General features: G+C 43.8%; 62 protein-coding genes (1 of these 62 running past the window's edge). 48 read left to right on the top strand and 14 right to left on the bottom strand.

The genetic code is table 11. The annotated features are described in order from the left end of the window. The 13 genes from L3J70_09760 to L3J70_09700 all read left to right on the top strand — a co-directional run. Nucleotides 1–1007 carry the 3' portion of a tetratricopeptide repeat protein gene (locus L3J70_09760; protein MCF6236638.1) on the top strand. Its footprint begins 2278 nt before the window's first position, so the window shows 1007 of its 3285 coding nt (coding positions 2279–3285); its start codon lies off the left edge, out of view; its stop codon occupies nucleotides 1005–1007. A gap of 49 nt (nucleotides 1008–1056) precedes the next feature. Next, nucleotides 1057–2046, top strand: a complete 990-nt coding sequence (locus L3J70_09755) for a DUF4434 domain-containing protein (GenBank protein ID MCF6236637.1) — start codon at nucleotides 1057–1059, stop codon at nucleotides 2044–2046. Between the two features lie 134 nt (nucleotides 2047–2180). Further along, nucleotides 2181–2735 carry a DUF1415 domain-containing protein gene (locus L3J70_09750; protein MCF6236636.1) on the top strand — a complete coding sequence of 185 codons (555 nt, stop codon included), beginning with the start codon at nucleotides 2181–2183 and terminating at the stop codon, nucleotides 2733–2735. Continuing rightward, complete coding sequence (locus L3J70_09745; GenBank protein MCF6236635.1) at nucleotides 2735–3724, top strand: ParB N-terminal domain-containing protein; 990 nt, start codon at nucleotides 2735–2737, stop codon at nucleotides 3722–3724. Before L3J70_09750 ends, L3J70_09745 begins: the two co-directional genes overlap by 1 nt. Nucleotides 3725–3736: 12 nt before the next feature. Continuing rightward, on the top strand, nucleotides 3737–4858 hold the full coding sequence (locus tag L3J70_09740) for a DNA photolyase (GenBank protein MCF6236634.1): 1122 nt from the start codon (nucleotides 3737–3739) through the stop codon (nucleotides 4856–4858). Between the two features lie 5 nt (nucleotides 4859–4863). Beyond that, nucleotides 4864–5853, top strand: coding sequence for an aldo/keto reductase (locus L3J70_09735; protein MCF6236633.1), 990 nt, complete (start codon nucleotides 4864–4866; stop codon nucleotides 5851–5853). Between the two features lie 180 nt (nucleotides 5854–6033). Next, on the top strand, nucleotides 6034–6711 hold the full coding sequence (locus L3J70_09730; protein ID MCF6236632.1) for a cytochrome b/b6 domain-containing protein: 678 nt from the start codon (nucleotides 6034–6036) through the stop codon (nucleotides 6709–6711). A gap of 29 nt (nucleotides 6712–6740) precedes the next feature. Further along, nucleotides 6741–7319, top strand: coding sequence for a diheme cytochrome c (locus L3J70_09725; protein ID MCF6236631.1), 579 nt, complete (start codon nucleotides 6741–6743; stop codon nucleotides 7317–7319). After that, on the top strand, nucleotides 7307–7612 hold the full coding sequence (locus L3J70_09720) for a PepSY domain-containing protein (protein ID MCF6236630.1): 306 nt from the start codon (nucleotides 7307–7309) through the stop codon (nucleotides 7610–7612). Before L3J70_09725 ends, L3J70_09720 begins: the two co-directional genes overlap by 13 nt. Before the next feature lie 3 nt (nucleotides 7613–7615). Next, the gene (locus L3J70_09715) at nucleotides 7616–8284 is read left to right on the top strand and encodes a response regulator transcription factor (GenBank protein ID MCF6236629.1); all 669 of its coding nucleotides are present in this window, start codon (nucleotides 7616–7618) and stop codon (nucleotides 8282–8284) included. Further along, complete coding sequence (locus L3J70_09710) at nucleotides 8281–9609, top strand: sensor histidine kinase (protein ID MCF6236628.1); 1329 nt, start codon at nucleotides 8281–8283, stop codon at nucleotides 9607–9609. Before L3J70_09715 ends, L3J70_09710 begins: the two co-directional genes overlap by 4 nt. 299 nt (nucleotides 9610–9908) lie before the next feature. Then, a complete protein-coding gene (gene ppc / locus L3J70_09705) occupies nucleotides 9909–12704 on the top strand; it encodes a phosphoenolpyruvate carboxylase (GenBank protein MCF6236627.1) in 2796 nt (931 codons plus the stop codon). Between the two features lie 84 nt (nucleotides 12705–12788). Further along, nucleotides 12789–12995, top strand: a complete 207-nt coding sequence (locus L3J70_09700) for an SAP domain-containing protein (GenBank protein MCF6236626.1) — start codon at nucleotides 12789–12791, stop codon at nucleotides 12993–12995. 69 nt (nucleotides 12996–13064) lie between these two features. Here the strand turns inward: L3J70_09700 and L3J70_09695 are convergent, their stop codons facing one another. From L3J70_09695 to pcnB, 6 genes are all read right to left on the bottom strand, one after another. After that, the gene (locus L3J70_09695; protein ID MCF6236625.1) at nucleotides 13065–13445 is read right to left on the bottom strand and encodes an aspartate 1-decarboxylase; all 381 of its coding nucleotides are present in this window, start codon (nucleotides 13443–13445) and stop codon (nucleotides 13065–13067) included. Between the two features lie 140 nt (nucleotides 13446–13585). Continuing rightward, nucleotides 13586–14266 (bottom strand): hypothetical protein, encoded by a 681-nt coding sequence (locus tag L3J70_09690; GenBank protein ID MCF6236624.1) that lies wholly within the window; start codon nucleotides 14264–14266, stop codon nucleotides 13586–13588. Between the two features lie 175 nt (nucleotides 14267–14441). Continuing rightward, nucleotides 14442–15299 carry a pantoate--beta-alanine ligase gene (panC, locus tag L3J70_09685; GenBank protein MCF6236623.1) on the bottom strand — a complete coding sequence of 286 codons (858 nt, stop codon included), beginning with the start codon at nucleotides 15297–15299 and terminating at the stop codon, nucleotides 14442–14444. A 3-nt stretch (nucleotides 15300–15302) separates the two neighbouring features. Further along, on the bottom strand, nucleotides 15303–16115 hold the full coding sequence (gene panB, locus L3J70_09680) for a 3-methyl-2-oxobutanoate hydroxymethyltransferase (protein MCF6236622.1): 813 nt from the start codon (nucleotides 16113–16115) through the stop codon (nucleotides 15303–15305). Beyond that, the gene (folK, locus tag L3J70_09675) at nucleotides 16112–16609 is read right to left on the bottom strand and encodes a 2-amino-4-hydroxy-6-hydroxymethyldihydropteridine diphosphokinase (GenBank protein ID MCF6236621.1); all 498 of its coding nucleotides are present in this window, start codon (nucleotides 16607–16609) and stop codon (nucleotides 16112–16114) included. Before folK ends, panB begins: the two co-directional genes overlap by 4 nt. Beyond that, complete coding sequence (gene pcnB / locus L3J70_09670) at nucleotides 16609–17922, bottom strand: polynucleotide adenylyltransferase PcnB (protein ID MCF6236620.1); 1314 nt, start codon at nucleotides 17920–17922, stop codon at nucleotides 16609–16611. Before pcnB ends, folK begins: the two co-directional genes overlap by 1 nt. A gap of 223 nt (nucleotides 17923–18145) precedes the next feature. On the opposite strand from pcnB, the gene rpsP reads away from it, so the two are divergent. The 4 genes from rpsP to rplS are packed head-to-tail and all read left to right on the top strand — an operon-like array spanning nucleotide 18146 to nucleotide 20062. Next, nucleotides 18146–18403, top strand: a complete 258-nt coding sequence (gene rpsP, locus L3J70_09665; protein MCF6236619.1) for a 30S ribosomal protein S16 — start codon at nucleotides 18146–18148, stop codon at nucleotides 18401–18403. A 14-nt stretch (nucleotides 18404–18417) separates the two neighbouring features. Next, nucleotides 18418–18915, top strand: a complete 498-nt coding sequence (gene rimM, locus L3J70_09660; protein ID MCF6236618.1) for a ribosome maturation factor RimM — start codon at nucleotides 18418–18420, stop codon at nucleotides 18913–18915. Between the two features lie 24 nt (nucleotides 18916–18939). Continuing rightward, on the top strand, nucleotides 18940–19680 hold the full coding sequence (gene trmD, locus L3J70_09655; protein ID MCF6236617.1) for a tRNA (guanosine(37)-N1)-methyltransferase TrmD: 741 nt from the start codon (nucleotides 18940–18942) through the stop codon (nucleotides 19678–19680). A 31-nt stretch (nucleotides 19681–19711) separates the two neighbouring features. Then, complete coding sequence (gene rplS / locus L3J70_09650) at nucleotides 19712–20062, top strand: 50S ribosomal protein L19 (protein ID MCF6236616.1); 351 nt, start codon at nucleotides 19712–19714, stop codon at nucleotides 20060–20062. Between the two features lie 73 nt (nucleotides 20063–20135). On the opposite strand, the gene L3J70_09645 is transcribed toward rplS, so the two are convergent. After that, the gene (locus L3J70_09645; protein ID MCF6236615.1) at nucleotides 20136–20792 is read right to left on the bottom strand and encodes an HAD-IB family hydrolase; all 657 of its coding nucleotides are present in this window, start codon (nucleotides 20790–20792) and stop codon (nucleotides 20136–20138) included. A 122-nt stretch (nucleotides 20793–20914) separates the two neighbouring features. On the opposite strand from L3J70_09645, the gene L3J70_09640 reads away from it, so the two are divergent. Together L3J70_09640 and ptsP are read left to right on the top strand one after the other, a co-directional pair. After that, nucleotides 20915–21421, top strand: coding sequence for an RNA pyrophosphohydrolase (locus L3J70_09640; GenBank protein ID MCF6236614.1), 507 nt, complete (start codon nucleotides 20915–20917; stop codon nucleotides 21419–21421). A gap of 20 nt (nucleotides 21422–21441) precedes the next feature. Further along, nucleotides 21442–23703 (top strand): phosphoenolpyruvate--protein phosphotransferase, encoded by a 2262-nt coding sequence (gene ptsP, locus L3J70_09635; GenBank protein ID MCF6236613.1) that lies wholly within the window; start codon nucleotides 21442–21444, stop codon nucleotides 23701–23703. 75 nt (nucleotides 23704–23778) lie between these two features. Here the strand turns inward: ptsP and L3J70_09630 are convergent, their stop codons facing one another. Beyond that, entirely contained in the window at nucleotides 23779–24393 is a 615-nt protein-coding gene (locus L3J70_09630) for a thiol:disulfide interchange protein DsbA/DsbL (protein ID MCF6236612.1), read from the bottom strand. Between the two features lie 55 nt (nucleotides 24394–24448). On the opposite strand from L3J70_09630, the gene L3J70_09625 reads away from it, so the two are divergent. From L3J70_09625 to lysS, 25 genes are all read left to right on the top strand, one after another. Further along, nucleotides 24449–25036: a methyltransferase domain-containing protein gene (locus tag L3J70_09625; protein ID MCF6236611.1), complete on the top strand. Its 588-nt coding sequence runs from the start codon at nucleotides 24449–24451 to the stop codon at nucleotides 25034–25036. Between the two features lie 4 nt (nucleotides 25037–25040). Next, nucleotides 25041–25820: a tRNA pseudouridine(38-40) synthase TruA gene (truA, locus tag L3J70_09620; GenBank protein MCF6236610.1), complete on the top strand. Its 780-nt coding sequence runs from the start codon at nucleotides 25041–25043 to the stop codon at nucleotides 25818–25820. 52 nt (nucleotides 25821–25872) lie between these two features. Further along, the gene (locus L3J70_09615) at nucleotides 25873–26499 is read left to right on the top strand and encodes a phosphoribosylanthranilate isomerase (protein ID MCF6236609.1); all 627 of its coding nucleotides are present in this window, start codon (nucleotides 25873–25875) and stop codon (nucleotides 26497–26499) included. Between the two features lie 28 nt (nucleotides 26500–26527). Further along, on the top strand, nucleotides 26528–27718 hold the full coding sequence (trpB, locus tag L3J70_09610; GenBank protein MCF6236608.1) for a tryptophan synthase subunit beta: 1191 nt from the start codon (nucleotides 26528–26530) through the stop codon (nucleotides 27716–27718). Beyond that, entirely contained in the window at nucleotides 27715–28521 is an 807-nt protein-coding gene (gene trpA, locus L3J70_09605; GenBank protein MCF6236607.1) for a tryptophan synthase subunit alpha, read from the top strand. Before trpB ends, trpA begins: the two co-directional genes overlap by 4 nt. A gap of 27 nt (nucleotides 28522–28548) precedes the next feature. Next, a complete protein-coding gene (gene accD, locus L3J70_09600) occupies nucleotides 28549–29448 on the top strand; it encodes an acetyl-CoA carboxylase, carboxyltransferase subunit beta (protein MCF6236606.1) in 900 nt (299 codons plus the stop codon). A gap of 11 nt (nucleotides 29449–29459) precedes the next feature. Continuing rightward, the gene (gene folC / locus L3J70_09595; protein MCF6236605.1) at nucleotides 29460–30722 is read left to right on the top strand and encodes a bifunctional tetrahydrofolate synthase/dihydrofolate synthase; all 1263 of its coding nucleotides are present in this window, start codon (nucleotides 29460–29462) and stop codon (nucleotides 30720–30722) included. A gap of 33 nt (nucleotides 30723–30755) precedes the next feature. Further along, complete coding sequence (pssA, locus tag L3J70_09590) at nucleotides 30756–31499, top strand: CDP-diacylglycerol--serine O-phosphatidyltransferase (protein MCF6236604.1); 744 nt, start codon at nucleotides 30756–30758, stop codon at nucleotides 31497–31499. Nucleotides 31500–31627: 128 nt separating this feature from the next. Further along, the gene (locus L3J70_09585) at nucleotides 31628–32797 is read left to right on the top strand and encodes a peptidoglycan-binding protein (protein MCF6236603.1); all 1170 of its coding nucleotides are present in this window, start codon (nucleotides 31628–31630) and stop codon (nucleotides 32795–32797) included. Between the two features lie 151 nt (nucleotides 32798–32948). Continuing rightward, entirely contained in the window at nucleotides 32949–33455 is a 507-nt protein-coding gene (locus L3J70_09580; protein MCF6236602.1) for an SPOR domain-containing protein, read from the top strand. 296 nt (nucleotides 33456–33751) lie between these two features. After that, entirely contained in the window at nucleotides 33752–35287 is a 1536-nt protein-coding gene (locus tag L3J70_09575) for a 2-isopropylmalate synthase (protein MCF6236601.1), read from the top strand. Nucleotides 35288–35343: 56 nt separating this feature from the next. Further along, nucleotides 35344–35991 carry a uracil-DNA glycosylase gene (locus L3J70_09570; GenBank protein MCF6236600.1) on the top strand — a complete coding sequence of 216 codons (648 nt, stop codon included), beginning with the start codon at nucleotides 35344–35346 and terminating at the stop codon, nucleotides 35989–35991. Nucleotides 35992–36011: 20 nt separating this feature from the next. Continuing rightward, nucleotides 36012–36470 (top strand): ribosomal protein S18-alanine N-acetyltransferase, encoded by a 459-nt coding sequence (gene rimI, locus L3J70_09565; protein MCF6236599.1) that lies wholly within the window; start codon nucleotides 36012–36014, stop codon nucleotides 36468–36470. 13 nt (nucleotides 36471–36483) lie between these two features. Further along, nucleotides 36484–37764, top strand: coding sequence for a hypothetical protein (locus tag L3J70_09560; GenBank protein ID MCF6236598.1), 1281 nt, complete (start codon nucleotides 36484–36486; stop codon nucleotides 37762–37764). Between the two features lie 76 nt (nucleotides 37765–37840). Further along, nucleotides 37841–38344 (top strand): YceD family protein, encoded by a 504-nt coding sequence (locus L3J70_09555; GenBank protein ID MCF6236597.1) that lies wholly within the window; start codon nucleotides 37841–37843, stop codon nucleotides 38342–38344. 80 nt (nucleotides 38345–38424) lie between these two features. Further along, complete coding sequence (gene rpmF / locus L3J70_09550; GenBank protein MCF6236596.1) at nucleotides 38425–38622, top strand: 50S ribosomal protein L32; 198 nt, start codon at nucleotides 38425–38427, stop codon at nucleotides 38620–38622. Between the two features lie 6 nt (nucleotides 38623–38628). Beyond that, the gene (gene plsX / locus L3J70_09545) at nucleotides 38629–39654 is read left to right on the top strand and encodes a phosphate acyltransferase PlsX (protein MCF6236595.1); all 1026 of its coding nucleotides are present in this window, start codon (nucleotides 38629–38631) and stop codon (nucleotides 39652–39654) included. Further along, the gene (locus L3J70_09540; GenBank protein MCF6236594.1) at nucleotides 39651–40619 is read left to right on the top strand and encodes a ketoacyl-ACP synthase III; all 969 of its coding nucleotides are present in this window, start codon (nucleotides 39651–39653) and stop codon (nucleotides 40617–40619) included. Before plsX ends, L3J70_09540 begins: the two co-directional genes overlap by 4 nt. Before the next feature lie 15 nt (nucleotides 40620–40634). After that, nucleotides 40635–41576, top strand: coding sequence for an ACP S-malonyltransferase (gene fabD, locus L3J70_09535; protein MCF6236593.1), 942 nt, complete (start codon nucleotides 40635–40637; stop codon nucleotides 41574–41576). A 3-nt stretch (nucleotides 41577–41579) separates the two neighbouring features. After that, on the top strand, nucleotides 41580–42323 hold the full coding sequence (fabG, locus tag L3J70_09530; GenBank protein MCF6236592.1) for a 3-oxoacyl-ACP reductase FabG: 744 nt from the start codon (nucleotides 41580–41582) through the stop codon (nucleotides 42321–42323). A gap of 114 nt (nucleotides 42324–42437) precedes the next feature. Beyond that, nucleotides 42438–42674, top strand: coding sequence for an acyl carrier protein (acpP, locus tag L3J70_09525; GenBank protein ID MCF6236591.1), 237 nt, complete (start codon nucleotides 42438–42440; stop codon nucleotides 42672–42674). Nucleotides 42675–42921: 247 nt separating this feature from the next. Then, on the top strand, nucleotides 42922–44124 hold the full coding sequence (fabF, locus tag L3J70_09520) for a beta-ketoacyl-ACP synthase II (GenBank protein ID MCF6236590.1): 1203 nt from the start codon (nucleotides 42922–42924) through the stop codon (nucleotides 44122–44124). Nucleotides 44125–44141: 17 nt separating this feature from the next. Beyond that, nucleotides 44142–45491, top strand: a complete 1350-nt coding sequence (locus tag L3J70_09515; GenBank protein ID MCF6236589.1) for an aminodeoxychorismate synthase component I — start codon at nucleotides 44142–44144, stop codon at nucleotides 45489–45491. Between the two features lie 37 nt (nucleotides 45492–45528). After that, a protein-coding gene (gene prfB / locus L3J70_09510; GenBank protein ID MCF6236588.1) for a peptide chain release factor 2 occupies nucleotides 45529–46627 on the top strand; the annotation gives its coding sequence in 2 pieces (ribosomal slippage) (nucleotides 45529–45603 and nucleotides 45605–46627; 1098 coding nt in all). Nucleotides 46628–46629: 2 nt separating this feature from the next. Next, on the top strand, nucleotides 46630–48132 hold the full coding sequence (lysS, locus tag L3J70_09505; GenBank protein ID MCF6236587.1) for a lysine--tRNA ligase: 1503 nt from the start codon (nucleotides 46630–46632) through the stop codon (nucleotides 48130–48132). Here the strand turns inward: lysS and L3J70_09500 are convergent. After that, nucleotides 48129–48674 (bottom strand): OmpA family protein, encoded by a 546-nt coding sequence (locus L3J70_09500; GenBank protein ID MCF6236586.1) that lies wholly within the window; start codon nucleotides 48672–48674, stop codon nucleotides 48129–48131. The genes lysS and L3J70_09500 overlap by 4 nt on opposite strands. A gap of 68 nt (nucleotides 48675–48742) precedes the next feature. Between L3J70_09500 and L3J70_09495 the strand changes: the two genes are divergently transcribed. Further along, nucleotides 48743–49570 carry a symmetrical bis(5'-nucleosyl)-tetraphosphatase gene (locus tag L3J70_09495; GenBank protein ID MCF6236585.1) on the top strand — a complete coding sequence of 276 codons (828 nt, stop codon included), beginning with the start codon at nucleotides 48743–48745 and terminating at the stop codon, nucleotides 49568–49570. Nucleotides 49571–49774: 204 nt separating this feature from the next. On the opposite strand, the gene L3J70_09490 is transcribed toward L3J70_09495, so the two are convergent. From L3J70_09490 to znuC, 3 genes are read right to left on the bottom strand one after another with little or no spacing between them, the layout of a single operon-like run. Next, nucleotides 49775–50527, bottom strand: coding sequence for a DUF1461 domain-containing protein (locus L3J70_09490; protein MCF6236584.1), 753 nt, complete (start codon nucleotides 50525–50527; stop codon nucleotides 49775–49777). A gap of 4 nt (nucleotides 50528–50531) precedes the next feature. Then, nucleotides 50532–51332 (bottom strand): zinc ABC transporter permease subunit ZnuB, encoded by an 801-nt coding sequence (znuB, locus tag L3J70_09485; GenBank protein ID MCF6236583.1) that lies wholly within the window; start codon nucleotides 51330–51332, stop codon nucleotides 50532–50534. After that, complete coding sequence (gene znuC, locus L3J70_09480) at nucleotides 51325–52068, bottom strand: zinc ABC transporter ATP-binding protein ZnuC (protein ID MCF6236582.1); 744 nt, start codon at nucleotides 52066–52068, stop codon at nucleotides 51325–51327. The genes znuB and znuC overlap by 8 nt, the downstream gene beginning before the upstream one ends. A 58-nt stretch (nucleotides 52069–52126) precedes the next feature. Between znuC and L3J70_09475 the strand changes: the two genes are divergently transcribed. Further along, complete coding sequence (locus tag L3J70_09475) at nucleotides 52127–53032, top strand: zinc ABC transporter substrate-binding protein (protein ID MCF6236581.1); 906 nt, start codon at nucleotides 52127–52129, stop codon at nucleotides 53030–53032. A gap of 1 nt (nucleotide 53033) precedes the next feature. On the opposite strand, the gene L3J70_09470 is transcribed toward L3J70_09475, so the two are convergent. Then, nucleotides 53034–54419, bottom strand: coding sequence for an integron integrase (locus tag L3J70_09470; GenBank protein MCF6236580.1), 1386 nt, complete (start codon nucleotides 54417–54419; stop codon nucleotides 53034–53036). Nucleotides 54420–54759: 340 nt separating this feature from the next. Here L3J70_09470 and L3J70_09465 point away from each other — a divergent pair, with 340 nt between their 5' ends. Then, complete coding sequence (locus L3J70_09465; GenBank protein MCF6236579.1) at nucleotides 54760–55947, top strand: AIPR family protein; 1188 nt, start codon at nucleotides 54760–54762, stop codon at nucleotides 55945–55947. A 1280-nt stretch (nucleotides 55948–57227) separates the two neighbouring features. After that, nucleotides 57228–57482: a hypothetical protein gene (locus tag L3J70_09460; protein ID MCF6236578.1), complete on the top strand. Its 255-nt coding sequence runs from the start codon at nucleotides 57228–57230 to the stop codon at nucleotides 57480–57482. A 3-nt stretch (nucleotides 57483–57485) separates the two neighbouring features. On the opposite strand, the gene L3J70_09455 is transcribed toward L3J70_09460, so the two are convergent. Next, on the bottom strand, nucleotides 57486–57671 hold a 186-nt coding region (locus L3J70_09455), incomplete at its 5' end, for a hypothetical protein (protein ID MCF6236577.1).

Genomic DNA, 57671 nt, shown 5'->3' with positions numbered 1-57671 from the left:
AAGCAGCATCTGGAAAACCAGATAACAGCCAGTATGCCGCATCTTTAGGGTATCTCCTCATGAACGAGGAGCGCTATGATGAAGCGGGAAGGTTATTTGAAGGTATCGTTAAGCGTGAACCTAGCTTTCCTCAAATTTATCAGAATCTGGGCTATGCACAAGCTCGAAATATGAATAATGATGGAGCAGTACGCTGGTTCAAACAGGGAGTTGATAGTCAGGCGAGTGATGAGCAGAAAAATTTAGAAAGTGATGTCATGCGAAGGGAGATCAGCAAGATCACGAATCGTTATGACTTTTCTTTTTACCAAGTGTATCGCTCAAATATAAGCGAGCAGGGGGCTGTATCTCCTTCTCTTGGCGGAGGTGCGATACCTTCGCAAGGTGGAGTTAACTTTACTTACCAACCTCCTGTTATTGGTTTTCGTGATGACCGTGTTTTTCAACTATTTGCTCGTGTTTTGTGGAATACAGCACCGAAAACACTTAGGTTAAATAATGACTCTTTACAGGGCGGTATCGGCTTGCGTTATAAGCCGTTGAGAAAGCATGGTCTATTTTTTGGCATTGAAAAGCTTTTTGAAATTGGTGACAATTCTATAGATGACTGGCTTGCTCGTGCCCAATACTCCTGGAATAAAAAGTTTATCGGTGATATAAAGAGTGATGATGATTATTACTATTTATCCCTTTATGGTGATTTTGGGATTTTCAGACGCAGCTCTACAGAACAAATATTTTCTTGGGAAGCTGGGTTCGGAAAAGAAATTCAACTGGGTTCAGGTCTCTCTGTGTCACCACACCTCGTAGCAAATGGACAATATCAAAATCCTGATATTAATAATGGTTCATATGCAGAGGCTGGGCTGGGTATATCTATGAAATATCTGTTTGGTGGAAGCCAGTATCAAGCAGATACGTCATCTGCTGAATTACGGATTCAGTATAAAGGTGAAATTGAAAACTACGCTTCTGGCTGGATGATAACTGGTGTCTTACAATACTGATAATCGAAGGTTATTCACTAAGTTGAACAATAGACGGGGTCTATTGTTTGTGAGCGTCATTGTAGGCATGCTTTTTTTAGCCGCTCCTATTATTGCTAAAAGTGATGAAGTGCCTGCTCCACGTCTACAAGGAACATTCGTCCAGTTGCTTTCGCATCATGGTGACTGGACAAAGAGTGATTGGCATGAATTATTTGATGACTTTAGTGCACTCCAACTGTCTCAGATTATTATTCAATGGTCTGTGATTGATGATATTGCATTTTACCCATCACCACACTATTCACATTTACCGAAACACCCCTTGGAAATAGTTCTCAAGCTAGCCGATGAACATAATATAGATGTACTTGTTGGCTTGGCCTATGACACCCAATATTGGGCGAAAGTGGGTAGTGAACCACAAGATCTTGAAGTGTATTTCAATAATTTTTATGAGCGCTCGTCTTTGGCTGCAAGTGAAATGCGCCCATTGGCAACGAAATACTCTTCATTCAAGGGGTGGTATATTTCAGAAGAAATTGATGATATAAATTGGCGTAGTTTTGAATCGCAACAAGTGTTGTTTCATTATCTGGAAAAATTGACTAAACACTTACGGGTTTTAACCCCTGACAAGCAAGTTGCTTTATCCGGTTTTTCAAATGGTGCTTTGAGTCCTGACAGTTTTCAAACATTTTGGAGTGAGTTACTTGTTCGCGCCAATGTTGATACGGTGCTGTTTCAAGATGGAATTGGTGTAAACAAACTGCAGTTAGACAACTTGCACCACTATCTTAAGGCGATGCGCAATGCCGCTTTAGCAACAGGAACTGAGTTACAAGCTATTATCGAAACTTTCACACAAATTGCAGGTATTCCAATCGACAATCAGCCATTTCAGGCAGTCCCTGCACCGCTGGAAAGAATTATTCAGCAACTTTCGATTGCGGCACAATACTCTGAAAAGAATATTGCCTTTAGTATTCCTGAGTATATGACCCCAAAAGGGGGGCACAAGGCAGAACAATTGTATAAACGTTACACTGAGTATTTTTGAAAGTACTTAGGGCTCGTAAATTTTATATCTATGCAGAGTTGACTTGTTTTATTTCCATCTTCCACTTCAGGTGAGTCGCAAGAGTTATCCTTGGGTACTATTGAGGGGGCGGGAGGACAATATGGAGTTTAGTCATGTTAACTGAAAATCAGGTGGTCACTCAAACACGTCAATGGGTGCAAGATATTGTAATACGTCATAACTTGTGTCCTTTTGCTTATAAACCTTTTCGTAACGATGTGATTCGTTATCATGTTTGTATGGCGGCTCAAGAGGATGCAATCGTAGAGGCTTTGATTGATGAGCTGAAACAGCTTCGCGGTGCTGATCGTGAAAAATTGGAGACGACTCTTCTTGTGACTCCCAACTATTTTCATCGTTTTGACGATTACAATCAGTTCCTTAATATCGCTGATGCTTTGATAAAGCAGTTTAATCTTGAGGGTACGATACAAATCGCCAGCTTCCATCCTGACTATCAATTTTCCGATTTGGAGGCGGATGATGTGCGTAATTATACTAACCGTTCACTTTATCCCATGTTTCACTTGATCCTGGAAAAAAGCATCGAAGAGGCGCGTGAAAGTTATCCCGATGTGGATGTCATTCCTGAAAACAATATGAAACTGCTGGCGGAGATGGGTCTGGAAGAGGTGCAGCGGCAGTGGGCTGCATGCAAGTCATCATAATGAATGTTTTCGAGATTCCTGTTTTAAAAATTGCTCTTGAAGACTCTTTGTATCGCTTCAATCGTCTGTTTCAATGGAGTGAAATCAAGCTTCATCATGCACCGCTTGAAAGTACTTTTCAGAGGCTGGGGGTATTGCAGCCGCTCTTGGTTAAAAAAGTTTCAGGCCAATATCATTTGGTGGATGGTTTTAAGCGACTGGCCTATTTAATTGAAAACAAAATCAGTTTGGTATCATGCACTGTTTTATTGGAAAGTGAGCTGGATGATGACTGTTGTGATGCGAGTGTTTTTAATATTGCTTTGCATGAGTCTGGGCTAAATAGAGAAAGCCGGTTTGTTGATAAGTTGCGCTGTGTTGTCTCAGCGATACAGTCGGGTGTTTCTCGCGAGCAGATATTAGAACTTTTTTTGCCCGCACTGGGTCTGGATGCGCATGATCGAGTTTTAAGGCGTTTGGAAAGTATTGCAAAACTTCCTGAGGTCGTACTGGGATTTTGCGGTGAAAAAAGCTTTTCTATGAAACAGTGTTACCACTTAACTCGCCATCCATCGGGCGTTGTTGATCTGGTTTTTTCATGGCGGCCACAGCTTTTTCTAACAGCGGCCGTTGTCAACGAATTGTGTGAATCGTTGAAAGATCACTTGCGAGCTCATGAGTTGACGATTGATGAATTCCGTCAGGATCATGAAGTTTTTTCACTATTGAGTTCAAACTTGAGTCCACAAGAAAAAACAAAACAACTGCGCCAATTGATTCGTTTGCGTCGTTATCCACTGTTGACTAAAATCAATCAGGAAATGGTGGAGTCAAAAGCTGCAATGAAGTTACCGCCTTCCGCAAATTTAGTCTGGGATTCGACGCTGGAAAATCGTGAACTCAAAATGATGTTTGCCGTGAAAGAGCCTGAAGAGTGGCAAGAAGTGGTTGAACGCTTGCAGTCTGGTGAGGTAAATCAAGGTGTTCAAGAGCTGTTTAGGCACTTATAAATTGTTGAATATATGAAATACAAAGGTTATATCGAAAAAGGTCAGCAGGACAGTGCGATTGCCAAGCATTTTTTACAAGTCAGCGATAATGTGGCTGAGGTCGATGCTGCTCCAAATTTATCGGATTATCGTGATGGTAAAAAAATTATTGCCATTACAGAAAAAAAAGGCAATGCATTCAGTCGGTGTGCTTCACATAGCGACCAATATATTTGCTGCAATGTTTATGTGCTGCCTTCTGTTAGCAACTGTCCTTATGATTGTTCTTACTGTTTTTTACAGAACTATTTAACGGATACCACGACTTCTGTTGTTGCAGATACTGCTGCTTTATTAGCGGATGTTAAAAAACGAGCTGCCGAAGAGCCATGGCGATTTTTTCGTTTTGGAACCTGGGAGCTTGGCGACAGCCTCGCGATTGAGCCTCAAACACATGCGTCTGCCGATTTAGTGCGAGCTGTTCAGCCGATGAAAAACTGCTTGTTGGAGCTGAAAACAAAATCAGCACATGTAGATAGTTTGTTGGGGCTGGATCACGGCCAGCGTGTTGTGATTGCATGGAGCTTAAATCCGCAAGCGGTGATTACAGCGGAAGAGCTCAAAACGGCATCATTGCAAGCACGTCTGGAAGCGATTAAAAAAGTTACAGATGATGGTTATCTTGTCGCGATTCATTTTGACCCGATGATTTTGCATGAAGGTTGGCAAGCCGGTTATGAATCGTTGATTGAGCAACTATTTCAAATGGTTTCGCCAAAACAGGTGGCATGGATTTCGATTGGCAGTTTGCGTTTTAATCCTGAAATGAAAAAATCAATGGAACATAACTTCCCCAAAAGCCGTATGACATCGGCTGAAATGGTGTTGGGTGATGATGGTAAAATGCGTTATATCAAACCACTGCGCAGTGCGATGTATCAACATGTGTATCAGCTGATTCGTCGTTATGGCGGTGATGAACCTTATGTATACCTCTGTATGGAGCGGTGGGATATGTGGAAAAAAGTGTTTGGAACCAGCCCTGACTCTGCAGAACATCTTGATTTTTTGATGACAGAGTCGCTCTACCGCCGTTTTCCAGATTTGGTGCATCAGGCGCCTGAGCGAGAATTGTACGAAAGCTCGAAAGTATAATAGCTGTGGCATCATTGCCTTTCATGCCATTGCAGAGCCAAGGTGCTGTATTGCCACGGTTGTGGCTGGGTACATGGAGCATGGGGGGCGAAGGCTTTGGTTTTTGTGATGCGCGAGATGCACAGGCACTGCTTGACTCAGCGTTTGAAGCTGGTATTCGACATTTTGATACGGCGGGATTTTATGCGCATGGAAAATCGGAAAAACTGCTTGTAAATTTAGCCAGGCATCATCGCGAATCAATATTTATTTCCAGTAAAGGTGGCTTGGAATGGCAGGGGCGCAATGTTTTTCATCGAGCCAGCCCCGAGTCTTTACGTCAAAGTTTGCAGCAAAGCCTAAAGCGATTACGTACTGACTATCTGGACTTATACCAGCTACACTGGCCCGACCCAAAGGTGCCGATAAGTGATAGTTTGGACGCATTGCGCGAATTTCAGCAAGAAGGCCTGATTCGTCATTGGGGTGCGTGTAATTTAACAGCACAGCAGGTTGAATCGCATATTCTTGAATTTGCCCGAATAGCACATCAGGTGCACCATAATCCCATTCATCGTAGCGATGATATTTTGCGTATCGGTGAACAACAGCAGCGCTGTCATCACTTGGCTTATTCGCCATTAGAGCAAGGGTTGCTCGGTGATGGGAAAAGTTCAGCGGGGTTGGATTTTCTGGGTAAAAAAGATTTTCGTCGCAGCAATGCTTATTATCACTCTTCAGAAATTCGATGTTGGCTGGATAATCTTCAGCAATTGACAGATCAAAAAAATATTCCCGTCTCTGTGTTGACTCTTGCATGGATTTTTAGTTTTAGAGGTGTTTCAGGCGTTATTGTAGGGCCTAAAACGCTTTCTCAGCTTCAAATATTATTAAAGTATCAGGACTATTTTCAGATGGATCAGGCTGTGTTGATGGAGCTCTGTGGCGAAACTCTTTGGCAACATTTGTGGCGTTACCGAATATATTCAGAAAGCAGTGAAATATTCATCCCCTGAAAGACTATTTTCTACATAGACAGCCCAGCGTGGTAACCCAATATAACTTCAAATAAAAATAATTACGAACGCTTGATTTTGTGTTTCGAAATTAATATCACAAGCCGTCATACTTTTCAGCTTCATTTCAGGTAACTGTTTTATCTTAGTCCTCAATATGACAGTAAGAGGAGAATAGATATGGCACAACAATGGGTTAAAGTCTGGGATCCATTAGTACGGTTTTTCCATTGGAGTCTGGTTCTCAGCTTCATGATTGCGTACCTCACCGACGATGATTTTTTAACGCTGCACGTTTATGCAGGTTATTACATATTTGGGCTGATCGCTGTTCGAGTGATCTGGGGATTCATTGGCACAAAGCACGCGCGCTTCACCAATTTTGTAAAAAGCCCTGCTGAGGTTAAACAATATATTAAAAGCATCTTCACTTTTCACCCACGCCGTTACTTGGGGCATAACCCCGCGGGTGGCCTGATGGTAATTGCGCTGATGGTCAGCATTACTCTGACTGGCGTATTGGGATTGGCTCTCTATGGAGTTGAAGAAGCCGCCGGCCCTTTCGCTAATATCGGGTTCTACTTAGGCGGTGCATCTGAAGATCTCTTTGAAGAGCTTCATGAGTTTTTTGCAAACTTCACGGTTCTGCTTATCGTGCTTCATGTCGCTGGTGTTTTACTCGCCAGTTTTCAACATCAAGAAAGTCTTATTCGGAGCATGATTTCAGGAAAAAAACGTTTAGAAGAGACTTCAATAGGAACTCAGTCAGGAGGTGTCCGCAACAAATGGCAAACCAACATGATGGAACTTTTGATACAAGTGGTTCATCGAGTGAAATCTCAGTTTCAACAAAAGTAAATACTTTTCATTAAATAAGGTGCTCAATCATGAAAAAATTAAGTTTATTTGTAACACTGGCGGCCACACTGGCTATCGGAACTGGATTAGTCTATGCAAGTAACTATGAAGGTAATAAAGAAAGTGAACGAGATCATCGCTATGATCGTAACTATGGTGGAAAGTTAGATGTGGCTCCGGTAAACAATGCGCAATACAAAGAAGAGTGTGGCAGTTGCCATATGGCCTTTCAGCCAGGTTTTTTGCCTGCTCGCTCATGGGAAAAATTAATGAATGGTCTAGAAGATCACTTTGGAGAGAGTGCAGAGATGGAACTGGCAGATCAAAAGGTGTTAACAGACTATCTAAAAGAAAATGCTGCGGATCAGTCTGATTATAAACGCTCCCGTTCATTCAGCCGCTCCATAGCACCCAATGCTGCGCCTTTGCGTATTACTGAGGTACGTTATTTTATTAAAGAACATGATGAGTTATCACGCCGCATGGTTCAAGATAATCCCGAGGTAAAGTCGTTCAGCAAGTGTGAAGCGTGCCATCAAAGTGCTGAGCAAGGCTCTTATGATGAATATCAAATTCGTATTCCAGGGTATGGCCGATGGGACGACTAATCATCATGATCACACTGACCCTGCTGACGATGGGTTGGCAGGGGTTAACCTGGGCGGATGATGACCATGAAAAAGCGCTGCAATTACGTGAACTGGGTGAAATCATGGCGTTGGAAGAGATTCTGAAACATGCAAAAAAAGAGATCAATGGGCGCATATTGGAACTGGAGCTTGAGCGCGAAGATGGCATTTATCTTTATGAAATATTGATCCTGGATTCAGAAGGTCAGCTATGGGAAATTGAAATTGATGCGAGCAGTGGAAAAATACTTAAAAGGGAGCTGGAGGATTAAGCCATGCGTTTACTATTAGTCGAGGATGATGAAAAACTGGCGGGACATATCAAGTCAGATCTTAAGCGCCATGGCTATGTGGTGGATGTGGCAAATAATGGTATTGATGGCGAATTTCTCGGTGATGAAACGCCCTATGATCTGGTGGTGCTGGATCTCGGATTGCCCGACCGGCCTGGAATGGAAGTATTGCGAAACTGGCGAAGCCGGGAAAATCGAGTGCCCGTCCTCATTCTCACCGCACGAGATGCATGGCATGAGCGAGTCGATGGCCTTAAAGCAGGAGCCGATGACTATCTTGGCAAACCCTTTCACCCCGAAGAGCTGTTGGCGCGCATTGATGCATTAGTGCGACGCAGCCACGGCAAGGCTGCCTCCGGGCTGAGTTTGGCTGGAATTACTCTGGATGAAGAGCGCCAGGTGGCGATGACACCAGAGGGTAAACAACACGAATTAACAGGCACCGAATTCAGGCTGCTGCGTTACTTCATGCTTCATCCGGGCGTGATTCTTTCTAAAAGTCGCCTCACTGAACATGTTTACGAAGGTGATACAGACCGTGACAGCAATGTCATTGAAGTCTATGTCACACGTTTACGCCATAAAATCGACAAAAAACTGATCGAAACTCGACGGGGTCAAGGTTATATTTTTGCTGGAACTCAACCGTGAAATCATTGCAACAACGGTTACACCTTGGGCTGACATCCAGTTTGGTGATTTTGATGGGAGCAATGTGGTGGCTTACCAGCGCGAGTATTGCGCACATCTCACAAGAGGTGATGCTTTCACGTTTAGAGCATGATGGTGAGGCGTTGCTAACCGCGTTGATGGTAAATAAAGAGCAACTACAGCTGAAACCTGAAAGCACAGGAGGCATTTATAGCCAGGTTTTTTCGGGACACTATTACCTTGTGCTCAGCGGCTCGCAAACATTACGTTCACGTTCACTCTGGGATGAACAGCTGGTGAGCCGCTTGATGGCTCCAGGGAAAAGTGATTATTGGCAGGCGATCGGCCCGAACCATCAGCCGTTACTCTTTCATGCCACGGGTTACCGGCGTTATCAGCAAGATATCACCATCATTGTTGCCGAAGACCTTTCACCACTGCATGAATCCTTGGCTCAATTTAATCGCTATTTTGCGCTTGGCGTGCTTCTTATTTTATTGACTCTTCTTGCTGTTCAGCACCAAGTGATTGTTCGTTCTTTTCGTTCTTTGAATCGAGTGCGTGATGAGTTGAAGCAGCTCTCTTCCGGTAACCTGACAAGCCTTTCTGAAGAAGTGCCCACGGAAGTTCAGCCCTTGGTGAGTGAGGTGAACCATCTATTGCAACTGCTGAGTCAGCGTTTACAACGCTCACGCAATGCGATGGGTAATTTATCTCATGCACTGAAGCACCCTCTGAACCTTATCATGCAACTCACACGAGATGACGCATTAAAACCGCACCCAGAGCTAACTTCAGAGCTGAATAAAAATACCCAGCAGATCCACCAACTTATGGAGCGTGAACTCAAAAGAGCACGACTCTCTGGAACCGCAATACCTGGGCAGCGCTTCGTACCCAGTGAAGAGTTGCCGACACTTATTGATGTGTTGCAGCGTGTCTATCGTGATAAAGCTCTGAACATAGAGAGCCACATTGATGAACCGATGGAGTGCCAGGCTGATCGTAATGATATGCTGGAATTGCTGGGTAATTTGCTAGATAACGCATGCAAATGGGCCAACGGCCAAGTGATCTGCACATTACAAAAAAAACAGGGTCTGCATATCACCATTGAAGATGATGGCCCCGGCTGTGATAACGAACAGTTGCAACGACTCACCCAGCGTGGCGTGCGTATTGATGAATCTGTCAGTGGGCACGGGCTAGGGCTGGCTATAGTAAAAGAGATTGTTGAACTTTATGGGGGAAAGATTACTTTTGGACACTCTGCAACATTGGGTGGTTTGGAAGTTCGGGTGGTTTTTCCTGAAAATCGAGTCTAAATATATTGGCTTGATCTTATTATTTATGGGGGAGAGTTCATTGCAAACTGTTGGAGTTGGCGGTTGCGCAGGACAGCCTCCTAGAAGCCACTGGCTACGGCTTTGGTAATATGCGCTTGTTCGTGTCATTATTCATGGAGGCCTCCAGTTGGGCGAAAATTAGCTCCGAAACTTGAAGTATAAATTATTCAGTATACGTCCCTTATCCCGAAGTTAGTAAACAGATCGCCTCTGAAAGGGTATAATGCGCGAAAATATTTTCATCCCACTTTCAATAAAGTTAAAAGGAATGATGTTTCATGAGTGATGAGCAGTTACACGCACGTGTGAGATTATTTGGGAATTTGCTGGGCAATATTTTGCATGCCCAGGCGGGTGATAAAGTATTCGAGGCTGTTGAGACTCTGCGAAAAGGGTACATTGATCTTCGAGATCACGTCGATGCTGAAAAAAGTAAAATGCTGCGCAGGTTGATTGCCGACCTTGATTCTGAAAGCGTTACTCACGTAGTTCGTGCATTCAGTACTTATTTCAGTCTGGTTAACATTGCTGAAGAGTCTTATCAGCATCGAGAGCGTCGCCAACAGGTACACAAGGGTGGTGTACTTTGGCACGGCTCGTTCGATAGAACACTTCGAGAGTTTCGTGATCAAGAAATTAGTGAGCAGCAACTGCAAATTTTGCTGAATCGTCTTGCTTATATTCCAGTCATGACTGCGCACCCGACGGAGTCAAAACGCCGTATTATCATGGAAGCACTGCGCCGAGTATTTGTGACCAGTGAGCGTGTTGATAATCCTAACCTGAGTGAGTATGAGCGTCAGGAGATTATTCGTAACTTGGAAACTCAGATTCAGATTTTATGGAAAACTGATGAAGTTCGAGTGAAAAAGCCAACGGTTGCAGATGAACTTAAAAATGGTATTTACTATTTTGAAGACAGTCTGTTTGATGCTGTATGCACGACTTACCGTTATCTAGAAAGAGCGATTGATCGTGTTTACGGCGAAGATGGCTCTCTGCAACACAATATTCGTGTGCCTAATTTTATTCATTTCGGTTCATGGATTGGCGGCGATCGTGATGGAAATCCTAATGTTAAACCTGAGACAACGGTTTATGCGATGCGTACGCAGTCTCGATCTATCTTGGGTGAGTATATTGACCGTGTGACAGGGCTCAGCCGTATTTTATCGCATTCAAGCTTGCTATGTCAGCCCAGTGAAAAACTCTTGAAAAGTCTGGAAAATGATGAGCGTTATGCTGAAGTTGCACTGGGGCATGTTGATCGCTTTCGTGATGAGTGTTATCGGCGTAAGTTGTATGTCATGCGCTATCGCTTGCAGTGTAATTTAAAAGCAGTGAAGCAGCGCTTAGCTGGTGAATCGCCAACGGCTTTTGAGGATGCCTATCCATCAGAGAATGAATTTCTTGAAGATTTGTGTGTGATTCATCGTTCCTTGGTCAGTCATGGTGATGGCAGTGCTGCGAATGGTGAGCTGAAAGACTTGATTCGTCTGGTAGAAACTTTTGGCTTTTTTCTGGCTCAGCTGGATATTCGTCAAGAATCAACACGCCATACAGAGGCGGTTGCTGAAATTATCGCTCAGTATGACAGTGAGCTGGATTATCTATCACTGAATGAATCTGAAAGATTGCAGGCATTGGCTCGTTTTATCGAGCAGGACAAAAAATCATCTTCGATTGATCGAGATGTTTTGAGTGAGCCAACGCTTGAAACGCTAGATGTGTTTGGTGTGATGGTTCAAATGCGTAAAGAGATCAGTCCTCGTGCGTTTGGTAGTTATGTGGTTTCTATGACGCACACAGCCAGTCATGTCATGGAGGTGATGTGGTTGGCCTATATGAATGGTTTGGTAGGGCTGCGGGGTTCTGAGTGGTTTTGTCATGTCAATGTGTCACCGCTGTTCGAAACGATTGAAGATTTGTCACATATTGAACCGGTAATGAATACGCTGTTCGATGATCCGACTTATACCACTCTGTTGAAATCATCGGGCAATTTGCAGGAAGTCATGCTGGGTTATTCTGACTCATGTAAAGATGGCGGTATTCTGAGCTCTGTCTGGAGTCTTTATGAGGCTCAAAAGCGAGTGATTGCACTGGCACAGTCACGCAGTATTGATTGTCGCTTGTTTCATGGTCGTGGTGGGACGATTGGTCGGGGTGGCGGTCCAACACATGATGCCATTTTATCCCAACCTTCAGGAACGGTGCTGGGACAAATCAAAATTACTGAACAGGGCGAAATGCTCTCTTCTAAATACAGTAATGTTGAAACAGCGGTTTACGAACTCTCTCTCGGTGTGACTGGTTTGATGAAATCCAGTACAAGTCTGATTGTAGGGGCTAAGAAAGATAATGATGAATATCTGGAGATTATGAGCCAAATTGCTCGTAGTGGTGAGGACTCTTATCGTAATCTAACAGATCATCAGGCTGGGTTTTTTAACTTTTTTTATGAAACTTCCCCTGTGACGGAGCTGGGGTATATGAATTTGGGCTCACGCCCAAGTCATCGTAAAAAAGGGGATCCTTCCAAATCATCAATCCGTGCAATTCCCTGGGTATTTGGCTGGGCTCAGTCACGCTATACCATGCCCGCATGGTATGGAATAGGGAGTGCTTTTGAGGCGTTAAAAGAGAAACAACCTGATGTGTTGGAAAAACTCAAAGAGATGAATCAGCAGTGGCCATTTTTTAGTGCTTTGATTGGCAATACGCAGATGGCTTTGTTTAAGGCTAATATGGAAACTGCAAAAGAGTATGCGGGTTTGTGTGAAGATAAAGCGTTGGCCGATCAATTTTTTCAACAGATTAATGATGAGTTTAATAAAACGGTGAAGGCTATTCTGAGTATTGCCGGGATAAGTCGTCTGCTTGAGGATAGCTCATCTTTGGAGTTTACGCTTCATCGACGTGATCCATATCTTGATCCGCTCAACCATATTCAGATTGTACTGCTTGAGCGTTGTCGTGATGAATCGTTAAGTGACGAAGAGCGGCAGCAGTGGATTGATCCATTGCTCAGGAGTATTAATGCCATTGCGTCAGGAATGCGAAATACGGGCTAAAATTTGTTCTATATGTGCCGATAGAGCAACTGTTTTCTTGTTTTAAGAACGTATTTAATTTTTGGTGAAAGGAATAGCCCATATATGAATATGCAAGAAGTTCGCACAATCGCTCGTGAGAATGGTATTAAGTCTGGGAAACTGAATAAAACAGTTTTGATTAGAACAATTCAGGAATGTGAAGGTAATTACAGTTGTTTTGCGACTGAGAAATCCAATGGTTGTGATCAGGTGGGCTGTTTGTGGCGTGATGACTGTTTTTCTTCGGCAAGGCGTGCGTTGAAAATGTAATTTGTTTGAGTCGTATTGTTAATAATAAAGCCCCGTTTATTTTCAAATGAGCGGGGCTTTTTTGTTTATTTATGCAGCTTGAGTCGGAATTGAACTTTTGCAGTGGGAAATTTGGTTGTTTTCATCGAAATAGACTAGAACTGGCTTGAAAGTATCAAGCTCTTGTTTGTGTAAAGTTGCATAGGTGCAGATAATGAGCCGATCATCTGGGTTGGCTTTATGGGCGGCTGCGCCGTTGACTGATATAATTCCAGAGTTTTCTTCGCCGCGAATCGCGTATGTGGTAAAGCGCTCACCATTATTGATGTTGTATATATGAATTTGCTCATACTCCAGTATGTTCGCAGCATCAAGTAATACACCATCAATCGCACATGAGCCTTCGTATTCAAGCTCTGAGTGAGTGACTCGTACACGGTGTAATTTAGATTTGAGCATGGTGCACTGCATATAGCAAAACGCTCCTATTCTGTTATTGGGTCGCGTAGTATAACATTTCCTGTAATTTCCTGTAATTTCCTGTATTTTTGAGCCTTGTCTAAACTGTTTTGTAGGTTTAACTAAATGGCAGTGCTTGTGGGGGTTGGGTGTTAGAGTCCTCCGGTTGCCCGATTATATGGCTTTTTTAATGTAGAGAACAAAATAAGCAAGGCAGAGCATAAAAGCAATATGGATGCTGGCATAGGAACAGGTGTTGGCATAAATGTTATACTAAATTTATCTCCAGGAGGATAGAAGGAGTTGTCCCCTTTATTTCGTGGTGCGGGAGTAATCCAAGATGCTGAAAATGTATTATTTCCATTGTCAATTATAGGAACCCACCCTGGGTTGCCGATATCCCAGCCATCATAAGCAGTTCCATTTTCATCCCAAACGGTAAATACTAATGAGCTAAAATTTGCGCGCATTTCACTGAGGTCAATTTGCGGTGCTGTCATATCATTAAAATCATGTACAGGACTTGAAAATATACTCCAATCATTGAATGAGTAACTCATCTCTCCTCTTCCTCCTCCTCTTCTATAATTCGCACAGCAAATAACAGAACTAGTTAAAATCCTTTCGGAATAGTCTGTATTAAACTGACCATCTGTGAAAGTCGCACCTCCAAATGTGAATTCAGAAATTTCAGAATTACCACTCCAGGCATTAGTGGCACCAATAGCCATCCATGTTGTTGCCTGCGTTATCTGCGCTGCCTGCAGGGATATTGGTGCTAAGATGAGTGTTGCTAATGTTATTATTTTTAATACATTATTTTTATAAGACATTTCTTTCTCCCAAATATTTGGGTGCGCTCAGCATGAGCGTGAGCTAATGAGGTGAAAATCCTCTTTAGACAAATCAAGCACCCTGCAATTATACTGTTATAGGGCTTTTTACCCTTTTTATTTGTCAGTGTATTTTAGCACATTAACGACGGGAATTGCTGGTGTTGTTACGTTATTATGTGGCAGTGATCGTGACACTTATGTTGTCGATAAGGCGGGTTTTTCCAAGCTTGGCTGCTGCCAGTATAACAAGGTGGCTATCCTCTGGCTGTACGAGTGCTAAATTATCGGCTCGGCGTATACTGAAATAATCAGGGGCAAAGTTCTCTTTTGCGAGCATTGAAAGTGCGCTTTTTTCTAGTGCCGTGTAGTCAAGGTTGCCTGATTGCAGTTCCTTTTTTATTTGTTTTAATGTTTTGTATAGGGTGGGGGCATTTTGTCGCTCACTGACTGACAGATAGCTGTTGCGCGAACTTATGGCAAGGCCATCATGCTCTCTTATTGTGGGTGTGCTCAGGATGGTGACCGGAATGCATAAATCTTCAGTGACACGGCGAATGATCAATAGTTGCTGGTAGTCTTTTTCGCCAAAGAGTGCGATATCAGGCTGTATGATATTGAAAAACTTAGTGACGATGGTCGAAACGCCTGTGAAATGATTTGGGCGATGAGCGCCACATAAAATATCAGAATAACCAGGTACTTCAACGCGAGTGCTTGCTTCAATGCCTTGAGGGTAGAGGTCTGATGCAGTTGGTATAAATAGCAAATCAATCCCTGCTTCGAATAACTTTTTATTGTCGTCTTGTGGTGTGTGAGGGTAATTTTCAAAATCTTCATCTGTTCCAAATTGCATTGGGTTGACAAAGATGCTGACAACAACATGATCAGCACGTTGATGGGCTTGTTTGATGAGTGATAGGTGGCCATCATGCAAATTTCCCATGGTTGGGATAAATGCAATCTGTTTATCTGCATTGTGCCATGCTCGGATCTGGGCATGTATTTCATCTATTTTTTGTATGGTACGCATAAATTAAAAGCTGTGCTCGTCTGAGGGGAAGGTGCCGTTTTTGACTTCAGCCATATATTTCTCTATCGCGCCTAGAATAGAGTGGCTGCCTTCAAGAAAGTTTTTAGTAAATTTGGGTTTTTTTCCAGCAGTGATATCGAGTGCATCGTATAAGACAAGTACTTGACCATCGCAGCCATTGCCTGCACCAATACCGATGACGGGGATTTGAACAGTTTGGCTGATTGTTGTGGCAAGAGTGGCGGGTATGCACTCTAATAACAGTAGGTCAGCCCCTGCTTTTTCAACTGCAGTGGCTTCATTGAGCAGTGCTTGCGCACTTGTGCTATCACGCCCTTGAACTCGATATCCCCCTTGTTTATGTACCGATTGTGGCAATAAACCCAAATGACTACAGGTCGGAATTCCTTGTTGTGCAAGTGTCTGGATGGCTTTAATTTGTTGGTGACCACCCTCCAGCTTTATAATGTGCGCTCCACCTTCTTTCATGAGGCGACCTGCATTTTTTAATGTGTCGTCCAGAGTCAGGTCGCTTGAAAATGGCATGTCAACCATGAGTAATGCACGTTGTCGCCCTCGTGCAACACAGCGGCTGTGGTAAATTATCTCTTCCATTGTGACTGGGAGCGTTGAATCGAAACCCTGAATAACCATTCCAAGTGAGTCGCCAACAAGTAATATTTCAACTCCTGCTTGATCCAGTAATTGAGAAAAACTTGCGTCATAAGCTGTTAGACAAGTGATTTTTTCACCTGACGCTTTCATTTTTTTCAGTGTAGGAAGCGTGATCGGTGTTGCTGGGTTATGTGAGGTCATGATATTTTCTCCAAAATCTGTGAATTATCCGCTCGAATATTGTTCATGATTTTTTGTAATTTTCCAAGTCCTGGAACGATGAGACTAGGTGCAATTTCATTGAGAGGTACCAGTACAAAGCCTCTTAAGTGCAGCGCAGGATGGGGAAGTGTGAGCCTTATACTTTTTTGCTGTACTTCTCCGTAAAGAAGCAGATCCATATCAAGAGTGCGTGGTCCCCAGCGATGTCCATCGCGTACTCTGCCTTGTTGGTTTTCGATGCTTTGCAAAGCAGTTAATAGTGTGTCTGCATCAAGTGTTGTATCGAGTGCTGCAGCTGCATTAATGTAGTTGGGTTGGTCTTGCGGCCCCATCGGTGCACTTTGATAAAGCGACGAATGGCTGATGAGTTTTGTGTTTGGGACTGCTTTGAGTGTGGATAGTGCTTGTTTGACTTGTTGAATTGGGCTGTTTAGGTTGCTGCCTAGACCAACGTAAGCTCTAACGGATGTCATCAACTGGATGGTTTTTTACGTTTAGCAGGTCGTTTTCGGCGTGCTGAGCGATAAGAGTCTTTGGGTTTTGAGCCTGCAGTTAATTCATGTCGAACCTCAGGTTGATCTTGTAATTTTGTCCACCAATCACAAGTTTCCTGTAACTCTTCGCCGGCCATGCCGCGTAGTAGCATGAAATCATAGGCAGCACGGAATCTTGGGTGTGTTAAAAAACGTAAAGGGCGTTGACCATAGCGGTGTTGGAAGCGTAATTGCATATTCCATATTTCACGCATGGGCGTACTGAAACGGCGTGGTATTGCGACGAGTGGTAACTGGTTCATCATGACAGTTTCGCCTGCCATCTGCATTGCTTGTGTTTCGCTCACGCCTTGTTTTTGTATGATGTTTTGTGCGAGAACGCGTACCGGCTCCCACAATAAACAGGCAAAAAGAAATGATGGGCTGATGGGTTTATTTTCTGATATGCGCTTATCGGTGTTGCTTAATGCCTGAGCGACAAAGGTGAGTGGGTAGCCATGCTCCTCTTGTTCAAGACAGGTGGAAAGTTGTGGGAACAGGTTGTGAAACAGTCCATAGTGACGTAGCAAGCCAAAAGTCTGAACTGCGCAGCCACCCAGAAATAGTTTGAGGACTTCTTCGTAAATGCGTGCAGCAGGAATATCTTTTAAAAGATGTCCCAGTTTTTTAATCGGTTGTTCACTGTCCGTGTGAATGCTAAAGCCTAGCTTTGTCGAAAAGCGTATGGCTCGCAACATGCGCACGGGATCTTCTTTATAGCGTGTATCAGGGTCTCCGACAAGCCGTAAAGTGCCATTCTTTATATCCTGAATTCCGTTGGTATAGTCGCGTATGGCCAAGTCATCAATACCGTAATAGAGTGAGTTGACAGTGAAATCACGGCGCATCGCATCATCTTCAAGCGTGCCAAAAACATTGTCTCTTAAAACGCGCCCACTTTCAGCTTCCACGCCTGCAGTCGTAGCTTGATGAGATGAGCGGAATGTGGCGACCTCAATTGTTTCACGGCCAAAATTTATGTGAGCCAGTCGAAAACGGCGACCGACTAACCGGCAATTACGAAATAGTGCATTGACCTCATTGGGACGGGCACTGGTTGCAATATCGTAGTCTTTGGGCTCACGTCCCAGTAGCATATCTCTGATGCAGCCGCCCACAAGGTAGGCTTGGTAGCCCGCTTCGTTCAGGCAATACAATACCGTAAGCGCATTTTCACTGATGTATGCGCGTGAGATATTATGCTCTGATCGAGGTGTTATTATGGGTTGTGTAATCTTTGCTACGGAATCCAATCCTGTGTACTCTTAAGTTCGTTAAAAGGCGCGTATAATACACGGTTTCAGTCTGTTGTATATCGGCTTGGTATTAATATTGTATAAATTGTAGGGAAATTACAGTAGTGGAAATTTTTCTTGCAGATGGTGTGCTTGATCCGTAGAATGGCTCGGTTTTCATGGTATCAGTATTTTCTGATGCTAGTAGTTTTTATTTATTTTAGAGGTTTGAATAGTCTAGATGGTAACGATACGTATGGCGCGCGGCGGTGCTAAAAAACGCCCTTTTTACAATATAGTTGTGACTGACAGCCGCAGCCCACGTGATGGCCGTTATATTGAGCGGATCGGATTTTTTAACCCAGTGGCTCGTGGTAATGAAGAACGGTTGCGTCTCGAATTGGCGCGTGTAGAGCACTGGCAAGCGCTGGGAGCACAGCTTTCTGAGCGTGTTTCGGGTCTGGTGGCGGAGCATAAAAAGGCGCAAGCTGCAGCGTAACCAGCTCAATCGGTATGAGTGACTGGGTTGTTGTTGGTAAAGTTTCTGGGGTGTATGGGGTGCGGGGTTGGGTGCGAATTTTTTCGTATACGGCTCCTAGAGAAAATATACTGACCTATTCGCCCTGGTACTTAAAGAGAGAAGCAGGTTCCGAAATGACTCGGGTCATTGCCGGACGGGTTCATGGCAAGGGCGTTGTTGCCCAGCTTGAATTCTCTACTGATCGTGATGTTGCCGCGCAGTTGGTTGGGCTCGAAATTGTAATAAAATCTGAGCAATTGCCACCAGTAGAACAGGGCGAATATTATTGGTCTGATTTGGTTGGGCTGGAAGTTGTCACTGTTGATGGCCAAATACTGGGAAAGGTGGATCACTTGATCGAAACGGGTGCGAATGATGTGCTTGTTGTGAAAGGTGAGCGTGAACGTTTGCTTCCTTATACTGATGAATGTGTTCTTAAGGTTAGCCTGGATGACGGTGTTATTCAGGTGGATTGGGATCCCGATTTTTGATGAGGCGGCGTAGGTTTTTTTGCTGTGCGAATTGATGTTATTACGCTCTTTCCTGAAATGTTTGATGCTCTGGTAGAGTATGGCGTTACAGGTAAGGCGGTGAAGAGAGGGTTGTTACAGTTTGATACGTGGAATCCGCGTGACTATGCTGTGGATCGGCATCGCACTGTAGATGACCGCCCTTATGGTGGTGGCCCGGGTATGTTGATGATGGTTCAGCCATTGCGTGATGCAATTCATGCGGCAAAGAAGGCATCAGGTGGGCAGAGCAGAGTGATTTATCTCTCGCCGCAGGGGCGAACTCTGGATCAGGTGGGTGTTGAATCACTGCTCGAAAAAAAAAATATTACGTTTATCGCAGGGCGTTATGAAGGTGTTGATGAGCGTTTGATTGCGGCTGAAGTGGATGAAGAGTGGTCGATTGGTGATTATGTTCTAAGTGGTGGCGAGCTGGCTGCGATGGTCGTGATTGATGCGATGATTCGTCTGTTGCCTGGGGCGCTGGGGCATACGGAGTCATCACAGCAAGACTCATTTGCAAATCATCTGTTGGATTGCCCGCATTATACAAGGCCTGAAGTCGTTGGTGGTCGATCAGTGCCGGCAGTGCTATTGAGTGGCGACCATCAGGTGATCGCACGTTGGCGACAGAAACAATCATTGGGTCGAACATGGCAAAGGCGACCAGATTTATTGGAAAAAGCAGTGCTTGATAATGAAATGCAGTCATTGCTCGAAGAGTTCAAGCGGGAAGTTGAAAACTAGTTTATTAATTTGATATTGATGGGGATGCGTTATGAGTAATTTGATCAGTCAGATCGAAGCAGAGCAAATGGGGCGTGAAGTGCCTAAGTTTGGAGCGGGCGATACTGTTGTTGTAAAGGTTAAAGTAAAAGAAGGAACAAGAGAGCGTTTGCAAGCTTTCGAGGGTGTTGTAATTGCAAAACGAAATCGAGGCCTGAATTCGGCATTTACGGTACGTAAAATCTCTCATGGCGAAGGTGTCGAGCGTGTTTTTCAAACTTACAGTCAAGCGATTGATTCGATTGAAGTGAAGCGTCGTGGTGTGGTACGTCGTGCTAAGCTGTACTATCTTCGTGAGTTACGCGGTAAAGCGGCTCGCATTAAAGAGAAGCTTGTAAAATAAATTAAAACCTAAGTTAAAATAAAAAAGTCCCAGCAGGCTCTGCTTGTCGGGGCTTTTTTGTTGCGTGAAATACTTATGATCGAAGGCTTATTGTTGGCCATCCATGATGATTAGCATATTGCTTTAAAGTCTCATCAGGATCTACTGCAATTGGGTTGTCAACAATTTTTAAAAGTGGTAGATCATTATGTGAATCAGAGTAGAACCAACTCCCCTCTAATGTTATTTGTTGTACCTTGAGCCACTCTTTCAGGCAAACGACCTTGCCTTCCTGATATGTGGGTATACCTGTAAAATTTCCAGTATATTGACCCTCTTTTTCTTCAGGATCTGTCGCAAGTAAATGTTCAATATCCAGCTCTTTTGCGATTAACTCAGTCACAAAGCGGTTGGTTGCAGTGATGATAAGCAGAATATCTCCTTGTTCTCGATGTTTATTCAGCAAATGGTGTGCTGCGGCAGGAATGATCGGGATAATTTTTTGTTCGATGAAATCTTTACGCCAGTCAAAAAGTATTTTTTTATCATGAGCGGCAAGTACCTTTAGTGAAAAACGAAGAAACTCGTTAATATCCAGTGTGCCTGCTCCATACTCTTGATAGAAGCGTCTGTTTTCCCGATCATAAAAATCAGGGTCAACAATCTTGTTTTCAACAAGGTAACGCCCCCACAGATAGTCACTGTCACCTGTTAATAAAGTATTGTCCAGATCAAAAATTGCTAAAGCCAACGATTACGACTCCTTTTATGATAAAGTTATCAGGAATAAATTTGGTTGCGCTAAAAATTAAAAATTTATAACAGATTGCGCATCGCATGACAAAGTGTATTTCGTTTTATGGTGAGCTCAAAATGATAGACTCAGAAGGGTATAGACATAACGTTGGTATTATTGTGAGTAATAATTCCGGTAAGTTGCTCTGGGCTCGGCGCATTGGTCAGGGCTCATGGCAGTTTCCACAAGGAGGAATTCGTGAAAATGAATCAGCTCAGGAGGCGATGTATCGCGAGCTGAAAGAGGAATTAGGGCTTGAGCCCGAACATGTGAATATCATGGGGCAAACTCGTGATTGGTTGCGTTATGATCTTCCTAAACATCTCATTCGTTCGCATAGCAGGCCTCTCTGTATTGGGCAAAAACAGGTTTGGTTCATGCTTAACCTGGTGGCTGAGGAGAGCAAGCTGAGGTTTGATGCGTGTGATGTTCCTGAATTTGATGGTTGGCGCTGGGTTAATTATTGGTACCCTGTTAAGTCTGTTGTCTGGTTTAAACGTAAAGTTTATCATCATGCGTTGAATGAGTTAGCACCGCTGGTTTATAAAAATACGCCCTCACGGCGAAGTGCAGGCAGGTGTTGATCGTGGATTATCCGTAATCTATGCTCGCTTCACTTCACAGCATTCTTCAGGACGTTAATAATATACGTCGTCTGGATCAATTGCTGTCCCAAGTAGTGCGGCGTATCAAAGAGGCAACATCTTCAGATGCTTGCTCCATTTATTTGGAAAATGTTGAGCGCGAGTGTTATGTGTTGGAGGCGGCAGCGGGTTTGGCTGAGACATCCGTTGGTAAAGTTAGTTTAAAAAAAAATGAAGGACTCGTTGGTCTGGTTTGTCGGCGTGAAGAGTCACTCAATCTGGAAAACTTGTTTGAGCATCCATGTTACCAGCGGATGAAAGATCTGAAGGATGACCACCTTCCCGGTTTTTTAGGTGTACCGATTATTCACTTCAGAAAGGTACTCGGCGTTCTCGTGGTTCGCCAGCGTTGGAAACGTTATTTTAACGAAGATGAAGTTGCTTTTTTACAGACGATTGCTATTCAGCTTGCGGGGGCGGTTGCTCATGCCCAAATGTTATCTAATAAGTCTGCGTCTGGTCAGGTCAATAACCAAAATCAAACAATTACAGGGATTCCTGGTTCACCTGGTGTGGCTGTTGGTGTTGCACTCGTGGTCTACCCTGCGGCGGATCTGGATGCGGTGCCTGATCGCCAGGTTGTCGATATTGATGCCGAAATCACTGTGTTTCAAAAAGCACTGTCTGAAGTCAGGGCTGATATCAGGCGCTTAATGGTGCGATTGAGTTCGGTGCTGGCTCCAGAGGATCGTGCACTTTTTGATGCTTATCTGCTGATGCTGGATGGTGGCGGGTTGGTTGATCGAACGATTGAGCGTATTCAGAAAGGAAGTTGGGCGGCCGGAGCACTCAGAGATACTGTTAATGAACATGCTCATTTTTTTGAGGAAATTGAAGACCCTTATTTGCGGGAGCGGGCGGATGATATTTATGATCTGGGGCGACGTATATTGCTTAGTTTGCAGAGCGGTAAGCGCAAACCACTCGAATATCCAAAGCATACGATCCTTGTAGGGGAGGAAGTGTCTGCCGCCGCGCTTGCCGAAGTGCCAGTGGAACGTCTTGCCGGGATTGTTTCTGCAAATGGCTCACGTTCATCGCACGTCGCTATTTTGGCGCATGCACTGGGAATTCCTGCTGTTGTTGGCGCAATCAATTTATCCGTTGGGAAAATGGATAAGAAAAATGTCATTATCGATGGTTATCGTGGTTGCTTTTATCCTTCCCCTTCTGCTGCGATGCGATCGGAATACAAGCGGTTCGCTGATGAGGAGCGTGAGCTGACAACTGAGCTCAATCGCTTGCGTAATAAAACAGCACAAACAGTCGATGGTTTTCGTATCAAGTTATTGGCTAATACAGGTTTTTCATCCGATATATCAGCAGCTTTGGCATGTGGTGCTGAAGGGGTCGGTTTGTATCGTACCGAATTTCCTTTTATGGCACGCGAGCGCTTTCCCGGTGAAGATGAACAGCGGCTGATTTATCGTGTCGTGCTGGATACATTTTCCCCTTCTCCTGTCACATTGCGTACTTTAGATATTGGTGGAGATAAACATCTCTCCTACTTTCCAATCAAAGAAGAAAACCCTTTTCTAGGGTGGCGGGGAATTCGTATCACTCTGGATCACCCTGAAATTTTTCGAACCCAGATTCGTGCGATGTTGCGTGCAAGCATGGGCTTGAATAATTTGCAAATACTATTTCCAATGGTGAGTCATATCAGCGAAGTAGATGCTGCACTGGGCATTGTAAAATCAGTATTTGATGAGTTGGTTGACGGTGGTTTGCATATTCAAAGGCCAAAGACAGGAGTGATGATTGAAGTCCCTTCGGCTGTTTATCAAGCAGCTGAATTGGCTAAGCGAGTCGATTTTATTTCTGTGGGAACGAATGATCTTACTCAATATTTATTAGCAGTGGATCGAAATAATCCGCGTGTTGCACAGCTTTATGACAGTTTGCACCCTTCATTATTGAAGGCGCTGATACAAGTTACAGAATCTGTTGCGCCGTTAGGTAAGCCTGTGGGCATTTGCGGGGAGATTGTAGGTGATCCTGCTGCAGCAATCTTGTGGATTGCGATGGGGGTTGATAATTTGAGTATGAGCGCGTTTGCGCTTTCCAGAGTTAAGCAAGTCATTCGTCATTTCACTGTGCCTCAGGCGCAAGAGGTTTTGGCTAAAGCGCTTCAGTGTGAAGATGCTGATGCGATTCGTGAAATACTTTCACAAGCGCTTGAAGAGGTTGGGTTAGGTTATTTGGTACGTGCTGGAAAGTAGGTGTTGATGAGTCATGACAATACTCTCGTTCCCACACGGGAACGAGATACGATAAAGCGTAGAATACCCCGCTTTTTATCGGGCTAATAAAAAATCAAGTAAATCAATAAATTCACTGGCACTGCCGACTCCGCTTGGATCAATTCGGTAACGACCCCCAATAGTCATCGTTGGTGGGCCTGTAATTTCAAGCTGCTCTCCGAGTTGCTTGGCACGTTTAATCTGTTTTGTAATCTCTGGGCTTTGCATTGTTTTGATAAACTGTTTGCTGTCAATTTTCTGCTTTTTGAGAAAGGCGATCAGTTGAGTCTGGTTTTCTATTTTTGTTTTGTGTCCGTGAATTGCAGTAAATAGAGGAATATGGATCTGTTTGCTGAGGTTTAATTCCATTGCCGCATAATAACTTCTTGCCAACAACTCCATGTTGTCATGAGTCATTGCTGCGATTCGCTCAAATTTAATACGGTCAGCTTTTGTTTTAACCCAATGTTCAAAGTAAGGTTGCAGGGCGTAACAGGTGTGGCAGCCGTACCAGAAAAACTCTTTCACTTGTATATTGTTTTTATTGGTTTGTTGATTTGTCGAATTTTGAATTAAATGGTAATGAACCCCTTCTTTGAATGCAGTTTTACTCCATGTCTGGCTTGAAAAAATCAATGTAATGATTAAAAGTGCCAAGTTGCTTTTCATAAGTATATAATTCCCAAAATTGATCAAAATCTAATCATAGCTAAGGTGAGAGTTTATGTCAGGTATGGTAGCAATCAAAGAAAAGTGGAATAAAATTTATAGTGAAGTGACAGATTCGGGTGATCCTGTTGCGGTGTTAAGAGAAAATAGTTATCTGTTACCAAAGCAGGGGCAAGCATTGGAGCTGGCTTGTGGGTTGGGAAGAAATGCACTTTGGCTCGCTAAGCATGGCTTAGAAACTTTGGCGTGGGATATCTCTGATGTAGCGGTTCAGCGGTTAAATGAAACGGCTAAGGCTCAGGGGCTTTCTAAATCATTCCATGCTGAAATGCGAGATGTAGTGCAGGAACCCATGTTGCCTAATAGTGTTGATGTGATTGTTGTCAGCTATTTTCTGGATCGTTCTCTGATGCCAGCCATTCAGGATGCACTGCGCTCTGGGGGGTTATTGTTCTATCAAACATTCAGTCGTTTACAGGTGGACGAATCAGGGCCGAGTAATCCAGATTTTCGTCTTGCAGATAACGAACTGTTGACGTTTTTTTCACAAATGCGTTTGCTGGTTTATCGTGAAGAAGGGTATGTGGGTGACTCTTCGCAAGGGTTTCGGAATGAAGTGAAAATGGTGGCACAAAAACGGTAAAAACATGCGTATTGCATTAGGTGTTGAATATAATGGCCAAAGCTTTTTTGGGTGGCAAGTACAGGATGGTACGCGTACGGTACAAGGTTGTCTGGAAGCTGCGTTATCTATCGTTGCAAATCATCCTGTACGACTGTTTTGCGCGGGGCGGACTGATCGTGGTGTGCATGGCATGGGGCAGGTGGTGCATTTTGAATCGGATGCTGAGCGTACCATGCACTCCTGGGTGATGGGTTCGAATGTCAACTCGCCTGAAGAGGTGAGTGTGCTGTGGGCGAAGCCGGTGGACGATACATTTCATGCCCGTTTTTCTGCCACTCGTCGTCGTTATCGCTACATTATTATGAACCGAAAAGTGCGCCCCTCTTTTCTGGCGGGGCGAGTCTCATGGGATCGTCGTGATCTGGATGTACAAAAAATGGCAGCGGCGGGGCAGTTATTGATTGGAGAGCATAATTTTAACTCCTATCGAGCCGTGGCTTGTCAGGCGAAAAATCCAGTACGAACCATTCATTCATTGGAGGTTGATCGCAGTGGGCCATTTATTACGCTTGATGTTGAAGCGAATGCTTTTCTACACCATATGATACGCAATATTGCGGGTGTATTAATGGCCATTGGCGCGGGTGAGCGGCCTGTTGAGTGGGCGCAAGAGTTGCTGGAAGTATGTGATCGCACTCAAGGCGGAGTGACGGCACCGCCGCACGGTTTGTATTTTGTGAATGTAACTTATCCTGAAAAATATGAAATTCCAGAGACGAAGGCGATGCCACTGGTATGGTAAAAACACTGTGAAGTGCGGTATCCTTCCGCACATTGTGTAAACGGTTTTAATCATGCGTACTCGTATTAAAATGTGTGGCTTCACTCAGCCTGAAGATGCTTTTAAAGCCGCATCAATGGGAGTGGATGCCATTGGTCTGGTTTTTTATGCGCCGAGTCCGCGTGCGGTGGATATTCAGTGCGCGCAAGATATTGTGCACCTGCTGCCACCTTTTGTGAGTGTCGTTGGTCTGTTTGTGAATGCGGCTGAGCCTGAAATTAAAAATATTTTGGCCAACGTGCATCTGGATGTTTTGCAGTTTCACGGCGATGAGTCTGTGCAATGCTGTGAAGCTTATGGGAAGCCCTATATTAAAGCGATTCGTATGCGTGATGGTGTTGATTTGAAAGCAGAAGCTCATCACTATAGTTCAGCGCAAGCTCTGTTGCTTGATGCGTATCAAAAAGGAGTACCAGGTGGAACGGGAAATACATTTGAGTGGGCAGCAATCCCAGCAGGGTTACGTAAGCCGATTATTCTGGCCGGTGGTTTAAAACCAACAAATGTTGTAGAAGCGATCATGCAAGTACAACCTTACGCGGTTGACGTGAGTGGTGGTATTGAGTTGAGCAAGGGCATTAAAGATCCCTTGAAAATGTTTGAATTTGTAGAAGGTGTAATAAGTGTCGATTCAAAATAATGTCGGACAAAATAGCGCTATAGATTTAATGTCCCTGCCTGATGAGCGCGGCCACTTCGGGCCTTACGGCGGAATCTTTGCCGCTGAAACATTGATGGGGCCGCTGGAAGAGTTACGCGAGGCTTATGAAACTCACATGAAAGATCCTGCCTTTATTAAAGCATTGGATCATGATTTGACGCATTTTGTCGGTCGCCCTTCGCCGCTCTACCATGCTGAACGTTGGAGTCAGAAGATAGGTGGCGCACAAATTTATCTGAAACGAGAAGATTTGAACCATACCGGCGCGCACAAGGTGAATAACACTGTAGGCCAGGCTCTGCTTGCGAAAGCGATGGGTAAACCGCGTGTGATTGCTGAAACGGGTGCGGGTCAGCATGGTGTGGCAACGGCTACCGTGGCTGCTCGTTTTGGTTTGGAGTGTGTGGTTTACATGGGCTCTGAAGATATCAAACGCCAGGCGATTAATGTTTATCGAATGAAGTTGTTGGGTGCGACAGTGATTCCCGTTGAATCGGGCTCCAAAACATTGAAAGATGCACTGAACGAAGCGATGCGAGATTGGGTGACCAATATTGATAATACGTTCTACATTATCGGTACGGTAGCAGGGCCGCATCCTTATCCTGTCATGGTGCGTGATTTTCAAGCGATTATCGGCCGCGAAGCGCGTGAGCAAATTCAAGAGCAAGCAGGGCGTTTGCCTGATGCGTTGGTGGCATGTGTCGGTGGAGGCTCTAATGCGATGGGGTTGTTTTATCCTTTTCTGAATGATCATACTGTAAAAAAATACGGTGTAGAGGCTGCCGGTGATGGGCTTGAAACAGGTCGCCATGCCGCGCCGCTTTGTAAAGGTCGGCCGGGTGTGCTTCATGGCAATCGAACCTATTTGATGGAGGATGACAATGGTCAGATTATTGAAACTCACTCTATTTCAGCGGGGCTGGATTATCCAGGGGTAGGCCCAGAGCATGCTTGGTTAAAAGATTGTGGTGCGGCAGAGTATGTCGCTATCACGGATGATGAAGCGCTCGCTGCATTTCATACGTTAACTCGTATCGAAGGCATCATGCCCGCCTTGGAATCGAGTCATGCTTTGGCATACGGTGCAAAACTGGCAGCAACGATGGATAAAGATAAAAATATTATTATTAATCTTTCAGGGCGAGGCGATAAAGACATCCACACTGTTGCGGCGCTGGAGGGAATTACAGTATGAGTCGTATAAAAAACTGTTTTAACGAACTGCGTGCTGAAGGGCGCAAGGCGCTGGTTCCTTATGTGACGGCGGGTGACCCTGCACCCGAAGTGACGGTGCCTTTGATGCATGCAATGGTCAAGGCGGGTGCGAATATTATTGAGCTGGGTGTGCCCTTTTCTGATCCGATGGCCGATGGGCCAGTGATTCAAAAGGCCAGTGAGCGAGCCTTGAAACATAATGTCAGCCTAAAAGATGTGCTGGCGATGGTGCAACATTTTCGTGAAGTCGATAATAAAACGCCTGTGATTTTGATGGGCTACTTGAATCCGATTGAAGTGATGGGAGTCAAGCACTTTGCGCAGGCAGCAGGCCAAGCGGGTGTGGATGGTGTATTGACGGTTGATCTGCCCCCTGAGGAAGCGGGTGACTTATTGCTTGCTTTGAAAGGTCAGCCATGTGACCCGATATTTTTGTTATCACCCACCACAAATGAAGCGCGTATCAGCAAGATATGTGCAGTTGCCAGTGGTTTTGTTTATTATGTGGCTGTTAAAGGAATTACGGGCGCAGGTAATCTTGATGTTGGCGCTGTCGAAGAGAAGGTGGCGCAGATTCGTCGTTTGACTGATTTACCGATTGGTGTTGGTTTTGGCATTAAAGATGCAAGCTCAGCGGCAGCCGTTTCAAAAATTGCAGACGCAGTGATTGTAGGCAGTGCATTGGTGCGAAAAGTTGAAGAGTCCAATGGTAGAAGTGATCGTCTAATCAGTGATATATCCAGTGTGCTTCGTTCTATGCGGCAAGCGATGGATGCAAATTGAGTTATTTTATAATCTGGAAATTAAAAAATGAGCTGGCTATCCAATTTATTACCTTCACAAATCCGAACAGAGAGTGCTGGCAAGAAATCAGTCCCTGAAGGCGTTTGGACAAAATGCTCTTCGTGTACGTCGATGTTGTATCGTGCCGAGCTGAAGCGTAACCATTATGTTTGCCCAAAATGTGACCATCATGAGCGAATTGGTGCGCGCTTACGGCTGAATCTGTTTTTAGATAAAGAGAGTGGTGAAGAGATTGGCGCTGATCTTGAGCCTATTGATATTCTCAAATTCCGTGATAGTAAAAAATATCGTGACCGTTTAAATCAAGCACAAAAAAATACAGATGAAAAGGATGCATTGATCGTGATGCAAGGGCAGCTCAAAGAGTTGCCTGTGGTGGCTGCTGCATTTGAATTTCGTTTTATGGGTGGGTCAATGGCCTCTGTGGTGGGGGAGCGATTTGTACGCGGTGTTGATATCTGTATTGAAAAAAATAGTCCATTTATCTGTTTCACCGCCAGTGGTGGTGCAAGAATGCAGGAGGGGCTTTTCTCTTTGATGCAGATGGCAAAAACCAGCGCAGCATTAGCACGTTTGAGTAAAAAGGGCATTCCATTTATCTCAGTGATGACTGACCCTACCATGGGCGGAGTCTCAGCAAGTCTGGCGATGCTGGGGGATATTAATGTGGCTGAACCTAAAGCGCTTATTGGCTTTGCCGGGCCACGCGTTATTGAACAAACTGTTCGTGAAACGCTGCCCGAAGGCTTTCAGCGCAGTGAATTTCTGCAAGATCATGGTGTAGTTGACATGATTGTAGATCGCCGCCATATGCGTGATCGATTGCATAATATGTTGGCGATATTGACTCAACAGCCGATTAAAAAACAGGATGAAGATGACGTGTTGTCGGGCCCTGTTGTTTAGCGGGTATTAGCTTGGCTCGTTTTAATACGCTTGATGAGTGGTTGCAGTGGCAAGAGTCGCTGCACCCATCTACAATTGATTTGGGCTTGGGTCGGGTGCGCGAAGTGCTTGATCGTCTTGCGTTAAAAACACGTGATTTTCAATTAATTACGGTGGCTGGAACCAATGGTAAAGGTTCTTCTGTTGCGATGCTTGAATCAATATTACTGGCTGCGGGTTATCGTGTAGGCACTTACTCCTCTCCACATCTGTTTACCTATAATGAACGTATTCGGCTTGATGGCCATGCTGTCAGCGACGATATGATTTGTGATGCGTTTGATCATGTGGATCAGGCACGTCAATCAACCTCTTTGACCTATTTCGAATTTGGCACATTAGCGGCGATTGATATTTTTTACCGAGCTCCGCTTGATGTCGTTATTCTTGAAGTGGGGTTGGGCGGTCGTCTGGATGCAACTAATGTGCTAGATGCAGATGTTGCTTTGGTGACGACGATTGATATCGACCATGTGGAGTGGCTAGGGTCTGATCGAGAAGCGATTGGATTTGAGAAAGCCGGTATATTTCGTTCTGAAAAAGCCGCTGTCTGTGGCGATATCAATCCACCTAAGAGCCTACTCTCTCATGCTGATTCAATAGGTGCATCACTTTATCGAGCGGGTGTAGATTTTGAACTTTCGGATCATGCTGAAGGTTGGAGTTGGCAAGGAAGGAGGGCTCGTATTGAAGGGCTGCCCTTGCCGAGCCTGAAGGGTGTATTTCAAAAACAGAATGCCGCAGCTGTTTTAATGGTTCTTGAACAGCTGTCATCTGAACTGAATGTGACTCGTGAAGCTATTTGCCAAGGTCTGCTTCAGGTTAAGTTGAATGGTCGAATGCAGGTGGTTATATCTGAGAGTGGTATTCAGCAAATTTTTGATGTGGCACATAATCCTCAAGCGGCACGCACTTTAGCAGAGACGTTGCAAAGTGAAGTGCAAAAGGGTGAAACATTTGCTGTGGTGGGAATGTTACGTGATAAGGATGTTGCTGGAGTTGTTCAGGAGTTGGCTCATGTTGTGGATCGCTGGTATGTTGCCGAGCTGGATGTTTCGCGTGGCCTGACTTCAAATGAGTTGGTAACCGTTCTTGGTGAAGCTGGAGTGAGCAAGCCAATTACTACGTATGATGGTGTGCTGGCTGCACACCAGGCGGCATTATCAGTAGCGGAGCAGCAAGACCGTATTGTTGTGTTTGGTTCTTTTTATACGGTTTCCCAAGTATTGAGTTAATTTAAAAATAGTCATAATAAAAAAGGTGGGGTTATGGGGAATGATTTAAATGAAACAAAGCGTCACAAGGGTATCTATCTGCTGCCTAACTTATTTACTACGGCTGGCCTTTTTGCTGGTTTTTTTGCAATTGTGGCTGCTATGGATGAGCGTTTTGAAGCGGCGGCTGTTGCGATATTTGTTGCGATGTTAATGGATGGTATTGATGGCCGTATCGCGCGCTGGACAAATACGCAGAGTGACTTTGGTAAAGAGTACGATAGTTTGGCAGATATGATTTCATTTGGAATAGCGCCAGCTTTGGTCATCTATATATGGGCGTTGCAAACCATGGGGAAGTTAGGTTGGTTGGCCGCATTTTTATACACGGCGGCGGCAGCATTGCGATTGGCTCGATTTAATACGCAAGCAAGGGCAGTTGGCAAAGGTTTCTTTCAGGGGTTGGCCAGTCCCGCTGCTGCCGCGTTAATTGCAGGGATGGTTTGGGTTGGAGCTGAATATCAAGTTGAAGGTGATAGTTATGCGGGGTTTGCCTTTGTATTGACGATTGCTGCGGGCTTACTAATGGTGAGCAATGTTCGTTACCATAGTTTTAAAGATTTTGATCTGAGAGGTAAGGTTCCGTTTGTTGCAATTTTAGTGGTTGTTCTCATTTTTGTTTTTATATCAATCAGTCCTTCACAGATTCTGTTTGCGACGGCCTTTGTTTATGCTGTTTCTGGTGTTGCTATTACCTTATGGAAATTGCGTAGTAAACGTAGCAATTCAAGTAAGTGAATCTACTTATATTTTAATTGAGCTGGTTTTATTTTATAATTTGAGCTGGGATCTACCTCGTGCTGGACTTGAGGTTGAAATGTGCGTTCGATAATAATCAAAATTTGGTTTGGATGGGAGAAATAATAATGATGAAACCTCTTTTTACAAAGGTTGCACCTGCTGTTGCCATTGGTGTGTTACTTTCTGCTTGTAGTGCGACTGGAGATAAGGCAGCCAGTGCGATTGAAAATGAAAAATCTGCTGCGCTTGAAGCGCAACTGACAGAGCTTAAAGCGCGTGAAGCAAAGCTTCTAGAGCGTGAGTCACAAGTGGGTTCTCAAACAGCCCAGTTGGAAGAGCAGTTGTCAGTTGCTCAATCTCGGGTGACTTCACTGGAAAGCCAGACAGCTATTGCACCGGCTCCGATGGTCGCGAGTGGTGACGCATTGTTTCCGCCTAATGCGGGTCCAGGTGAATGTTTTGCTCGTGCATTTGTTGAGCCTGTGCATAAAACAGTTACTGAAAAAGTATTAAAAAGAGCTGCTTCAGAGCGAATGGAAATCATTCCGGCTCGTTATGAAACTGTGACAGAGCGTGTATTGGTTCAGGAGGAGTCAACTCGCTTGGAAGTTATTCCTGCAACCTATAAATGGACTGAAGAGCGTGTACTTGTAAAACCTGCAACACAGCGCTTGGTAAAAGTGCCAGCGACTTATGGAACAGAGTCTGAAAAAGTGCTGGTTAAAGCGGCTCACACTGAGTGGCAAAAAGGTACAGGACCCATACAGAAAATTAATGATGCAACTGGCGAGATCATGTGTCTTGTCGAAGTGCCTGCTGTTTATAAAACAGTTACAAAGCGTGTTGTTAAAACACCCGCGACAACTCGTACTATTGATGAGCCAGCAGTTTATAAAACTGTGAAGAAAAAAATAGTTGATAGCGCTGCGACAACCCGTCAAGTGGCCATTCCAGCTAAATATAAAACGGTTAAAGTTACAAAGTTGGTTTCACCGGCTCAAGAGAAGCGAATCACTATTCCTGAAGAGTATCAGACGGTTACTCGTACTGAGAAAGTTAAAGATGGTCATATGGAATGGCGTGAAATTCTTTGTGAAACTAATATGACGAGAAGTAAAATCACGACTATTCAGCGTGCCTTGAAAGCTAAGGGGTATAACCCCGGCCCGATTGACGGTGTGATTGGGTGGGAAACAATGAGAGCAGTTAAATCTTTTCAAAAAGCAAATAAGTTGCCAGTTGATAAGTACCTGAATATTAAAACTGTGAAAGCACTCGGTGTGAATCCAAGCTAATCTTGTTTAGGTTATATTTTGTGTGATAAAAAAGGCTCCGCTTCTGCTGAGCCTTTTTTTGTATAATGACGCTTCGGTTAGTGGCTTGGTGAGCATGAGATAATTGGCCTGATCAGAGTGGTTTCAAGTGTATTTATAGGCAATAATTTTTATGAAAGTAATAATTTTATTTTTGATTTTATTCTTGGCAGGGTTTAATACCCAGGCTGATGCTGATAATGGTTCTTATTCGATTCAGTTGGGCGCATATAAAAATCCAGATATGAATATCTTTAGTGCTGCTGAAGAGTATGGTGCATTATATACCGAGGAGTCAGTGTATGGTCTTACACTAATAAAGCTTGGTCACTATGCTTCTCGATCTGAGGCAGTCGCTGTTTTGCGGACGATTCGTGATGCTGGATTCCGTGATGCATTTTTGACTTCGGCAGGTGCTGGTATATCCAGTTTTGATGAAGATATACCGATGGCTGAGATATTTCCAGTAACTTCTTCATTCAGTAATGAAAAAAATATTAATCCAGAATCATTGAAAATATGGAATCAATTATCCGACCTCCAGCGAGAAAGTGTCATTTATCTGGACGGTATTTTGCATATTGATGAGGATGGGCAGTTTATCCCGTTATCTGATTATGCTCGTAAAGTCATGCAATAATGGCGATAGATTGATTTTAGTTTACAGGTGACTAAAATCAATATACGCTCTGTAATGTCATGAACATATTCAATACAACGCATAATTTTTTTGAATCCTTATTCTTTTTTGGTAATAAGGGTTTTGCGTGTGCATTCTGTTTTTCTTTTATATCTTATCTTTTATTCACTCTGCGACTGCCGTAAGGCAGGCCACGCAATTCCACCTGGCGAGGAAAAACGCAGCCAAACTATTAAATTTACATGAAATTTTGATGTGGTATGTATTAGACAGTACCGCAGCTTTTGGGGTCGATGATGAGTGATAAATTAATTATTTTTGATACTACGTTGCGTGATGGCGAGCAGAGTCCTGGCGCTTCAATGACGCGTGATGAAAAAGTGCTTATCGCTAAAGGGCTTGAGCGGTTAGGTGTTGATGTGATCGAAGCGGGCTTTCCTGTTGCAAGTCAGGGTGATTTTGAATCTGTGCAAGCGGTTGCGAATACAGTTGAAAATAGCACAGTATGTGCTCTGGCACGAGCCTTGACGCGTGATATTGATCGTGCTGCTGAGGCGCTTAAAGGTGCATCACGCCGTCGTATTCATACCTTCCTTGCAACTTCACCGATCCATATGAAAATGAAATTACGTATGGAGCCTGATCAAGTGGTCGAACAGGCGGTGATGGCAGTGAAACATGCAAGGCAATATACCGATGACGTAGAGTTTTCCCCTGAAGATGCAGGGCGTTCAGATTTTGATTTTTTATGTCGTGTGCTTGAAGCGGTGATTGATGCCGGAGCTCGTACAGTTAATATCCCTGATACCGTTGGATACAATTTGCCTCATCAGTTTGGTGATTTGATCGAACGTTTGATCAAGCATGTTCCAAATTCAGATAGAGCGATATTTTCGGTGCATTGCCATAATGATCTGGGTGTGGCTGTTGCAAACTCACTTTCTGCTGTCGCACACGGTGCACGCCAGGTTGAATGTACAATAAATGGTTTAGGCGAACGTGCGGGTAATGCGGCATTGGAAGAAGTTGTTATGGCGGTGCGCACTCGTCAGGATCTTTTTTCCTGTCAGGTCAATATTGATACAACACAAATTGTACCGTGCAGTCGTCTGGTGTCAGGTATTACTGGATTTGCAGTGCAACCCAACAAAGCGATTGTTGGAGCGAATGCTTTTGCTCATGAGTCTGGGATTCATCAGGATGGTGTGTTAAAGAATCGTGAAACATACGAAATTATGCGTGCTGAAGACGTAGGATGGAGCGCTAATCGGATGGTGCTTGGAAAGCACTCTGGGCGTAATGCTTTCCGTACACGCCTTAAAGAGTTGGGTTTTGATTTTGATTCAGAAGAGGCTGTTAATAGTGCCTTTGTTCAATTTAAAGCGCTTGCGGATAAAAAACACGAAATCTATGATGATGACCTTATGGCTTTGGTCACTGATATCAGTATTGCGGCAAAAAATGAGTGCGTAAAATTAATCTCTCTTAAAGTCTGTTCTGAGACGGGAGAAACACCTTTGGCTGTTGTGACTTTGATGTTTAATGGCGAAGAAAAAAAGGGTGAATCATTGGGTAGTGGCCCTGTTGATGCAACGTATAAGGCAATTGAGTCAATTGTAGGTAGTGGTGTTAAGCTTCAAATATACTCTGTCAACAACATTACTAAGGGAACTGACTCTCAAGGTGAAGTCAGTGTACGCATCGAGAAAGAGAGCCGAGTTGTTAATGGGCAAGGTGCAGATACTGATATTGTTAAGGCATCTGCTAAAGCGTACATAAATGCAATCAATAAAGTACTTGTGCCTTGTGACCGTGCGCATCCACAGGTTTGACGGAGGTTAAAATCTTGCAGTTGCCAGAATATATACGGCATCAGTATCTCGAAGCGATGGGGATACAAGTCTGGCAATCACGGCAAGATCATGACTTGCCGTCTGATCAAAAAGAGGTGGCTTCAGAGGTATCGCAAGATATTGAAGCCCCTCTTGATTGGCAAGCACTGCGACCTGAAGTTGGCTCTTGTACCGCTTGTGGTCTATCTGAAACACGTACGCAAGCCGTTTTTGGTGTTGGAAATCAAAAGGCTGATTGGTTGGTGGTTGGGGAAGCACCAGGTGCTGATGAAGATCGCCAGGGTGAACCTTTTGTTGGGCGAGCTGGGCAGCTGCTTAATGCCATGCTGCTTGCTATTGGGCTGCCTCGAGATCAGGTTTACATTGCGAATATCCTCAAATGTCGTCCACCACGAAATCGTGACCCTACTCCTGAAGAAGTGACATCATGTGAGGGCTACTTAAAACAACAGATATTACTCATTCAGCCAAAAATAATTTTAGCGGTTGGGCGTGTTGCTGCCCAGAACTTGTTGAAAACGGATACACCGATAGGGAAAATGCGTGGTCAAAACTATACTTATGGTGAGAGTGATATTCCTGTCGTTGTGACGTATCACCCTGCCTATTTATTACGTTCGCCCAGAGAGAAGCGCAAAGCCTGGATTGACCTTCAGCGAGCCCAATCCATATTTTATGGCTAATTTTTAATATGGAGCTATGTTTGGAGCCAGAATTTAGAAATATGACGGATGCAGATCTAATCTCTGTTTGTGCTATTGAAGAATCTGAATTTGAGTTTCCATGGAGTGAAAATATTTTCAAAAGTTGTTTGGGTGATGGCTATTATGCTTGCGTTATGGTCGAGCATGAAGTGATTATTGCTTATGGTGTGATCTCCTGCGTTGCTGACGAAGCCCAGATTTTAAATCTTTGTGTCAAGTTTAAAATGCAGCGACAAGGGGTAGGGCGATCCATGTTAATGCGTTTGTTGCTGTATGCATGTCGTGTTAAAGTTAAAGCCGCTTTTCTTGAAGTTCGTCGTTCTAATAAAAGAGCGATTGAATTTTACAGTCGTATTGGTTTTAGTGAGGTGGGTCTGCGCAAAGGTTATTATCCAGCTCATGAAAACCGTGAAGATGCTGTTGTTATGGCGTTTGAGTTAAAAGGATCACTTCCTTAAATCTAAAGGGAGAATGAACAGTTGTGAGGCTCCAGGTATGGCGCGCAAACGTAAAATAAATTACTCCATTGAGCCAAAACTACAGGCATCAATTGATTATCTATTGCAAACACAGGGTACATATTCTCCTGTCGAGCTTTTACTTCATGAAGGCTTTCTGAAGTACGAAAATTACGAAGCTTGGCGTTATGGAAAAAAAGCATCTCTTGAGCAGGTTGTTGATGGTGCGATTGATGCGCTTCGAGAACGTTTAAATCAAGCCGCACTTTGGTTGCAGCATTTAGGAATGCAAGCTGAAGTGCATTCCTATCGTCGATGGGGAGTTAAAGGCGAGGGTTTGTTGTTCTTTTGTGAAAGAAACAGTGATGAAATTTCTGCTCTCTACCAGACACATTTCACGCGTTTAAAAAGCGGTGTCCCACAGTTAGACCTTTTTTTAGATGATCGCACTTCGATTATTGCTGAAGCGCTATGTCACTCCTTGCTTGATCGGCGTATATCAGAGACAAAAAAAATATTAAATGATCTGTTGCTCTGTGAGCCGAATCACCACTTTATCAAGCCTGGAAAGTTATTTTGCGATGCGATGAAATCTCTCGAGTGTGGGCAGTATGGCAGGCGTGTTGAGCAGGATGTGATGGTTCTGGAGCGTTATATTATGCCGTTTGTTCATGAGCTTGCTGGAGGGAAGGCGCGAGATATTATTGCTCCACTTTGGCATGTTTTGAGTGATGCTTTATCTGGGCGTTCCTTTGATATTGAGACTCCTAAATTGCATTGCTCCTGGGTATTGAGTGAATTGCTGGATTGGCCTGGAGTGCGTGAATCTGTTCTTGCTGTTCCAGATTGGAAGAGTCAGCCTATATTGTGTACTCGACTGGCAAAAGCACTTTATCAAATGAGTGAGCGGCTTGAGGCTCTTGGTTTGTGGTGTCAATTATGCTGGGGCTTTCCTGATTTTGCAGAACAGGTGATGAGTGACCCTGTGTTGCCTGACCCTGCGGTGCGTTTGGCATGGTTAGAGTGGCGGGATATTCGAGTTAAGCCTGCTTTAAATGTTTATCACTTTCCTGCTTGGTTGCTACTTAATGAGCCTGAATTGGCTCAAACCCTTACCATTGAAGGTGATTGTTCGCAAGAGGGTGTCGTACCTTTTAATCTGGTTCGACAGCTTTTATTAGCTAATATAGAAAAAAAGAGGATTAGCCAGTTGTTGGCTTCACAAAGTGAGGCATTAAAAACAGCACATCTCGGTTTGCATTTATTGTATGATGAGTGTTTTAGCGGAGTATAGATTCAGCTTTCAGGAGTGAACGAAATAGTTACGGTTTGTTTGCATTTCTGATTCGATAAATATAGTATGCGCGGTTATGTCTGAGCAGTTGCCTGTATATATAGATCCTCTGCGTTTTTCTCATCGGGGTCAGTCAGTGAGTGGGTCTGTTTCATTGCAAGGAATGGAGCGGCTCTCAAGCTATCTGTATGATGATGATGGTGAGGTTGAAGTTGCATTAGAATTTGGGGTTAATCCTCAAAGAATTCATTACATGTCGGTGGCTTTAAAAGCACATATGCATGTAGTATGTCAGCGTTGCTTGCAATCAATGGACTTGCTGGTTTCTCATGAATCGTTGGCTGGATTAGTTAAATCAGAAGCGGCGATTGAGCGCTTGAGCAGTGAGTATGAGCCTTTTGTTGTTGAGCCAGAGCCCGTACTGCTGAAGGCGCTTGTTGAAGATGAACTAATATTGGCCATGCCTGTCGCATCAATGCATTCATTGGAAGAGTGTGGAAGTGACTTGCCGGAGGCGAATCTAAAAAATGAGCCTGAGTTGAGTCCATTTGCTATTTTAGCGCAGTTGAAAGGCCAATGAAGTTATAAAAGATTACGTATTGATAATCGCGGCCATAAGGCCGCATTTTTTATGAAACAAAAGAAAGTGAGAGCTTAGTAATGGCTGTACAAAAGAGTAAAGGAACCCCTTCCAGACGTGGTATGCGTCGGTCTCATGATAGTTTGAAATTTGCGACTCTATCTGTTGACCCGACATCAGGTGAAACACATTTGCGTCATCATGTCTCATCGGATGGTTACTATAAAGGCCGTAAGGTCATCGCTGATAAAGTCGAAGTAGAAACCGAAGAAGAGTAATTTTTGTTGAGTTACACAATTGCACTTGATGCAATGGGTGGGGATCATGGCGTGCATGTCGTGGTTCCCGCTGCACTGCGTATGCTCGCTGTTGACTCTGCGCTTAAGTTAGTTCTGGTGGGCAGTGACTCACTCATTTCTGAAGAGCTACGTAAAAACAGTGCGGATACTAATGAACGTTTGCTGATTCAGAATGCAACCCAAACGGTTGAAATGGATGAGTCCCCGGCTCAGGCTTTGCGCGGCAAAAAAGATTCTTCAATGCGCGTGGCTATTAACCTTGTTAAACAAGGTGAAGCTGATGCGTGTGTGAGTGCGGGTAATACCGGCGCATTAATGGCAACGGCTCGCTTTGTATTAAAAACACTGCCTGGAATTGATCGGCCCGCTCTGATTAGTACGGTGCCTGCAATGAAGGGGCATACACATATTCTGGATTTAGGCGCTAATGTTGACGTGAGTGCTGAGCACCTTTTTCAGTTTGCTGTGATGGGTTCTGTTCTGACCCGTGCAGTTGATAATATTGACTCTCCGACGGTTGGTTTACTCAATATCGGTGAAGAAGAGATGAAAGGGAGTGAGTACATCAAGGATGCCGCACGGTTGCTATCTTCCAGTGAGATCAATTATGTTGGCTTTGTAGAGGGAGATGATATTTATAAAGGCACTGTTGATGTTGTTGTTTGTGATGGTTTTATTGGTAATGTTGCACTCAAATCCAGTGAGGGCGTTGCGAAGATGATCAGCAGTGCGCTCAAAGAGGAATTCAGTCGTAATTGGTTGACTAAGTTTGCTGCATTAGTGGCGATGCCGGTTCTTAAAGCATTTCGCAACAAGTTTGATCCTCGCAGGCATAATGGTGCCAGTATGGTCGGTTTGAAAGGTATTGTGGTTAAAAGTCACGGCGGCGCCGATATTTTTGCTTTTGAAAATGCCATTAAAGAGGCTATTCTTGAGGTCAAAAAAGATGTGCCCAAGCGTATTGATGCCGAGTTGCATTCTCTATTATTAGAAAAGAGATCTGTAGTGTGAAGTATTCTCGCATTAAAGGCACTGGCAGTTACTTACCAGAAAAAGTATTAACCAATGCTGATCTGGAAAAAATGATTGATACCACTGATCAATGGATTCGTGATCGAACAGGTATTGAACGTCGCCATATTGTTGGTGAAGGTGAGACAACCTGTGATCTTGCCGAAATGGCATCACGCCGTGCCATTGATGCTGCAGGTGTGAACGTAGAAGATATTGATCTTGTTATCATTGCAACAACAACCCCTGACCGTGTTTTTCCAAGCACTGCTTGCTTGCTGCAAGAGCGCCTCGGTATTCGAAAGGGCGCTGCTTTTGATATTCAGGCAGTCTGCACAGGTTTTGTCTATGCTCTGGATATTGCTGATAAGTTTATTCGAACTGGAAGTGCTAAAACGGCTTTAGTCGTCGGTGCTGATGCGCTATCACGCATTCTGGATTGGAGTGATCGCACCACCTGTGTGTTATTTGGTGATGGTGCAGGTGCAGTTGTGTTGAGTGGTAGTGACGAGCCCGGAATTCTTTCGTCGCACCTTCATGCCGATGGTCGCTACAAAGATCTACTAACCGTTCCTGCGGGCATCTCTCAAGGTTATGATCAGGTTCAAAGTCAAAGTGCCTTTATTCATATGAATGGGCGTGAAGTTTTCAAAAAAGCGGTCAATACACTCGGTCAGTTGGTGGATGAAACGCTGGAAGCCAATCAGATGGAAAAAAGTGATATTGACTGGTTGATTCCCCATCAAGCAAATATTCGTATTATTACTGCGACAGCTAAAAAACTTAAAATGCCTATGGAGCGTGTGGTGGTGACTGTGCAGGAGCATGGCAATACATCTGCGGCATCAATTCCTCTGGCACTTGATGTGGCTGTACGCGATGGCCGTGTTAAACGTGGAGAAACCTTATTGCTGGAAGCGTTTGGTGGTGGTTTCACATGGGGTTCGGCACTCGTTAAGTATTAGGTGGTCACTATTCAAATGAAAAGTAAACTCGCTTTTGTTTTTCCAGGTCAAGGCTCTCAGTCGATAGGTATGCTCGCTGATCTATCAGAGCATCATTCACTTGTTCGTGAAACTTTTAATCTCTCTTCAGATGTTCTCGGCTATGATTTGTGGTCTTTAGTGCAAAATGGCTCTGATACCGAGCTTAACCAAACAGATAAAACACAACCCGCCATGCTAACTGCTGGCGTGGCAGTTTGGCGTGTATGGCAAACTCAAAGTGACATACGGCCTGATGTGATGGCAGGGCATAGCTTGGGAGAGTATACGGCACTGGTCTGTGCTGGAGCGTTGTCTCTGGAGTTAGCTGTTTCATTGGTTGCGGAGCGTGGGCGCTTTATGCAGGCTGCTGTGGCTACCGGTGAAGGTGCGATGGCGGCAATACTCGGACTGGCTGATGAGAAGGTGATTGAATTATGCCAAAGTGCGGCAGAAAATGAAGTTGTCGAAGCCGTTAATTTTAACTCACCCGGTCAAGTGGTGGTTGCTGGAAATGCGGCGGCTGTTTCTCGCGCAATTCATTTAGCAATCAATGCAGGGGCAAAGCGTGCATTGCTACTGCCGGTGAGTGTGCCATCTCATTGCCAATTGATGAAGCCAGCCGCTGAAAATCTTTCAGAGCGTCTGCAAGCCGTTGAATTTAAAACCCCACAATTTCCAGTTGTTAATAATGTTGATGCAAAAGTTAACTATAAGCCTGATTTAATTAAAGAATCTTTGATTAAACAGCTTCATAGCCCCGTACGCTGGACGCAGGTTGTGAACGAAATGAGTGCCATTGGTGTAGAAGCTTTGGTAGAATGCGGTCCAGGTAAAGTTTTAGCAGGTTTGACTAAACGCATCGATAGAAAGATAATTGCGCTGCCTGTATATGATGATTCAACGCTTTCAAAGGCGTTGGAAAAATTAGGAAAGTAATAAATGGTTCTGGATAAAGAAGTTGCACTGGTCACGGGTGCAAGCCGCGGAATTGGTCGTGCGATTGCATTGGAGCTTGCTGGGCAAGGGGCGACTGTTGTAGGCAGCGCAACATCGACTGCTGGCGCAGAAAAAATTACCCAATACTTTAAAGAGAATGGTTTTAACGGTTTGGGTGTGGTGCTTGATGTGAATCAAAGTGACTCCATTAGTGCCGCACTGAAAATAGTGACAGATTCATTTGGATCGCCTTCTATTCTGGTTAATAATGCAGGTATTACGCGTGATAACCTGATGATGCGGATGAAAAATGATGAGTGGGATGACATTATCAGCACCAACCTGAGTTCAGCATTTCACCTGATTAAATCTTGCTTGCGCCCTATGATGAAAGCGCGTAGCGGGCGTATTATTAGTATTACCTCTGTTGTTGCTGCAATGGGGAATGCAGGACAAACAAATTATGCTGCTGCTAAAGCGGGGCTGGTCGGTCTTAGCAAATCATTGGCACGAGAGGTGGGCTCTCGTGGGATTACGGTTAATTGTATTGCACCCGGTTTTATTGATACGGACATGACGAAGGTGTTGCCCGATGCGCAAAAAGACGCATTGTTAGCGAATGTACCTGTGGGTCGCCTGGGGCGGCCTGAAGAAATTGCCGCTGCGGTTGCTTTTTTGGCATCGCCAGCCGCAGCCTATATCACAGGTGAAACATTGCATATCAACGGTGGTATGCATATGGGGTAAACTGCAATATTGCAGTTATTTTTTGTTTTTCTTTTATCTTGAATTTGTTTTCAATAAAATAGTTTTTGTAGTGTAAATAACTACGTAGTTATATTCTGGGAGGAATGATTCGTTATGAGTTCTATTGAAGAGCGTGTTAGAAAAATTGTTATTGAGCAGTTGGGTGTTAAAGAAGAGGAAGTGACAACTGAAGCCTCTTTTGTTGATGATTTAGGTGCAGATTCTTTGGATACTGTTGAGCTGGTGATGGCTCTGGAAGAGGAGTTTGAATGTGAAATTCCTGATGATGAAGCAGAGAAAATCTCTAATATTACACAGGCGGTTAATTTTATTAATGCCCATCAGGCGTAAATAAAATTGCTAAAAGCGGCGACATTCTTTTTCTTTTAAGAGAGAATGTCGTCGCTTTTTGTTGTCTGCAATTTTTATAACTCAAGTTTCGGAGTTCATTGCCCCCTCTCCCCTCGGGAGAAGGGACAGTCTAATCTAGACTTTTTATCATTTGAACTCCAAAACTTGAGTTATAATAGAAACTGTATAAATTTAAAAGGTTTGTCTTGTGAGCAATAAGAGACGTGTCGTTGTTACTGGATTAGGTATGGTGAGTCCTGTTGGCTTGACTGTATCTCAGTCATGGGAAAATATTCTGGCAGGAAAAAGTGGTATTGCACCGCTGGAGCTGTTTGATGTTTCTGATTTTTCAGTACGCTTTGGTGGCTCTGTTAAAGGTTTTGATGCTAAAGCATATATTCCTGCAAAAGACCTCAAAAAAATGGATACGTTTATCCATTACGGCATTGCAGCAGGTAAACAAGCGATTGAAGATTCTGGGCTGGAAGTCACAGAAGATAATGCTCATCGCATCGGAGTTGCGATTGGTTCAGGTATTGGTGGTCTGCCAGGCATTGAAAAGGGTAAAGAAGCTCTAATAAAAGGCGGTCCTCGCAAGATTTCACCATTTTTTGTACCCAGTAATATTATTAATATGATCTCGGGCAATTTGTCTGTGATGTACGGCATGAAAGGGCCGAATTATGCCATCGTGACCGCGTGTACAACAGGCACTCACTGTATAGGCAGTGCTGCGCGTATGATTCAATATAATGATGCGGATGTGATGGTTGCCGGTGGTGCAGAGATGACCACTTCACCCTGTGGTTTAGGTGGTTTTGCCGCCGCTCGTGCGCTCTCGACACGTAATGATGATCCGACCGCTGCAAGCCGCCCTTGGGATAGAGACCGCGATGGCTTTGTACTGAGTGATGGCGCGGGTGCTCTGGTGCTGGAAGAGTACGAATACGCTAAAAAGCGTGGCGCAACGATTTATGCTGAAATTGTTGGGTTTGGCATGAGTGGCGATGCGTATCACATGACACTGCCGCCGAGTGAAGGCCAAGGTGCGCAGCAGTGTATGGAAGTCGCCCTGAATGACGCAGGAATGAATGCCGATCAGATTGACTATATTAATGCCCACGGTACATCGACACCGGCAGGTGATCAAGCGGAAACCGCTGCAATTAAAGGTACGCTAGGTCATCATGCGAAAGATGTTGCAGTGAGTTCAACCAAATCCATGACAGGCCACTTGCTGGGCGCTGCTGGAGGTGTTGAAGCTGTGTTTTCTATATTGTCGATACGTGATCAAGTTGCACCACCAACGATTAATCTGGATAACCCAAGCCCTGAATGTGATCTCGATTATGTACCTCATACAGCCCGTGAGATGAAAGTTGACGTAGCAATGTCAAACTCATTTGGTTTCGGTGGAACTAATGGTACGGTTATTTTCCGTAAAATTTAACCTCATAAATTATACAAGTGACCGCGCCTTTTATAGTACATCCATTAGACGTTGATCTAGACCTGCTTGATTTACATGAAACAGACCCGACGCGTTACCCTTTTTTTTTAGAAAGTGTTGCGTCGGGAACGCCCCAATCTCGTTACGATATTCTTTTTGCTTTTCCTGGAAAGCAGCTTCAGTTAAATTCAAATGATGAAGATGACTTTTTATCAGAACTGGATCAATGCTGGAATGCTACTGCCAAAAAAAACTTTATAGCTAATAAAGAAACTTTGCCTTTCAGAGGAGGATGGTTTGTCTATTTGGGTTATGAATTCGCCGGACAAATTGAGCCCACTTTATCGCTTCCAGAATTTAAACCCCCATTTCCAGTAGCTTTTGCAACACGCATCCCTGCGGCAGTGATTCGGGATCATAAAACGAACCAAATATTATTAATTACAGAATCAGAGCAGAAATCACTTCTGGGTATGATGCTGGATGATGTGAATCGTTGTATTGCACGTAAAAAACTGAAAAAAATGCAACAAAAAAAATGGGTGCATACTTTAATTGAAGAAGATGCACAGCGTTATATTGACGGCATAAGTAAGATTAAACGCTACATCATTGACGGTGATATTTTTCAAGTGAATCTATCGCGTCTCTGGCGTGTTGATTTTAAAAAATCCCCTTTGCCCGTTGACCTGTACCGACGGTTGCGTGAGACTAATCCTGCTCCTTTTGCGGCATTGATTACTCACGAGCAAGGTTCCATTATCAGCTCATCACCAGAGCGTCTAGTTGAAGTGCTTGGTGATCAGGTCAATACGCGACCTATTGCAGGAACGCGGCCACGCGGAGAGTCAAAATCAGAAGATCAGGAATTACTTAAAATATTGATCGAACACCCCAAAGAACGTGCCGAACATGTGATGCTGATTGATCTGGAGCGCAATGATTTGGGGCGAATTTGTGTGCCTGGAAGCATTCATGTCGATGAATTGATGGGGCTAGAATCCTATGCACATGTTCATCATATTGTTTCCAGCTTGAGTGGAGTCAAGCAAAAAGGTACAACGCCGGGTGAAGTGATTCGTGCGCTGTTCCCCGGAGGCACGATCACGGGTTGCCCTAAAGTACGCTGCATGGAAATTATTGCCGAGTTGGAAGAGACGGGGCGTGGGCCTTATACAGGTTCTGTAGGTTATTTGAATCATAATGGTGATATGGATTTTAATATTCTGATTCGTACGCTATTTTTACAAGATAAAAAGCTACAACTCAGAGCGGGCGGTGGAATTGTGGCTGATTCTGATCCAATGCTCGAATTGAATGAATCCCGTGCCAAAGCGCGTGGTTTGGTTATGGCACTTACTCAGTAGCTATAGTAAAATCGACCAATTTTTCAGGTAAAACTCAATGCTCGAAATTAATCTCATTAATACTCGAATCAAAGATATGCAAGGGCGTGCGGATATCCTTAGGGGGTATCTTTGACTTTGATGTCAAACAGGAACGTTTAGAAGAGGTTGCTCGCGAGCTGGAGGGGTCTGAGGTCTGGAATAATCCTGAGCAGGCGCAAGCACTTGGAAAAGAGCGCGCCCAATTGGAACGAATTGTTGAAGTCATCAATGAATTGAACGGCACCTTGGGTGATGCGGCAGAGTTGTTGTTAATGGCGGCCGAGGAAGATGATCAGGATGGGGTGGATGAAGTTGTTTCTGATTTGGATCGACTGGAAACACGACTGGCCGACCTGGAATTTCGCCGAATGTTTTCAGGCGAAATGGATGAAAACAGTGCCTTTTTAGATATTCAATCAGGCTCAGGTGGCACAGAAGCTCAGGACTGGGCAAATATGCTGCTTCGCATGTATCTGCGCTGGGGTGAGCGCCGTGGCTTTAAAACTGATTTGGTCGAAGTGTCGAGTGGTGACGTGGCGGGCATCAAAAGTGCTACGATTCAGTTTCAGGGCGAATACGCTTATGGTTGGTTACGTACAGAAACAGGTGTTCATCGGTTGGTGCGAAAGTCCCCTTTTGATTCAGGAAGCCGTCGTCACACCTCTTTTGCATCGGTTTTTGTGTCACCTGAAGTGGACGATAGTATAGAGATTGATATCAATCCAGCAGATTTGCGCATTGATACGTATCGTTCAAGTGGCGCAGGTGGGCAGCATGTGAATACGACGGATTCGGCGGTACGTATCACCCATGTGCCGACGAATACCGTGGTGCAGTGTCAAAATGAGCGCTCTCAGCACAAAAATAAAGCATCCGCCATGAAACAGCTTAAAGCCAAGCTGTATGAGTTAGAGATGCAGCAGCGCAATGCTGAACAGAAAGATTTGGAAGAGAGTAAGTCGGATATTGGCTGGGGAAGCCAGATACGCTCTTATGTTTTAGATCAATCCCGCATAAAAGATCTGCGCACCAGCGTTGAGACTGGTAATACACAAGCAGTGCTGGATGGTGATCTTGATCAATTTATGGTAGCCAGTTTGAAAGCAGGAGTATAAAAATGAGTGATGAAAAACAGCTCTCTGAACATGACCAGGTGGCTCAACGGCGTGCAAAATTAGCGGCGATACGCGAAGAGGGCAATGCGTTTCCAAATGACTTCAGGCGAAATGTAATTGCTGGTGAGTTGCAGGCCGAGTATGGTGAAAAAGATAAAGAAGAGATCGAATCACTTGGAATTCGTGTCAAAGTTGCAGGTCGGATGATGACGCGGCGCGTGATGGGCAAAGCCAGCTTTGCTCATTTACAAGACATGTCGGGTCGCATTCAAATTTTTGTGCAGCGAGACAAAATATCACCAGAGGCTTACCAAGTCTTTAAAAAATGGGACATCGGTGATATTTTAGGTGTGGAAGGGGTTCTATTTAAAACCAAAGTGGGTGAATTATCCATTAAAGTAGACTCCATTCGCCTGCTGACGAAAGCACTGCGCCCACTGCCTGAAAAATTTCATGGTTTGTCTGACCAGGAAACACGCTATCGTCAGCGCTATCTTGATCTGATTATGAGTGAAACCACGCGTGATACGTTTCGTAAACGTACGGCGATTATTAACTATATTCGCAAGTTTCTTGAGGAGCGTGACTTTCTTGAAGTCGAAACTCCCATGATGCATGCCATTCCTGGTGGAGCGACGGCACGCCCGTTTACTACGTTTCATAATGCCTTGGATATGGATCTGTTTTTGCGTATTGCGCCTGAGCTTTATCTGAAACGTTTGGTTGTCGGTGGTTTTGAGCGCGTTTTTGAAATTAACCGGAATTTTCGCAATGAAGGCCTTTCAACGCGCCACAACCCTGAATTTACGATGGTTGAGTTTTACCAGGCTTATGCAGACTATCATGACCTGATGGATCTTACTGAGGCGATGTTACGTGGTATCGCTGAAAATGTATTAGGGACGACAACGGTGACCTACCAGGGCGATGAATATGACTTTGGCAGCCCATTTGAACGGATGACAATCAAAGAATCAATTTTACATTATAACTCGGAGCTTAACCTCGACAATATTTCAACGATTGAAAGTGCGCGAAAAGTGGCTGAATCGTTAAAAATTTCTCTGAAACCCAGTTATGGTTTAGGCAAAATCCAGATTGAAATTTTTGAAAAAACAGTCGAACATCGTTTGAAAAATCCTACATTTATTACAGAGTACCCTGTAGAAGTCTCTCCTCTTGCTCGGCGTAATGATGATGATCCCTTTGTGACGGATCGTTTTGAATTTTTTGTGGGCGGGCGTGAAATTGCCAATGGCTTTTCAGAGTTGAATGATTCTGAAGATCAAGCGGAACGCTTTCGCCATCAAGTGGCAGAAAAAGATTCAGGAGATGATGAAGCGATGCACTTTGATGAAGATTATATTAGAGCATTAGAGCATGGTATGCCGCCAACGGCAGGTGAAGGCATTGGGATTGATCGTTTGGTGATGCTGTTTACGGATATGCCGTCGATTAAAGATGTGCTGTTATTTCCTCATATGCGGCAGGAAAACAGGACTTAAGGAGCCTGCTCGATAGATTTGTTTACGAGGATATGCAGGCTTACATGGCGGTTGCGCTGTTTTCCATTACGAGTCCAGTATTCGTCAATGGGGCGCATCTCGCCATAACCCGTTTCAGAAAGCAGTTTTTTAGGCACCCCTTTCTCTAATAGATATTTTTTAACCGAATTTGCACGATGGTCTGAGAGCCGGTCATTGTAACTGTTGCTGCCCGACTGGTCTGTATTCCCTTCAATAAACAGTCGTTTAACTCCTTTTGTCGTTGAAATAAATGTTACAATTTCATCAAGAGATTCTTTTGCAGGATGACTTAGTTTTGACTGGTCAAAATCAAATAATACAGGTGTGAGTGTGATAAATTCAAAACGCGTTGTTATCGCTTGAATTTTGGTATGTGAATTTTTTTGATGTGTGTGTGGCTGAGTTTCAGCTCTTATATTTGGGACGATTGGAGCAGACTGATCGACGATATTTTGCTCTACAGGCTGTATTGTATATTCGGTGATAATCAGTGCGGATAGCAGTAAAAAGGCAAAGATCATTTTGAGTCCTTGATGGATAATTTTTTAATTGAATAGATTATCGGTCAATTAATCGAGGTAGATAAATTATGGCGATATATGCTATTGGTGATGTGCAGGGCTGTTTTGATGAATTGCTAGTATTACTGGATAAAATTAGTTTCAACCCAGAGCAGGATCAGTTGTGGTTTGCTGGGGATTTAGTCAATCGTGGGCCAAAATCAGTAGAAGTATTACGCTTTGTTAAAAATTTAGGTGACCGAGCCGTGGCTGTGCTTGGGAATCATGATTTTCACCTATTGGCTGTTGCACATGGTTGCGGTAGAAAGTTGAGGAAAGATACTTTGCAACAGGTGCTTGATGCGCCTGATGGTGATGAGCTTATTTCGTGGTTACGTCATCAACCTTTATTACATCATGATGAAACAGTTGCTTATACAATGGTGCACGCGGGTTTGCCTCCTCAATGGAATTTATCTGAAGCACGTCAATATGCCGGCGAAGTTGGAACGTTGATGCGTAGTGATGAGTATGGAGATTTTCTTGAGGTGATGTATAGCAATTCACCTGATATTTGGAGTGATGATTTGGCGGGATTAGATCGCATTCGTTTTATTGTGAACTGCTTTAGTCGCTTGCGTTATTGTGATCAAGTGGGTCGGTTAGCCTTAGAGTATAAAGATGCGCCCGGCTCTCAGCCTAGCGGTGTGGTTCCATGGTTTGACGTAAGTGATCGGCGCAGTGCTGGTGAGTCGATCGTATTTGGACATTGGTCTACGTTGGGTATTGGCTTAAGAAAGAATAGCTGGTCACTAGACAGTGGCTGTCTTTGGGGCGGAAAATTAACAGCACTCAAACTGGGTGAAAAGCCGCAATGGTTTCAGGTGGCATGTGATGGAGTGTGCTTGCCAAAGTGAAATTATAAAAGGGCGAATATTGGCTCGCCCTTAGGAATGGTCACGAAATAGCTTATGGCGTAGGTTTAATTGCTTGCTTGCATTGAAAGTAACACCAGTATAAAAGCACTGATGACTCCAATAGCAAACCATTTGAACTTCACTGGAAGCTTCGGTGTTTCTTGTTTTTCTTCTGTCATTTTTGATTCTCCTTAAGGTTTAAATTTAATCACGGTTTATATTTAGTAGTTTCTTTGTTGCCCATAATATCATGGCAAAATATAAAAGCGCTAACCCCGAAAGTAAAGCCGCGATTACAGCAAAAATATCCGGTGCTTTCATCAGTGTGGTCATTAATGACTCTTGATAATAAAAAAACCATTGGTGGTTTTGTGGAAAAATTACCGTGTGTAACTGATAAAAAACATCTCTAGCACCATAAACTATGATTGAAACAGCTATTATTGCAACGATGCCTAGTGTGATAAATAGTGTATAGCCAATATATTGGAGTGGGCTCTTTGTGACCCAGAACAGCGCTATGATTATGAGCAGCATCACTATTGCCCAATACTCCGATGTTCTTAATGTGTCCAGCAGATTAGCGACATCCTGAAGATGAACGACTTCAGGTTCACGTAATAGCTTATCAATCACATTCCCTTCACTGTCATGATATGTGATTTCGGACAGATTTTGCCCCTTATTGTTGATTGCGTCAACGATTTGTCCAAAAAGAACGATGTGTTGCTCGCGATCAGTGGTTTCAAAGCCAGTTTTGTAATGATTTTGTGGTGCGAACTCTTCGATAAAGGGTTCAAAGTCCAGCGCATCGTATATTTGTGGATAGAAAAAGTGAGTGGCGCTGAGTGTTTGCCATGCTAAAAATAGCCCCACCCACAATGATAAAAAAACAATAAATATTTGCCCAAGTAGTGGCAGTGACCTTATTTTATAAAATATGGTTTTATGTGACATGACTTTATGCGGCATGAGTTTGATTGCGACGTGGCCATAATGGCGCGAGAAAAAAGAACAGTGCAGCCACCATGACCACGGCTGGGCCTGCTGGAAGATCCCATTGCAGAGATGCAAATAGCCCACTGCCAACAGCCAGGCAGCCGATGAGCGCAGCTAATAATGCCATCTGCTCCGGTGTTTTGGCAAAGCCGCGTGCGGTGGCTGCTGGAATGATGAGGAGCGATGTGACCAATAAAATTCCGACAACCTTCATGGACAGAGCGATGATCAGAGCGACTAACAGCATAAAAATCAGCTTGACCGTAGTGACCGGAACGCCTTCGACACGGGCAAGCTCTTCATGAACGGTCAGTGCTAATAAAGGTCGCCATATTATGATGAGCGACACGAGGGCAAACAGGCCACCGCCATAGATCCAGTAGAGATCGGATACGGAAACCGCCAAAATATCACCGAACAGATAACCCATTAAATCGACCTGTACTGATTGTATCAATGCCAGTGAGACTAAACCGAGTGAGAGTGCGCTGTGAGAAAGAATGCCCAATAACGTGTCACTGGCCAGTCGTCTTTGATGTTGTAGTACGACGAGTAACACGGCCAGCAGTACACAGACGAAAACAATGGACAGGTTAATATTGATTTCCATAAATAAGCCCAGAGCAACACCGAGTAGCGCTGAGTGAGCTAAGGTATCACCAAAATAGGCCATACGCCGCCAGACGATAAACGCACCGAGCGGCCCCGTGACCAATGCCGTTCCAACCCCAGCGAGCAACGCTCGAAGCATGAAATCATCCATCTGTTTTTTCCTGTACTTTTCCAGCTAAATCATGGCTGTGATCATGGTGGTGGGTATACAGAGCAATGCTGGGATGCCTATTAAAAAGCTCAAGATAGCGTGGATCATGGCTGACCGCTTCGGGGTGGCCAGAGCAGCAGATATGGCGATTCAAGCAGAGCACACGATTGGTGGTCGCCATCACAAAGTGCAAATCATGTGACACCATAAGAATACCACAACGATGATTTTCCCGAATTGAACTGATTAACTCATAAAGCTCTGCTTGACCGGTCACATCAACGCCTTGAGCGGGCTCATCTAAAATTAATAGTTCTGGGTTGCGTAACAGAGCGCGAGCCAGCATAACGCGCTGTGTTTCACCGCCGGAAATATTCTGGATTGGACTATTGAGCAATTTTTGAGCGCCAACCTCAGAGAGTGCGCTGCTCAGTTGAGTCTTGGAGTATCGTCCTCCCAGCTTCAGAAAACGTTGTACTGTGAGCGGCAGGGTATCATCTACGCTAAACTTCTGCGGAACATAGCCAATGCGAGTTTTAGGTTTGATATAAATCGACCCTGTCGTGGCTTTTGTTAACCCTAAAATCAGACGAACTAATGATGATTTTCCTGCACCATTTGGGCCGATCAGTGCAACGGTCTCACCTGTGTTGAGGTTAAGGTTGATATTTTCCAGAATTATATTGTCCTGAACTTTGAGCGACACTCCTTTGACTTCAATCAGTGAGGCGGGCAGTGTATTATCGTTCGACTTTTTGATCATACTTTGCTGTATAACATATTTGGAAATAAAAATGCGTCGGTGTTTTTTAGTTTTTACTCTATTTGTTTTGTCGATGGCATTAACGAAAACGCAGGCGGCCTCGAAAACCTCACCTAAAGTTGTTGTGAGCATTGCGCCAATTCATTCGTTAGTCATGGGCGTGATGGAAGGTGTAGGTGAGCCACTGTTATTAATACAAAGCACAGCATCCCCTCACCACTTTTCACTGCGGCCCTCTCATATGAAAATGCTTCACTCGGCTCAGTTAGTGGTACGCATTGGTAAGGATTTTGAGCAATTTTTGAACCGGCCTCTAAGCAATCTTGGTAAAAGCAGACGTTTGCTCAATATTGTTGATCTGCCCGATCTTGAGCTGCTGCCTTATCGTGATGATGATCATGCTGGGCATCACCATACTCAATCAATAGATCCACATGTCTGGCTTGACCCTGATAATGCTCAAGTGATTGTTAAAGCCATTGTCATACTGCTTGGCGGAATTGATGGTGTGAATAAAATTGTTTATCAAAACAATGGTCAACGTATGTTGCAGGCTTTGCAAACCTTGGATGAACGTTTAACCATCACCTTGAGTGATATCAACAAAAAACCTTATTTGGTGCTGCATGATGCTTATTACTACTTTGAAAATCATTATCAATTGAATCAGGTGGGTGCCGTGGTCGTTAATCCAGAGCGCCGCCCTGGTGCGCGTCGATTGAGTGAAATCAGAAAAAAAGCAGCTCAGGAGAGGGTCAGCTGTATTTTTGGTGAACCACAAATGGCTGCAAAATATTTAGAAGGTATAGCACAGGATTCGGGCTTGAAATTAGGAATGCTTGATCCTCTCGGCGTTGGGCTGAAAGAAGATCAAACACTCTATTTCCAAATGATGAATCACTTGGCTGAATCTTTAGTGGAGTGTTTATCGCCGTAAATTATAAGCCATCCAAAGGGCTAACAACTCCGCGCCCACCTTTGTTTAATACGTGAGTGTATATCATCGTGGTTGAAACATCGGCATGGCCAAGCAGTTCTTGTACGGTGCGTATGTCATAACCTGATTCCAGTAAATGTGTCGCAAAACTATGGCGCAAGGCATGGCAATTGACTCGTTTTATTAATTCGGCCTTATCGGATGCCTTTTTGATTGATTTTTGCAGACCATTTTCATGGATATGGTGGCGGCGTACTTTATTTGAACGAGGGTCAACAGAGAGTTGACCGCTTGGGAAAACGTATTGCCACTTCCACTCTTTAGCCGCATTTGGGTATTTTAGCGAGAGCGCATTAGGCAGGTATGCTTCACCCAAATTATTTTCTAAATCTTCTTGGTGACGGGTTTTTGTCGTGACAAGCCTCTCTTTTAATGACTCCATTAAACTGGTTGGCAGCGGCACCACTCGGTCTTTGAGGCCTTTTCCATTGCGAATGATAATTTGCTGATATTCAAAATCAACATCTTGAACACGCAGACGAACACACTCCATAAGTCGCATTCCTGTGCCATAGAGTAGTGATGCCATCAGACTGTGAATGCCGGTAAGGTTTTTGAGCAGTTGGGAAACCTCAGATTTCGTTAGTACGGTGGGTAATCTTTTAGGCTTTTTTGCACGAGAAAAATTATCCAATTCGCCCAAGGGCTTATCGAGTATATTTTTATAAAAAAAGCTTAAAGCGTTAAGCGCTTGATTTTGAGTGCTGGCTGCGACGTTTCTTTTGACTGCCAAATATTCTAAATAGCGAGTGATGTCAGTGGCTTCAAGATTTTTAGGCGGACGATTACCAGAGAAACTAATAAACTTTACAGTCCACAGTTCGTAAGCTTGTTCAGTTCGGATCGAATAGTTGCGTCGGCGAATTTCAGATTTTAATGCGGTGATGAGTTTGTGGTGGTCTTCTCGTACCTGATCCAGTGTGGTGGTTGATTTAGGCGCGCGCGGAGTGTCGTGATGTTGTTTTACCTCTTTAAGGTAAGCGTGGTGGGTGACTGGTTTTTTGAGAGCGTCCCAGTCAGTTTCTTTAAAGCATATCGGGTTTACAAGATAGAAAAGTGCTTTTAGTGCCGTGACAGTTTGGTTTACCTGGCCATTATTCAAGGCTCCTTTTCTGTCTAGTTCTGAAAAGTATGATGTGATGTCACTGGGAGCATGATTGGCCAGTTTTTTATCTGGAAATGCTTTGATATATCGCTCAGCCCAAATGACATGGAAGCGGATGGTGTGGTCTTTAACTCTTTTTTTAACAAGAAGTTGAATGTATTTATCCCAAAATTTTTCAATGGGATCTTTGAGTGTGGTTGTGGTTTGCTCTATACGTTGCATTCTGTTACTTTCAGTTGGTTTTAATTGAACGATTCATGCTCTAATTAGGGATTATACACAGAATCTATGTGTGTTGAGGTAGAGGGATTATGTGTGGTTCGAATAGGGCGGTTTCTGTATAGTTAAAAGTTATGTGTCTAAGGCAATGTTCGTCATGCACCCATTCCTGAAACTTAGCACCGAGTCAATTATCATTTATTCGCCATTGATTTAACTGATCTAATGCTCTTGACTTTCATTGTGAACCAGTGTTTACTGTTGGATGTTGGTTCATCCTGCCCTGACGAGATGTTAGAGGCCTTGACCGGATGGCCTTTACATACAAATTAGGTACTAAGTTATGAGTAAAACACTCTCCGCACGTTCGTCTGCACCTTTCCATTTCCCATACTACAGTTTCAGAAACATTAGCAGCCCTGAAGATTTAGATAATGGGCGCCGTATTTATGTAGGCCAAGCACCAATCTCATCAATTTTAGATCTGCCTACAGATGAGAATGTTCGAGATTATTTATTAGACGCTGAAGGAAAGAATCGGCGTGTTCCTACACAGGTGCATAGAGCTATCCGGGACACACTAGAAAACGACCCAGATAGCTTTTCCGTGTTAAATGGTGGCACAGTCCTAGTTGCCCGCACTTGCGAAGTCAATGATAAGCAAAAAATCGTGTTACTCAATAAAGCGAGCATAATTAACGGCTCTCAGACTCAAGGAGTAATTCGAGACTTTTTAGAGCAACTGAACGAACAATCAAGAGATGAATTCCTGAAGCGGAATATTAAATATGAACTGATCGTAACTAATAATGAAGGGCTGATCGCAGACGTTTCAATCGCAAGAAACTTCCAAAATGATGTAATGACAATATCAATTGCTGGTCGGCTAGGCCAGCTAGACGAGTTGGAAGCAAGTTTCAGTGCCAAGACTCCAGGTGCAAAGCTTAAAAAATCTGAAACAAAATTATCTAATGATTATGTTAAAACAGAAAGGCTTATACAAGTTATCACCGCATTAATACCAAAAGAACTTTGGGTAAAATCAGGCGACTTCAATAAAGTCTATGCCTATAATATGAAGACTAAGTGTCTAAAAGAATTCCAAGAAATTTACAAACGAGCAAAAGATAGCGAGCATTCTGAGCACGAAAAATATTCTGATCTTTATCAGTTTTACTTAGATATATCTGCCGAAGCTTGGAAGTATTACCAAAAATGGAAAACGCATTCTGGGTTTGAAGGAAGCAGAATACGAAGCATAGAAAGAGATGGACGGACTATTCGTGAGGTTCCAGACGGCATAATTTTTCCTATTTTGGCTTCCCTATCAGCCTTTGCAAAGAAGGAAGATACTGGGTGGACGATTAAAAGTCCAGATTCTTTCAGTGATGAAGAGCTAATACGCGCAGCTAAGTCGGTATACCAAGATATTGCCAATTCAACCCCCGGCATTATGGGCAAAAGCAAGGCATGTTATTCTGCTTTGTATCAGATTACTGAAATATATCAGAGATTGTCAGAGAACAATTAGTTCGCATCAGTGGGGAGAGGGCAGTAACCTCTCCCTTCAAACTGCTCGCTACATACCAAAGGTAAAATTGTCATCTCCTTGCACAAAACTGTTATTCAATCTGTTCTGAGTTACCATACCCATGGTTCGATGTAATCAACACATAACAAAAGCAATTAACGTCGACAATTTTAAGCGTGGTTTGTTTGTGCTATTCGCAAGCTCATTGTCGCACAAACAAACCACGCTTAAAATTGCGAGTTATTGCTGACGTTAGCTGCCAGAAAATTTAGTGCGCAGCACTGAATTGAGATGATGAGAAATGAAAAGGTTCATCCTTCTTTTTATGGGAGAAATAACGAAGCTTTTGTGCCGAGCTGAAAGTTTATAAATCGAAGTTGATCCATAGTTATCAGCAAGTATTAGATTATTTTTGTTCGGTAGTCGTGCGTAAATTTAGAGAGAAAATCTGCCATCAGTCATTTGGCCAAAAAATACACATCATCGTTGTAAAAACAGAGGTGATTTCAATAAGAAATATTTGAAGGAGAAAGAGTCGTAAAAAATAAAAAGTAGTTGGCTATTTTTTGTTCATAGTCAATCCATAGCTTGGAGCGAAATCGGAAAGGTTACATAATTTGCCGAGCAATGAAGGTCGCATAAAGAGCAGCAAAAATAGTTACACTTTTGTTCGGTCAGGTCAAAAAGCTGTGTAACCAGTGCTCAATATTATTTCATTCTAAAAGCTGTTAAAGAGTCATAAACCACATCAAAAAAATCACCTTGGCTTGAAAAGTCATGTTTTTGAAACAGAGTCTTTACTGAGAGTGGTTGAAGGCGTATCTTGTATGGGGGTTGAGGTTCAAATAAAAGAACCTATGAATTTTCATGTTGTTAAAAGTTTAGGTTGTTATTATGCGGCTGCAAGTTGGTCACTTCGTAATGGGCATTATAAGTGGAGTTTGTCAGCTAACAATTAGCTTCATTGGACCGCCCGCAGCGTCATTTTTTTGTGTATGTCGCAAGCTCCATATTACACAAAAAAAAGCCACTTCGGGCGGCCAATGAGCATGGCGTTATACAAAAATAGATATTGGAATCATTATCGTATGTTATAGTCAAAAACAAGTGTGACTCATGGATAGATTTATTATTGTGTATCGCAATATAAGAAACTAATGTCAGGATGTGTTTGCTCCCTGACAATCCTTTACGCAGTATACTTAGTATGACTAGGTTACAGTGTTACTATCGCATAAGAGTATCCATGGGTCACACATCTATTCAGGGAATGGTTTTAATTGTCACAACTAGAGAAATTAAAAAAAGCAACCAGCCTTAGTGATCTTGCAATTATTCTTGGCTACAAACCAAAATCTGTCTCCTTCATCATTTATAAGACCCCAGAAGACAAAAAATATATTGAATTCGAAATCCCCAAGAAGAGCGGAAAAATTCGAAAAATAAAAGCTCCAATTGATCAATTGAAGCACCTACAAAGGCGGTTTAAAGTGGCCCCCATAGTCAAGACAGAGACTCAAAAAAATAAGATATAACCCTTATTTTACTATTGAAATAATTTTATTATGGATCAACGAATGCTCGGTGGATGTGTTCTTGGGGGTGTTGCCCACAGAGCTTTCCACCACCAAGTAATCTCTTATTTCTTCCTCCTCTTTGTTTACGTTGCTCTCTGTTAAACCTTGTTTTACTCCGTATATTTCTGCAGGTGTTGCATCTCCAAA

This window comes from Gammaproteobacteria bacterium (assembly GCA_021648145.1).
GTDB lineage: Bacteria > Pseudomonadota > Gammaproteobacteria > JAADGQ01 > JAADGQ01 > S141-38.
Note: the sequence above shows the minus strand (reverse complement) of the source record. Positions and strands in the feature narration are given on the sequence as shown.

Excerpts from the sequence above, each read along its gene's own strand:
- panB (MCF6236622.1), bottom strand. The coding sequence starts at position 16,115 with ATGACCTCACATAACCCAGCAACACCGATCACGCTTCCTACACTGAAA.
- L3J70_09750 (MCF6236636.1), top strand. The coding sequence starts at position 2,181 with ATGTTAACTGAAAATCAGGTGGTCACTCAAACACGTCAATGGGTGCAA.
- L3J70_09470 (MCF6236580.1), bottom strand. The coding sequence starts at position 54,419 with ATGCAACGTATAGAGCAAACCACAACCACACTCAAAGATCCCATTGAA.
- accD (MCF6236606.1), top strand. The coding sequence starts at position 28,549 with ATGAGCTGGCTATCCAATTTATTACCTTCACAAATCCGAACAGAGAGT.
- lysS (MCF6236587.1), top strand. The coding sequence starts at position 46,630 with ATGAGTGATGAAAAACAGCTCTCTGAACATGACCAGGTGGCTCAACGG.
- acpP (MCF6236591.1), top strand. The coding sequence starts at position 42,438 with ATGAGTTCTATTGAAGAGCGTGTTAGAAAAATTGTTATTGAGCAGTTG.
- pssA (MCF6236604.1), top strand. The coding sequence starts at position 30,756 with ATGGGGAATGATTTAAATGAAACAAAGCGTCACAAGGGTATCTATCTG.
- L3J70_09475 (MCF6236581.1), top strand. The coding sequence starts at position 52,127 with ATGCGTCGGTGTTTTTTAGTTTTTACTCTATTTGTTTTGTCGATGGCA.
- L3J70_09555 (MCF6236597.1), top strand. The coding sequence starts at position 37,841 with ATGTCTGAGCAGTTGCCTGTATATATAGATCCTCTGCGTTTTTCTCAT.
- L3J70_09570 (MCF6236600.1), top strand. The coding sequence starts at position 35,344 with ATGGGGATACAAGTCTGGCAATCACGGCAAGATCATGACTTGCCGTCT.
- L3J70_09715 (MCF6236629.1), top strand. The coding sequence starts at position 7,616 with ATGCGTTTACTATTAGTCGAGGATGATGAAAAACTGGCGGGACATATC.
- L3J70_09725 (MCF6236631.1), top strand. The coding sequence starts at position 6,741 with ATGAAAAAATTAAGTTTATTTGTAACACTGGCGGCCACACTGGCTATC.
- L3J70_09625 (MCF6236611.1), top strand. The coding sequence starts at position 24,449 with ATGTCAGGTATGGTAGCAATCAAAGAAAAGTGGAATAAAATTTATAGT.
- L3J70_09615 (MCF6236609.1), top strand. The coding sequence starts at position 25,873 with ATGCGTACTCGTATTAAAATGTGTGGCTTCACTCAGCCTGAAGATGCT.
- L3J70_09630 (MCF6236612.1), bottom strand. The coding sequence starts at position 24,393 with ATGAAAAGCAACTTGGCACTTTTAATCATTACATTGATTTTTTCAAGC.
- ptsP (MCF6236613.1), top strand. The coding sequence starts at position 21,442 with ATGCTCGCTTCACTTCACAGCATTCTTCAGGACGTTAATAATATACGT.
- ppc (MCF6236627.1), top strand. The coding sequence starts at position 9,909 with ATGAGTGATGAGCAGTTACACGCACGTGTGAGATTATTTGGGAATTTG.
- rplS (MCF6236616.1), top strand. The coding sequence starts at position 19,712 with ATGAGTAATTTGATCAGTCAGATCGAAGCAGAGCAAATGGGGCGTGAA.
- L3J70_09730 (MCF6236632.1), top strand. The coding sequence starts at position 6,034 with ATGGCACAACAATGGGTTAAAGTCTGGGATCCATTAGTACGGTTTTTC.
- L3J70_09700 (MCF6236626.1), top strand. The coding sequence starts at position 12,789 with ATGAATATGCAAGAAGTTCGCACAATCGCTCGTGAGAATGGTATTAAG.
- L3J70_09490 (MCF6236584.1), bottom strand. The coding sequence starts at position 50,527 with ATGTCACATAAAACCATATTTTATAAAATAAGGTCACTGCCACTACTT.
- L3J70_09695 (MCF6236625.1), bottom strand. The coding sequence starts at position 13,445 with ATGCAGTGCACCATGCTCAAATCTAAATTACACCGTGTACGAGTCACT.
- L3J70_09580 (MCF6236602.1), top strand. The coding sequence starts at position 32,949 with ATGAAAGTAATAATTTTATTTTTGATTTTATTCTTGGCAGGGTTTAAT.
- fabG (MCF6236592.1), top strand. The coding sequence starts at position 41,580 with ATGGTTCTGGATAAAGAAGTTGCACTGGTCACGGGTGCAAGCCGCGGA.
- L3J70_09560 (MCF6236598.1), top strand. The coding sequence starts at position 36,484 with ATGAACAGTTGTGAGGCTCCAGGTATGGCGCGCAAACGTAAAATAAAT.
- folK (MCF6236621.1), bottom strand. The coding sequence starts at position 16,609 with ATGACATCCGTTAGAGCTTACGTTGGTCTAGGCAGCAACCTAAACAGC.
- L3J70_09745 (MCF6236635.1), top strand. The coding sequence starts at position 2,735 with ATGAATGTTTTCGAGATTCCTGTTTTAAAAATTGCTCTTGAAGACTCT.
- L3J70_09465 (MCF6236579.1), top strand. The coding sequence starts at position 54,760 with ATGAGTAAAACACTCTCCGCACGTTCGTCTGCACCTTTCCATTTCCCA.
- L3J70_09740 (MCF6236634.1), top strand. The coding sequence starts at position 3,737 with ATGAAATACAAAGGTTATATCGAAAAAGGTCAGCAGGACAGTGCGATT.
- rimM (MCF6236618.1), top strand. The coding sequence starts at position 18,418 with ATGAGTGACTGGGTTGTTGTTGGTAAAGTTTCTGGGGTGTATGGGGTG.
- L3J70_09575 (MCF6236601.1), top strand. The coding sequence starts at position 33,752 with ATGAGTGATAAATTAATTATTTTTGATACTACGTTGCGTGATGGCGAG.
- trpB (MCF6236608.1), top strand. The coding sequence starts at position 26,528 with ATGTCCCTGCCTGATGAGCGCGGCCACTTCGGGCCTTACGGCGGAATC.
- L3J70_09690 (MCF6236624.1), bottom strand. The coding sequence starts at position 14,266 with ATGTCTTATAAAAATAATGTATTAAAAATAATAACATTAGCAACACTC.
- trpA (MCF6236607.1), top strand. The coding sequence starts at position 27,715 with ATGAGTCGTATAAAAAACTGTTTTAACGAACTGCGTGCTGAAGGGCGC.
- znuB (MCF6236583.1), bottom strand. The coding sequence starts at position 51,332 with ATGGATGATTTCATGCTTCGAGCGTTGCTCGCTGGGGTTGGAACGGCA.
- panC (MCF6236623.1), bottom strand. The coding sequence starts at position 15,299 with ATGCGTACCATACAAAAAATAGATGAAATACATGCCCAGATCCGAGCA.
- fabF (MCF6236590.1), top strand. The coding sequence starts at position 42,922 with ATGGTGAGTCCTGTTGGCTTGACTGTATCTCAGTCATGGGAAAATATT.
- L3J70_09585 (MCF6236603.1), top strand. The coding sequence starts at position 31,628 with ATGATGAAACCTCTTTTTACAAAGGTTGCACCTGCTGTTGCCATTGGT.
- truA (MCF6236610.1), top strand. The coding sequence starts at position 25,041 with ATGCGTATTGCATTAGGTGTTGAATATAATGGCCAAAGCTTTTTTGGG.
- L3J70_09500 (MCF6236586.1), bottom strand. The coding sequence starts at position 48,674 with ATGATCTTTGCCTTTTTACTGCTATCCGCACTGATTATCACCGAATAT.
- rpmF (MCF6236596.1), top strand. The coding sequence starts at position 38,425 with ATGGCTGTACAAAAGAGTAAAGGAACCCCTTCCAGACGTGGTATGCGT.
- fabD (MCF6236593.1), top strand. The coding sequence starts at position 40,635 with ATGAAAAGTAAACTCGCTTTTGTTTTTCCAGGTCAAGGCTCTCAGTCG.
- rpsP (MCF6236619.1), top strand. The coding sequence starts at position 18,146 with ATGGTAACGATACGTATGGCGCGCGGCGGTGCTAAAAAACGCCCTTTT.
- L3J70_09640 (MCF6236614.1), top strand. The coding sequence starts at position 20,915 with ATGATAGACTCAGAAGGGTATAGACATAACGTTGGTATTATTGTGAGT.
- L3J70_09720 (MCF6236630.1), top strand. The coding sequence starts at position 7,307 with ATGGGACGACTAATCATCATGATCACACTGACCCTGCTGACGATGGGT.
- L3J70_09495 (MCF6236585.1), top strand. The coding sequence starts at position 48,743 with ATGGCGATATATGCTATTGGTGATGTGCAGGGCTGTTTTGATGAATTG.